Annotated in this window: 45 protein-coding genes (1 of these 45 only partly in view); 18 read left to right on the top strand and 27 right to left on the bottom strand. The window is 66.6% G+C overall.

Annotated features, from left to right (window positions below; genetic code table 11):
* Nucleotides 1-32: 32 nt before the first annotated feature.
* A complete protein-coding gene (locus DXK93_RS07150; protein ID WP_119449713.1) occupies nt 33-863 on the top strand; it encodes a ThiF family adenylyltransferase in 831 nt (276 codons plus the stop codon).
* 8 nt (nt 864-871) lie between these two features.
* Here the strand turns inward: DXK93_RS07150 and DXK93_RS07145 are convergent, their stop codons facing one another.
* The 3 genes from DXK93_RS07145 to DXK93_RS07135 are packed head-to-tail and all read right to left on the bottom strand — an operon-like array spanning nt 872 to nt 2,936.
* The gene (locus DXK93_RS07145; RefSeq protein WP_054457428.1) at nt 872-1,183 is read right to left on the bottom strand and encodes a non-heme iron oxygenase ferredoxin subunit; all 312 of its coding nucleotides are present in this window, start codon (nt 1,181-1,183) and stop codon (nt 872-874) included.
* Nucleotides 1,184-1,200: 17 nt separating this feature from the next.
* On the bottom strand, nt 1,201-1,674 hold the full coding sequence (locus DXK93_RS07140) for a nuclear transport factor 2 family protein (RefSeq protein WP_054457426.1): 474 nt from the start codon (nt 1,672-1,674) through the stop codon (nt 1,201-1,203).
* Between the two features lie 2 nt (nt 1,675-1,676).
* Nucleotides 1,677-2,936: an aromatic ring-hydroxylating dioxygenase subunit alpha gene (locus tag DXK93_RS07135; protein WP_054457613.1), complete on the bottom strand. Its 1,260-nt coding sequence runs from the start codon at nt 2,934-2,936 to the stop codon at nt 1,677-1,679.
* A gap of 210 nt (nt 2,937-3,146) precedes the next feature.
* Here DXK93_RS07135 and DXK93_RS07130 point away from each other — a divergent pair, with 210 nt between their 5' ends.
* Nucleotides 3,147-4,049 (top strand): LysR family transcriptional regulator, encoded by a 903-nt coding sequence (locus DXK93_RS07130; protein ID WP_054457424.1) that lies wholly within the window; start codon nt 3,147-3,149, stop codon nt 4,047-4,049.
* Here DXK93_RS07130 and DXK93_RS07125 read toward each other — a convergent pair.
* From DXK93_RS07125 to uvrA, 3 genes are all read right to left on the bottom strand, one after another.
* A complete protein-coding gene (locus DXK93_RS07125) occupies nt 4,046-4,678 on the bottom strand; it encodes an aminotransferase class IV family protein (protein WP_119449712.1) in 633 nt (210 codons plus the stop codon). The two genes, DXK93_RS07130 and DXK93_RS07125, sit on opposite strands and share 4 nt — an antisense overlap.
* Nucleotides 4,679-4,774: 96 nt before the next feature.
* Nucleotides 4,775-5,911 carry an aminodeoxychorismate synthase component I gene (locus DXK93_RS07120; protein WP_119449711.1) on the bottom strand — a complete coding sequence of 379 codons (1,137 nt, stop codon included), beginning with the start codon at nt 5,909-5,911 and terminating at the stop codon, nt 4,775-4,777.
* A 5-nt stretch (nt 5,912-5,916) separates the two neighbouring features.
* On the bottom strand, nt 5,917-11,679 hold the full coding sequence (gene uvrA, locus DXK93_RS07115; protein ID WP_119449710.1) for an excinuclease ABC subunit UvrA: 5,763 nt from the start codon (nt 11,677-11,679) through the stop codon (nt 5,917-5,919).
* Between the two features lie 242 nt (nt 11,680-11,921).
* On the opposite strand from uvrA, the gene DXK93_RS07110 reads away from it, so the two are divergent.
* From DXK93_RS07110 to DXK93_RS32490, 4 genes are all read left to right on the top strand, one after another.
* Nucleotides 11,922-12,707, top strand: coding sequence for an IclR family transcriptional regulator (locus DXK93_RS07110; RefSeq protein ID WP_119449709.1), 786 nt, complete (start codon nt 11,922-11,924; stop codon nt 12,705-12,707).
* A 22-nt stretch (nt 12,708-12,729) separates the two neighbouring features.
* A complete protein-coding gene (locus DXK93_RS07105) occupies nt 12,730-13,380 on the top strand; it encodes a bifunctional 4-hydroxy-2-oxoglutarate aldolase/2-dehydro-3-deoxy-phosphogluconate aldolase (protein ID WP_119449708.1) in 651 nt (216 codons plus the stop codon).
* Complete coding sequence (locus tag DXK93_RS07100; RefSeq protein ID WP_119449707.1) at nt 13,373-14,305, top strand: sugar kinase; 933 nt, start codon at nt 13,373-13,375, stop codon at nt 14,303-14,305. The genes DXK93_RS07105 and DXK93_RS07100 overlap by 8 nt, the downstream gene beginning before the upstream one ends.
* A 228-nt stretch (nt 14,306-14,533) precedes the next feature.
* Entirely contained in the window at nt 14,534-14,662 is a 129-nt protein-coding gene (locus tag DXK93_RS32490) for a hypothetical protein (RefSeq protein WP_255423380.1), read from the top strand.
* Between the two features lie 91 nt (nt 14,663-14,753).
* Here the strand turns inward: DXK93_RS32490 and DXK93_RS07095 are convergent, their stop codons facing one another.
* On the bottom strand, nt 14,754-15,722 hold the full coding sequence (locus DXK93_RS07095; protein WP_119449706.1) for a LysR family transcriptional regulator: 969 nt from the start codon (nt 15,720-15,722) through the stop codon (nt 14,754-14,756).
* A 224-nt stretch (nt 15,723-15,946) separates the two neighbouring features.
* Between DXK93_RS07095 and DXK93_RS07090 the strand changes: the two genes are divergently transcribed.
* Nucleotides 15,947-16,882: a glycosyltransferase family A protein gene (locus DXK93_RS07090; RefSeq protein ID WP_054457409.1), complete on the top strand. Its 936-nt coding sequence runs from the start codon at nt 15,947-15,949 to the stop codon at nt 16,880-16,882.
* Nucleotides 16,883-16,926: 44 nt separating this feature from the next.
* On the opposite strand, the gene DXK93_RS07085 is transcribed toward DXK93_RS07090, so the two are convergent.
* From DXK93_RS07085 to DXK93_RS07020, 14 genes are all read right to left on the bottom strand, one after another.
* Nucleotides 16,927-17,676, bottom strand: a complete 750-nt coding sequence (locus tag DXK93_RS07085) for an ABC transporter ATP-binding protein (protein WP_054457408.1) — start codon at nt 17,674-17,676, stop codon at nt 16,927-16,929.
* Nucleotides 17,676-19,469: an ATP-binding cassette domain-containing protein gene (locus DXK93_RS07080; RefSeq protein WP_054457407.1), complete on the bottom strand. Its 1,794-nt coding sequence runs from the start codon at nt 19,467-19,469 to the stop codon at nt 17,676-17,678. Before DXK93_RS07080 ends, DXK93_RS07085 begins: the two co-directional genes overlap by 1 nt.
* On the bottom strand, nt 19,466-20,506 hold the full coding sequence (locus tag DXK93_RS07075; RefSeq protein ID WP_119449705.1) for a branched-chain amino acid ABC transporter permease: 1,041 nt from the start codon (nt 20,504-20,506) through the stop codon (nt 19,466-19,468). Before DXK93_RS07075 ends, DXK93_RS07080 begins: the two co-directional genes overlap by 4 nt.
* Nucleotides 20,507-20,745: 239 nt before the next feature.
* Complete coding sequence (locus tag DXK93_RS07070) at nt 20,746-21,897, bottom strand: ABC transporter substrate-binding protein (RefSeq protein WP_054457402.1); 1,152 nt, start codon at nt 21,895-21,897, stop codon at nt 20,746-20,748.
* 190 nt (nt 21,898-22,087) lie between these two features.
* Nucleotides 22,088-22,816, bottom strand: a complete 729-nt coding sequence (locus DXK93_RS07065; protein WP_059371593.1) for an SDR family NAD(P)-dependent oxidoreductase — start codon at nt 22,814-22,816, stop codon at nt 22,088-22,090.
* Nucleotides 22,817-22,866: 50 nt separating this feature from the next.
* Complete coding sequence (locus tag DXK93_RS07060; protein ID WP_054457398.1) at nt 22,867-23,652, bottom strand: cyclase family protein; 786 nt, start codon at nt 23,650-23,652, stop codon at nt 22,867-22,869.
* 43 nt (nt 23,653-23,695) lie between these two features.
* Nucleotides 23,696-24,937 (bottom strand): SDR family NAD(P)-dependent oxidoreductase, encoded by a 1,242-nt coding sequence (locus DXK93_RS07055; protein ID WP_119449704.1) that lies wholly within the window; start codon nt 24,935-24,937, stop codon nt 23,696-23,698.
* Nucleotides 24,934-26,100: a thiolase family protein gene (locus DXK93_RS07050; protein WP_119449703.1), complete on the bottom strand. Its 1,167-nt coding sequence runs from the start codon at nt 26,098-26,100 to the stop codon at nt 24,934-24,936. The genes DXK93_RS07055 and DXK93_RS07050 overlap by 4 nt, the downstream gene beginning before the upstream one ends.
* The gene (locus DXK93_RS07045; protein WP_119449702.1) at nt 26,097-27,731 is read right to left on the bottom strand and encodes an AMP-binding protein; all 1,635 of its coding nucleotides are present in this window, start codon (nt 27,729-27,731) and stop codon (nt 26,097-26,099) included. Before DXK93_RS07045 ends, DXK93_RS07050 begins: the two co-directional genes overlap by 4 nt.
* A gap of 9 nt (nt 27,732-27,740) precedes the next feature.
* Nucleotides 27,741-28,232 carry an aromatic-ring-hydroxylating dioxygenase subunit beta gene (locus tag DXK93_RS07040; protein ID WP_054457391.1) on the bottom strand — a complete coding sequence of 164 codons (492 nt, stop codon included), beginning with the start codon at nt 28,230-28,232 and terminating at the stop codon, nt 27,741-27,743.
* Nucleotides 28,229-29,548, bottom strand: coding sequence for an aromatic ring-hydroxylating dioxygenase subunit alpha (locus DXK93_RS07035; protein WP_054457389.1), 1,320 nt, complete (start codon nt 29,546-29,548; stop codon nt 28,229-28,231). Before DXK93_RS07035 ends, DXK93_RS07040 begins: the two co-directional genes overlap by 4 nt.
* 23 nt (nt 29,549-29,571) lie before the next feature.
* Nucleotides 29,572-30,549 (bottom strand): PDR/VanB family oxidoreductase, encoded by a 978-nt coding sequence (locus DXK93_RS07030; protein ID WP_054457387.1) that lies wholly within the window; start codon nt 30,547-30,549, stop codon nt 29,572-29,574.
* A gap of 26 nt (nt 30,550-30,575) precedes the next feature.
* Nucleotides 30,576-32,120, bottom strand: coding sequence for an indolepyruvate oxidoreductase subunit beta family protein (locus DXK93_RS07025; RefSeq protein ID WP_119449701.1), 1,545 nt, complete (start codon nt 32,118-32,120; stop codon nt 30,576-30,578).
* A gap of 13 nt (nt 32,121-32,133) precedes the next feature.
* The gene (locus tag DXK93_RS07020; protein ID WP_054457383.1) at nt 32,134-34,356 is read right to left on the bottom strand and encodes an indolepyruvate ferredoxin oxidoreductase subunit alpha; all 2,223 of its coding nucleotides are present in this window, start codon (nt 34,354-34,356) and stop codon (nt 32,134-32,136) included.
* Between DXK93_RS07020 and DXK93_RS31810 the strand changes: the two genes are divergently transcribed.
* From DXK93_RS31810 to DXK93_RS06990, 7 genes are all read left to right on the top strand, one after another.
* The gene (locus tag DXK93_RS31810; RefSeq protein WP_125472485.1) at nt 34,337-34,525 is read left to right on the top strand and encodes a hypothetical protein; all 189 of its coding nucleotides are present in this window, start codon (nt 34,337-34,339) and stop codon (nt 34,523-34,525) included. The genes DXK93_RS07020 and DXK93_RS31810 overlap by 20 nt on opposite strands.
* Nucleotides 34,526-34,726: 201 nt before the next feature.
* A complete protein-coding gene (locus DXK93_RS07015) occupies nt 34,727-35,224 on the top strand; it encodes a MarR family winged helix-turn-helix transcriptional regulator (protein ID WP_054457381.1) in 498 nt (165 codons plus the stop codon).
* Between the two features lie 188 nt (nt 35,225-35,412).
* Nucleotides 35,413-36,984 (top strand): ABC transporter substrate-binding protein, encoded by a 1,572-nt coding sequence (locus DXK93_RS07010; protein ID WP_054457379.1) that lies wholly within the window; start codon nt 35,413-35,415, stop codon nt 36,982-36,984.
* Nucleotides 36,985-37,068: 84 nt separating this feature from the next.
* Nucleotides 37,069-38,058, top strand: coding sequence for an ABC transporter permease (locus tag DXK93_RS07005; protein WP_054457377.1), 990 nt, complete (start codon nt 37,069-37,071; stop codon nt 38,056-38,058).
* Complete coding sequence (locus DXK93_RS07000) at nt 38,058-38,972, top strand: ABC transporter permease (protein ID WP_054457374.1); 915 nt, start codon at nt 38,058-38,060, stop codon at nt 38,970-38,972. The genes DXK93_RS07005 and DXK93_RS07000 overlap by 1 nt, the downstream gene beginning before the upstream one ends.
* A 7-nt stretch (nt 38,973-38,979) precedes the next feature.
* A complete protein-coding gene (locus DXK93_RS06995; RefSeq protein WP_119449700.1) occupies nt 38,980-39,960 on the top strand; it encodes an ABC transporter ATP-binding protein in 981 nt (326 codons plus the stop codon).
* Nucleotides 39,957-40,952, top strand: a complete 996-nt coding sequence (locus tag DXK93_RS06990) for an ABC transporter ATP-binding protein (protein ID WP_054457369.1) — start codon at nt 39,957-39,959, stop codon at nt 40,950-40,952. The genes DXK93_RS06995 and DXK93_RS06990 overlap by 4 nt, the downstream gene beginning before the upstream one ends.
* A gap of 58 nt (nt 40,953-41,010) precedes the next feature.
* Here the strand turns inward: DXK93_RS06990 and DXK93_RS06985 are convergent, their stop codons facing one another.
* A complete protein-coding gene (locus tag DXK93_RS06985) occupies nt 41,011-41,544 on the bottom strand; it encodes a hypothetical protein (RefSeq protein WP_054457367.1) in 534 nt (177 codons plus the stop codon).
* 137 nt (nt 41,545-41,681) lie between these two features.
* Nucleotides 41,682-42,479: a helix-turn-helix transcriptional regulator gene (locus DXK93_RS06980; RefSeq protein WP_054457365.1), complete on the bottom strand. Its 798-nt coding sequence runs from the start codon at nt 42,477-42,479 to the stop codon at nt 41,682-41,684.
* A gap of 100 nt (nt 42,480-42,579) precedes the next feature.
* Between DXK93_RS06980 and DXK93_RS06975 the strand changes: the two genes are divergently transcribed.
* The 4 genes from DXK93_RS06975 (at nt 42,580) to DXK93_RS06960 (ending at nt 46,354) form a co-directional block, all read left to right on the top strand.
* Nucleotides 42,580-43,500: a DMT family transporter gene (locus tag DXK93_RS06975; protein ID WP_119449699.1), complete on the top strand. Its 921-nt coding sequence runs from the start codon at nt 42,580-42,582 to the stop codon at nt 43,498-43,500.
* Nucleotides 43,501-43,606: 106 nt separating this feature from the next.
* Nucleotides 43,607-45,280 carry an energy-dependent translational throttle protein EttA gene (gene ettA, locus DXK93_RS06970; protein ID WP_054457363.1) on the top strand — a complete coding sequence of 558 codons (1,674 nt, stop codon included), beginning with the start codon at nt 43,607-43,609 and terminating at the stop codon, nt 45,278-45,280.
* 124 nt (nt 45,281-45,404) lie between these two features.
* Nucleotides 45,405-45,938 carry an isochorismatase family protein gene (locus tag DXK93_RS06965; protein ID WP_119449698.1) on the top strand — a complete coding sequence of 178 codons (534 nt, stop codon included), beginning with the start codon at nt 45,405-45,407 and terminating at the stop codon, nt 45,936-45,938.
* Between the two features lie 191 nt (nt 45,939-46,129).
* Complete coding sequence (locus tag DXK93_RS06960; RefSeq protein WP_042796532.1) at nt 46,130-46,354, top strand: glycine zipper 2TM domain-containing protein; 225 nt, start codon at nt 46,130-46,132, stop codon at nt 46,352-46,354.
* Nucleotides 46,355-46,437: 83 nt separating this feature from the next.
* On the opposite strand, the gene minE is transcribed toward DXK93_RS06960, so the two are convergent.
* The 4 genes from minE to DXK93_RS06940 all read right to left on the bottom strand — a co-directional run.
* A complete protein-coding gene (gene minE, locus DXK93_RS06955) occupies nt 46,438-46,695 on the bottom strand; it encodes a cell division topological specificity factor MinE (protein ID WP_006217654.1) in 258 nt (85 codons plus the stop codon).
* Nucleotides 46,696-46,698: 3 nt separating this feature from the next.
* Complete coding sequence (gene minD, locus DXK93_RS06950; protein ID WP_041652327.1) at nt 46,699-47,514, bottom strand: septum site-determining protein MinD; 816 nt, start codon at nt 47,512-47,514, stop codon at nt 46,699-46,701.
* 141 nt (nt 47,515-47,655) lie between these two features.
* On the bottom strand, nt 47,656-48,522 hold the full coding sequence (minC, locus tag DXK93_RS06945; RefSeq protein WP_054457360.1) for a septum site-determining protein MinC: 867 nt from the start codon (nt 48,520-48,522) through the stop codon (nt 47,656-47,658).
* Between the two features lie 160 nt (nt 48,523-48,682).
* Nucleotides 48,683-49,512 carry the 3' portion of a glutamine--tRNA ligase/YqeY domain fusion protein gene (locus DXK93_RS06940; RefSeq protein WP_054457358.1) on the bottom strand. 937 nt of this gene lie beyond the right edge of the window, so only the last 830 of its 1,767 coding nucleotides appear in the window; its start codon lies beyond the right edge, outside the window; the stop codon is at nt 48,683-48,685.

Genomic DNA, 49,512 nt, shown 5'->3' with positions numbered 1-49,512 from the left:
CCCAACACCCGCCTGCAATAAAATACGCCCTCATGAACACCCCAGAACCCCAAGCCGACCTCGACCGCCGCTTCGGCAGTCTTTCCCGCCTCTACGGCCCCGAAGCCCCGACCCGCCTGCGCAACGCCCATGTGGCAATAGCAGGCCTGGGCGGCGTGGGTTCCTGGACCGTCGAAGCCCTGGCGCGCTGCGGGGTCGGCGCGTTGACGCTCATCGACCTGGACCACATCGCCGAATCCAACGTCAATCGGCAGATCCACGCTTTGACCGAGACGCTGGGCCAGTCCAAGGTCGATGCCATGGCCGAGCGCGTGCTGGCGATCAATCCGGAATGCCGGCTGACGCGGGTGGATGACTTCGTTTCGCCCGAGAACGTCGCCCAGGTCCTGCCCGGCCCGTATTCGGTCATCATCGACTGCACCGACCAGGCCGCGGCGAAGATCGCGATGATCCTGCATGCGCGCGAAATCGGCGTGCCCATGCTGTTGTGCGGCGGCGCTGGAGGCAAGACCGATCCGCTGGCCCTGCGCGCCGGCGACCTGTCGGCTGCGGTCAACGATGCACTGTTGTCCAAGCTGCGCAACAAGCTGCGCCGCGAACACGGCTTTCCGCGAGCTTCCGATCAGAACGGCAAAGCACTGAGGCGCGTGCCGAAGATGGGCATCCATGCCCTATGGTTCGACCAGCCCGCCATCCTGCCCGACGCCTGGACTCGCCCCACGGAAGGCGAGGACGACATGGGCGCTTCGGGCCAGACCCTGGCGCCGCAAGGCCTGTCCTGCGCCGGCTATGGCTCGGTCGTGACCGTCACGGCCGCCATGGGCATGGCGGCCGCCAACGAGGCGCTGCGCCTCGCGGTCTGACAAAGACGCTACAACGCCACGAACACCACGCCGTCCTCGATCCTGACCGGATAGGCGGCAATGTTCTCGCGCAGCGGCGAACAGAGCGCGCGCCCGTCGCGCACGTCGAAGCGCCCCTGATGCAGCGGACATTCGATCTCATGCCCCTCTAGAAAGCCGTCGCACAGCCGCGCATTGCCGTGCGTACAGAGATTGGCGGTGGCGTAGACCTCGCCGTCCACGCCATACAGCGCGATCTCGCGGCCGCCGGCCTGCACGGCGATGACGTCGTCTTCAGGCACCTCGTCCCGCGCGATGGCCTTGATCCATTGCGTGCTCATTGCTGTCGTGTCCTTTCTCAGATGGGGTAGATAAGCGAATTCGGCACCAGCTCGCTGTCGAAGATGCAGAGCCGCGATTCGAACTTGAGCCCGTCGGGGCCGCGCCGGACCACGTCCAGATAACGGCCCACGTTGAACACCGTGGTCAGTTGGCTGGGCTTGGTGCGGAACACGGCGTAGTTGGCCTCGGACTCGATGCGGTCGCCCTGTACCGACAGCACTCGCGGCGCGCCCACCACGTGGCGCTGGTAGTAGGGATCGTGGAAGATGGTGTCGGTGGCGCCGTAGATGCGGTCCTTCAGCATGCCGCGGCTTTCGAAGGACATGGTTGCCAGCGGATAGCCGCGCTCGTGGTTCTCGCGCGGCAGCACCTTGTACACGCAGTCTTCCAGGAAAAACTCGGGCCACTTTTCCCATTGTTCCGCGTCCAGCGCGGCGGCGTAGTCGTTGTACAGGCAGGTCAGTTGGTAGTAGAGGGGAAAGTCCAGCATCGTCAGGCCTCCATGACCCGACGCCAATACGCGTACATGCCGCGGATCAGCGTTTCCGTGACCATGTGGTCGGTGTTTTCGGCGGTCTTGCCGCCCAGTTCCGCCACGCTGCGGTGCCAGGGCTTCTGTTCGAAGCCGGATTGCGAGAACTCGATGACCTCGCCGTCGTCCGCCGACACGAAGCCCGCCGGGCCGAACAGATTGGCCTGGCGCAGCCGGCGGCGCGTCATCTCGGGCGTATCGTCGGCGAAACCGAAGTGCGTCCAGACGAAGTCGAAGGCGTCGTGGCCCACCGGCTGGATGTGGCGCGTGGACAGCGAGTTCACCTGCTGCTGGATGATGACGCTGGGAAACAGCGTCATCAGCACGGCGGTGGGGCCGTTCCACCAGGGCTCCGGCACGATGTCGAGAAAGCGGTCGTCGTTCAGCGACATCTGCTCCTTGAAGCTGGACACGCCGCTGGTCACGCTGCCCTTGCCGCCCTGGCCGCGCGTCGAGATCATGGCGGCGTGGCGCAAGTGCCGGTCCATCTTCAGCTCGGAGCGGTTGTCGGCCCGCCACAGGCCGAAGGTGACGAACCAGGTGTGCAGCAGGCCCGGATGATACGGATCCTTGATGTTTTCCTGCATCAGCTTCCAGTTGCCGGGGATGCGCTGGCGGCTGTAGCCGTGGATCACCAGTTCGCGGCCGTCGAAGACGCGGTCGAAATAATGCAGGATGTCCGGCCCCAGATAATCCTCCAGCGGCTCGACGTCGTGGTCGAACGAGGCGAACACCACACCGTTGCGGCAGGCCACGGCCAGCTTGGTCAGGCCGTGCTCTTGCGGGTTGAAGTCGGGCGGCATGCCGCCGTTGACCTTGCCGTCCTGCTTGACGCCGCGGCGGAACGGCACGCCGATCAGATTGCCCTGCAGGTCGTAGTTCCACTGGTGGTACGGACAGACGAATTCGCTGCGGTTGCCCGAACGTTCGCGGCAGAACTGCACGCCGCGGTGGGCGCACACGTTTTCCACCACGCGCACCTGGCCGTCGTTGTCGCGCAGCAGGATGACCGAGCGTTCGCCCACCGCAGTGCGCTTGAAGTCGCCCGGGTTCGGGATCTCGGCTTCCAGGCCCACGTAGCTCCAGTGCGCGCGGTAGAAGAACCGCTCCATTTCGCGCTGATGCAGGGCGGCGTCGGTGTAGACGCCGAAGGGGATGCGGTGGGATCCGTCGTCCTGCCAGCGCGGGGCGAATTGGATGGGCTGCTCGGGGGCGTTCATGATCCGCTCCGGCGACAGGGCGCGGCGGCGGACAGCGTACAGGTACGCATGGCGTGTCTCCTTGGTTCGGCGGACCGCGGGCGCGATCCAGCAGAGCCGGCGCGGCATGGGCGCTGGCGTTTTTTGCATCATCGGGCAGAAGGTGAAATAAATAAATAGAATCTGCTTGATGAGATAAATCACCAGAATCAATATTGGTGGAGACAGCCCATGAACCTGCAAGACGTGGACCTGAACCTGCTGGTCGTCTTCAACGAACTGCGCAAGCACGGCCGGGTGTCGGCCGTGGCCGAGAGCCTGGGCATCTCGCAGCCGGGCGTCAGCAATGCGCTGGGCCGGTTGCGCAAGCTGTTGGGCGACGAGCTGTTCCTGCGGACCTCGCGCGGCATGGTGCCCACGCCCTACGCGCAGGATCTGGCGCAGCCCATCGCCGCCGCGCTGGAGGCGCTGCACAGCACCCTGAACGCGCGCGCCGCGTTCGACCCCGCGCATAGCGGTCGTGCCTTCGTGATCGGCGTGAACGATGTGGGCGAGACCTATTTCCTGCCGCGGCTGATGCGCGCGCTGGACCGCGCCGCGCCCGGCGTCACGGTGCGCACCGTGCGCACCACCTCGATCGACGTGAAGGACGAGATGGAGCGCGGCCGCATCGATCTGGCCATGGGCTTCCTGCCCGATTTGAAGAGCGGCTTCTTCCAGCGGCTGCTGTTCCGCCAGCCCTATGTGTGCATCTTCCGCCGCGACCATCCGCTGGCGCGCACCGGGGTCTCGGCGCGGCAGTTCCGCGCGGCCGAGCACGTGGCCATCGCCTCGGAAGGCACGGGCCACGGCGTGGTCGACCAGGTGATAGGGCAGGCCGGCATCCGGCGGCGCCTGCGCCTGACGGTGCCGCACTTCATTGCGGTGGGGCCGGTGCTGGCCGCCACCGACATGATCGCCGTGGTGCCGCAGCGCTTTGCCGACTGCGCCTGCGGTCCGTTCGGCCTGGCAACCGCGCCCTGTCCGGTGAAGATCCCGGAGTCCGTCATCAACGTGTTCTGGCACGCCCGCAACCACCGAGAGCCCGCCAACCAGTGGCTGCGGCAGGTGGTGGTCGACGAGTTTGCGGATTAAGTGTCGCGCAGCGTTACCGGAAACCAGCCGCGCAGCGCATTGGACAGGCGGATTTCCTCGGCGGCATGCAGGTCGGCCAGGGTCAGGACGCGTTCTTCCACCTTGCCCGTTTCGAGCAGTTCGGCGCGCTGCACGCCGGGCAGGCAGCCGCTGTCCACGGGCGGCGTGTACCAGTCGCCATCCAGGCGCAGATAAACGTTGCTGCGGCTGCCTTCGCAGAGTTCGCCGCGCTCATTCAGGTAGAGCAGATCGAAGATGTGCGGATGCGACGGCAGCCATTCGATGGTCTTGGTGTACCAGGGGCGGTAGGTGGTCTTGTAGCGCAGCAGCGGTTCGGATGAACGCAGCGCTTCGGGCGCCAGCATGGCTTCCTGTGCGGGTTGCAGGGGCGGCAGCGGCGCGGTCTGGATGTTGCGGCTGCCGTCGCGCGCCACCAGCAGGCGCAGCCGGTGCGGCCCCGGCGTGGCCAGGCCCAGCGCGGTGATCATGATGTCGGCTTCGACGGCCCGGCTTCCCCAGCCGTAGCCCAGGGCCTTGCAGGACGCTTCCAGACGCTTGAGGTGGCGCCCCAGCAGTGGCACGCGTCGTTCGGCATCGACCAGGATGGTCTCGATCAGTTCGGGTTGCATGGGACTCTCCTGGCGTAAAGGCGCGCTGCGGCCGCGCTCTATCCTACTACCGATGGCGGCCGGCGCGCAGGGGCGCCGGACATCCGGACTGTGGCCTCAGGCCCGCAAGATCCGGGCCTTCCAATGGCATTCCTGCCATTCCTCGGCCGGGTCGGAATCGTGCACGATGCCGCCGCCCACGCTATAGATGCCGTGGCCGGCGTGGTCCAGGACCAGGGTGCGGATGGCGACGTTCAGCGAGAAGTCGCCGTCCGGCGCCAGCCAGCCGATGCTGCCACAATACAGGCCGCGCGGCGCTGTTTCCATCTGGCGGATGCGGCGCATGGCCGCGACCTTGGGGGCGCCGGTAATGGAGCCGCAGGGAAACAGCGCGCGCAGCACCTCTTCCAGCGAGGCGTGCGGCGCCAGCGCCGACACTGTGGACGTCATGGTCCAGACGGTGGGATAGCGCTCCAGCGAGAACAGCGCGTCGACCCGCACCGAGCCCGGCTCGGCCAGCCGGCCCAGATCGTTGCGCAGCAGGTCCACGATCATCAGGTTTTCGGCGCGGTTTTTTTCGCTGGCCAGCAGCGCCTGGCCCAGCCGTTCGTCCTCGGCCGGATCGGGGTCGCGCGGGGCCGTGCCCTTCATCGGGCGCGTGGTCAGGCGCGGGCCGTCGCGGCGCACGAACAGTTCGGGCGAAAACGACAGCACCGTGCGTTCGCCGTCCTGGATGAACGCGCCGTGCGCCACCGGGTTGCGGGCGGCGATGCGCCGGTACAGGGTGGCCGCGTCGCCCTGGAATTGCAGGTCCAGCGGCTGGGTGTAGTTCACCTGATACAGCTCGCCGTCGCCGATCAGGCCGCGGATGGCTTCGATCTGGCGCACGTAGTCGGCCTCGGTCATGCGCGGCGCGGGCAGGCTGATGGCGGCTGGCGCGCTGCCTGCATCCGGCGCGTCCCAGGGCGCTTCGTCGTGCTTGCTTTCGAATGCAAGCGCCGTCAGGCGTGGCCTGGCGTCGTCGCGCGGCGGCGTCCAGGGGCCGGCGGGCGGCGCCAATGCGGCTTCGGGCAACAGCCATTCGCCCAGTTCGTAGTCCAGCAACAGGGCGATCCAGCGCCCCTGCCGCCGCTGCGCCTCGATGGCGGCCAGGGCCGGGGCGACCTCGGCGGCGCAGCGCGCCTCGATCCGCGAGCACAAGCCCTCGAATCGCAGCGCGCGGCCCGCCAGCCGGTCTTCAAAGCGACATTCCATGCTTCTTACTGCTGTTGATGTGCCAGGAATTCCTTCAGGACCCGCCCGGTATGGGAATGGTCGCTCAGGGTCATAACGTGTTCGGGCGAGCCTTCGCCCACCAGCTTGCCGCCGCCCGTGCCGCCTTCGGGGCCCAGGTCCAGCAGCCAGTCGGCTTCGGCGATCACGTCCAGGTTGTGCTCGATCACCACCACAGTATTGCCGGCTTCCACCAGCCGGTGCAGCACGTGGATCAGCTTTTCCACATCGGCCATCGACAGGCCGACGGTGGGCTCGTCCAGCACGTACAGCGTATGCGGGATGCGCGAGGCGCGGCCGGTCTTGATCAGACCGTCGGTGAGACGGGCCTTGGACAGCTCGGTCACCAGCTTGATGCGCTGTGCTTCGCCGCCTGACAGCGTGGGGGAGGGCTGCCCCAGCGTCAGGTAGCCCAGACCCACGTCCTGCATCAGCTGCAGGGGACGATGGATCTTGGGATGCGCGGCGAAGTAGCCGATGGCGTCGTCCACTTCCATGGCCAGCAGTTCGCCGGCGTTCTTGCCGCGCATCTGCACGCTGAGGGTGTCGTTGTTGAAGCGCGCGCCGTTGCAGGCGTCGCAAGGCACCTTCACGTCCGGCAGGAAGTTCATCTCGATGGTGCGCATGCCCTGGCCTTCGCAGATCGGGCAGCGGCCGTCGCCGGTGTTGAACGAGAAGCGCGCCGCGGTCCAGCCGCGCATGCGCGATTCCCGGGTGTCGGCGAACTGCTTGCGCACGTCGTCCCAGAAACCCACGTAGGTGGCCGGGCAGGAGCGCGGCGTTTTGCCGATAGGGGTCTGGTCCACTTCCAGCACGCGGTCGATGGCTTCCCAGCCCTTGATGCTGTCGCAGCCGGCCCAGCCCGGCGCCTTGCCTTGCGACACGGCCTGCATCAGGTTGTCCAGCAGCACTTCGCGCGCCAGCGTGGACTTGCCCGAGCCCGACACGCCGGTCACCACGCTCAGGCGGCCGACCGGGATCTTCGCGTCCACGCTGCGCAGGTTGTGCAGGCGCGCACCCTTGATCTCGATCATGGGCGTGTCGGCCTCGACCGGCCGGCGGCCTTGCAGAGGATGCTGCAAGGGCTTGGCCAGGTAGCGGCCAGTGACCGATTCGGGCGCTTCGATCAGGTCCTGCGCGCTGCCCTGGGCCACCACGCGGCCGCCGCGGATGCCCGCGCCCGGACCGATGTCGATGATGTGCGAGGCGCGGCGGATGGTGTCGTCGTCGTGCTCCACCACCACCAGCGTGTTGCCGTTGCCTTCCAGGCGCGCCAGCGCGTCCAGCAGGATGCGGTTGTCGCGCGGATGCAGGCCGATGGTCGGCTCGTCCAGCACGTAGCAGACGCCCTGCAGGTTGGAGCCCAGCTGCGCGGCCAGGCGGATGCGCTGCGCTTCGCCGCCGGACAGCGTCGGCGCGGCCCGGTCCAGCGCCAGGTAGTTCAGGCCCACTTCCTGCATGAAGTTCAGGCGTCCGCGGATTTCCGTGAGAATGTCGCGGGCGATCTCGCCTTCGCGGCCGCGCGCCACCAGTCCGGTGAAGAAGGTATGCGCGTCCGACACCGGCAGCGAGGCGAGTTCGGCGATGGACTTGTCGCGCCAGCGCACGGCGCGGGCCACGCGATTCAGGCGGTCGCCATCGCACTGGGTGCAGACCTTGGCCTCGCCTTCGTACCACGCGTTCCAGGCGGTTTCCTCGCCGGTCTGCTCTTCATCGAAGCCTTGCAGCTGCAGGCCGGTGCCGTAGCAGCCCGTGCACCAGCCATGCTTGGAGTTGTACGAGAACAGGCGCGGATCCGGTTCGGGGAAGCTGGTGCCGCAGGACGGGCAGGCGCGCTTGACCGAGAAGTGCTGCTGCTGGAGGTCGCTGTCCAGCGCCTCGTGCAGCTTGTTCACAGGCCAGACCACGGACATCACGCCCTGGCCGTTTTCCAGCGCGTTCTTGACCGCCGCGCGCAGCTCGGCCTCGTTGGCCGGATCCACGACCACGTCCGCGATCGGCAGTTCGATGGTGTGTTCCTTGTAGCGGTCCAGGCGTGGCCACGGGGCCACGGGAATGAACTCGCCGTCCACGCGCAGGTGCGAGTGCCCCTTGGATCCGGCCCATTTGGCCAGGTCCGTGTAGTAACCCTTGCGGGCCGTGACCAGCGGCGCCAGCAGGCCGATGTGCACGCCCTTGTGCTCGCGCAGCAGCCGCGCCACGATCTGGTCGGTGTTCTGCGGCTCCACCGCCACGTTGCAATCCGGGCAGTATTGCGTGCCCAGCTTGACGTACAAGAGGCGCAGGAAGTGATGGATTTCAGTCATCGTTGCCACGGTGGACTTGCGTCCGCCGCGGCTGGTGCGCTGCTCGATGGCGACCGTGGGCGGGATGCCGAAGATGGCGTCCACGTCCGGCTTGCCGGCCGGCTGCACGATGGCGCGGGCGTAGGCGTTGAGCGATTCCAGGTAGCGGCGCTGCCCTTCGTTGAACAGGATGTCGAAGGCCAGCGTGGACTTGCCCGAACCGGACACGCCGGTGATGACGGTGAACTTGTCGCGCGGGATTTCCACGCTTACGTTCTTCAGGTTGTGTTCGCGCGCATTGCGGATTTCGATCGCCATATTGGCCTGGCGGCGCTCGCGCATCAGGGACTGCAATGGGCGGCCGACGTCCGCGTTGTAGGTTTCGCCGGGCTCGGCGATGCGGGCCGTCAGGCCGGCCTGCTCGACTTCCTGCGCGTCGGCGTCGGTGCTTACCACCACGTCGGCCGGCAGGATGCTGACTTCGTAGTCGCGCAGGGCGGCGCCCGTATGCGACTTGGGGTTGTCCATCAGGTCCTGTGGCGTGCCGGTGCCGATGACCAGGCCGCCGGCGTCGCCGCCTTCGGGGCCCAGGTCGATCAGCCAGTCCGCCGCGCGGATCACGTCCAGGTTGTGCTCGATCACCAGCAGCGTGTGGCCGGCGGCCAGCAACTTGCGGAACGCGCGCATCAGCCGCGCCACATCGTCGAAGTGCAGGCCGGTGGTGGGCTCGTCGAACAGGAACAGGCTGCCCTTCTTGGCGACCTTGGCGGTGGAGATGCCGCTGCGCGCGGCTTCGGCCAGGTGGCCGGCCAGCTTCAGGCGCTGAGCCTCGCCGCCCGACAGGGTGGGCACGGGCTGGCCCAGCCGCACGTATTCCAGGCCCACGTCGGCCAGCGGCGCCAGGCCCGTCTGCACGTCGCGCAGGCCCTTGAAGAAGTCCAGCGCCTCGCTGACCGTCATCTCCAGCACTTCATCGATGGACGCGCTCTTGCCCAGATGCTCGACGCGCACTTCCAGCACTTCCGGGCGGAAACGCTTGCCGTCGCAGTCCGGGCAGCGCAGGTACACGTCCGACAGGAACTGCATTTCCACGTGTTCGAAGCCGGTGCCGCCGCAGGTGGGGCAGCGGCCGTCGCCGCCGTTGAAGCTGAACGTGCCGGCCGTGTAGGCGCGCTCGCGCGCCAGCGGTGCCTGGGCGAACAGCTTGCGGATCGCGTCGAACGCGCCCACGTAGCTGGCCGGGTTGGAGCGCGCGGTCTTGCCGATAGGGGTCTGGTCCACCATGACCACATCGGCGATCTGTTCGGCGCCCAGCAGGCGCTCGAAGGCGCCCGGCGCTTCCGATGGCTTGCCCTTCTGCTTGAGCAGGGCGGGGTAGAGCACGTCCTGCACCAGCGTGGACTTGCCCGAGCCGGACACGCCGGTCACGCAGACCAGGCGGCCCAGCGGCAGCTCGACGGAGACGTTCTTCAGGTTGTGCGCGCTGACGCCTTCCAGCAGCAGGCGCGGCGTGTTCGCCGCCACCGGCATGGGGCGGGGCGCTTCCACGCGCTGGCGGCCGCCCAGGTAGTCGCCCGTCAGCGTGCGCGCCGAGCGCAATTGCGACGGCGTGCCGTCGAAGACGATCTGGCCGCCGCGTTCGCCGGGGCCGGGGCCGATGTCGATGATGCGGTCCGCGGCGACCATGACCTGCGGATCGTGCTCCACCACCACCAGCGTGTTGCCGGCGTTGCGCAGCCGGTGCATGACTTCGACGACGCGGTGCATGTCGCGCGGGTGCAGGCCGATGGACGGCTCGTCCAGCACGAACAGGGTGTTTACCAGCGAGGTGCCCAGCGCCGTGGTCAGGTTGATGCGCTGCACTTCGCCGCCAGAAAGCGTTCGGCTCTGGCGGTCCAGCGTCAGGTAGCCCAGGCCCACGTCGCACAGGAACTTGAGGCGCGCGCGCACCTCGGTCATGAGCAAGTCGGTGGCGGCGTCCAGCGCGCCTGAGAACGACAGCGTGTCGAAGAAGGTCCGCACCCGTTCGATGGGCAGCAGCATCACGTCATGGATGGACAGGCCGCCCAGGTTGTCGAGCTGCTCGCGGCTCCAGTTGGCGCTCACCGGCATGAAGCGCTTGTAGCGGCCGTCTTCCGGCGGCAGCACGGTGTCGGCTTCTTCCTTGGTGCCCAGGCGCCAGAGCAGCGCGTCGGGCTTGAGGCGCGCGCCATTGCAGGTGGGGCAGGGCGTGTAGCTGCGGTACTTGGACAGCAGCACGCGCACGTGCATCTTGTAGGCCTTGGTTTCCAGCCAGTCGAAGAAGCGCTGCACGCCATACCACTGGTGCTTCCAGGCGTCGTTGCCGCCCTTCCAGTCGGGAGTGCCATAGAGCACCCAGCGCTTGTGCTCTTCGCTTATCTTTTTCCAGGGCACGCCCAGCGGCACGCCGGCCTTGGGCGCGTATTTCTGAAGTTCGTCCTGGCATTCCTTGTACGACGGCGTGGTCCAGGGCTTGATGGCGCCTTCCAGCAGGGTCTTGTTTTCGTCCGGAATGACCAGGCCGAAATCGATGCCGATCACGCGGCCGAAGCCGCGGCAGGCCTCGCATGCGCCCAGGGGTGAATTGAACGAGAAGCTGCTGGGCAGGGGATCGGTGTATTCGATGTCGCAGTCGGCGCAATGCAGGCGGTCGCTGTACTTCCAGATGTGGGCGTTGCCGCCCTCGGCGTCCATGACGTACACGGCCAGGTGGCCGGCGCCCATGCGCAGCGCCGTGTCCAGCGCTTCCATGATGCGTTCGCGTTCGGTGCCGGCGAAGCGGAAGCGGTCCTGCACCACGTGCAGGATGCGGCGTGATTCAGTGCTGCCTTTTGCGGCCTTGGCCTTCTTGGCGCCCTTGGCCGGGGCGGCTGTGCGCGGCGCGGCGTTTTCCTCGGCGTGCACGCGGGTGTAGCCCTGCTGCTCCAGGAAGCCGCGCACTTCCTCTTCGGTGAAGTTGGCGGGAACGGCAATGGGAAAAGTCACCACCAGCCGCGGATCGCCGGCGGCGGCGGCGCGTTCGGCCAGCGAGTGGTACACGGAATCCGGCGTGTCGCGCCGCACCACCTTGCCGCACCCGCGGCAATACAGTTTGGCGCCGCGCGCGAACAACAGCTTCAGGTGGTCATTCAGTTCCGTCATCGTGCCGACCGTGCTGCGCGAGCTGCGCACCGGATTGGTCTGGTCGATGGCGATGGCGGGCAGGATGCCTTCGATGCGGTCCACCTGCGGTTTGTCCATGCGGTCCAGGAACTGGCGCGCATAGGGCGAGAAAGTTTCCACATAACGCCGCTGCCCCTCGGCGTACAGGGTGTCAAAGGCCAGCGAACTTTTGCCGGACCCCGACACGCCGGTCACGACGACCAGTTCGCCGGTGGCGATGGTCAGGTCCAGGTTCTTGAGATTGTTCTGGCGGGCGCCAACGATGCGAATTTGGGAGCTCATGGACGGTATCGTAGCCTGAGGGGAGAGGCCTGCCCGAGCGACAACCCATCGCTGGTTCCGAGCGCGGCGATATGGAATAATTGACTATATTGTGAGTCATGAGTCCAATATATGGACAAAACAAGAACTCACTAGCTGTACAAATAAACAGTATCGCAGATTCGTCTGAAATTCGCGCTGTCGGCGTTGCACGTTCTGCAGATTCACTGCTAAAGGCATATGGCCATTAGCTGGAGACAAACTTGCTGGAAACCAAGGTCCCGGGCGCCGCGGCGTTCGCCAAATTCATGACGGTGCTGCAGGCGGTGGCGGATGCGCCCCAGCCGCCCACGGCCGCGTCGTTGGCGCGCAGCTGCGGCTATCCCCGGCCCACCGTCTACCGCATCGTCGCGGCGCTGGCCGAACAAGGCATGGTGGCCGAAACCGGCGGCGCCTACCGCCTGGGGCCGCGCCTGATGTCGCTGGCCAGCCGGGCCTGGTCGCAGTTCGACCTGCGCGCGGCGCTGGCGCCCGACCTGCAGGCCTTGCGCGATGAAACCGGCGAAACCGTGCACCTGGCCGTGCCTGCCGGACACGAGATGACCTATATCGACAAGCTGGAAAGCCCCGGGCCGGTGCGCATGGCCTCGCGCGTCGGGGCCGGCGTGGCGCTGCATTCCAGCGCGGTCGGCAAGGCTTACCTGGCGGCGCTGGATCCAGCCTCGCGGGAACGCCTCTTGCGCGAATTGCCGCTGACTGCCCGCATGCCCGGCACCGTGACCAGCCTGCCCGAACTGCGCGCCGTGCTGGACGCGGCCGCCGCCCGCGGCTACGCCACGGACGACGAGGAAAACGAAGCTGGCATCGTCTGCTACGGCGTAGCCTTGTGCGACGCGGCCGGACGGCCCGTCGCGGGCGTCAGCGTCAGTACCCTGCTGTTCCGGCGGCGCGAAGACCCGCAAGCCGCCTATATCGAACCCTTGCTGCGGCTGCGCGATGCCGCCGCGGCCAAACTCGCCGTCCTGCCGGTATCGCCCGGCGGCGCCTGACCGTCTGCCCCCAAGGAATGCCATGACCGCAACCGCTGCCCCTCTTGCCTCCAAGCTCTCCACCCTCCTGGCCTCCCGGGTCGTCCCCGTGCTGCGCTACACGGACGCCGCCACCGCCGCCTATGCGGCCGAAGTTGCGGTGGCCGCCGGCTGCACCACGCTGGAACTGACCTGGACCATCCCCGGCGTCACCGACCTGCTGCGGGCGCTGCGCGACAAGCACGGCAGCGCGCTGCTGCTGGGCGTGGGCACGGTGCTGGACGAGCACCAGGCGCGCGAGGCCTTGGTCGCGGGCGCGGACTTCCTCGTGTCGCCGGCGCTGGCCACCGACATCGTCGACCTGGCGCATGCGGCCGACGCGCTCTGCCTGCTGGGCGCCTATACCCCCACCGAAGTGCTGGCGGCGCGCCGCGCGGGCGTGGACGTGGTGAAGATATTCCCCGCAGACACCGGCGGCCCCAAGCACCTGGCCGCGCTCAAGTCGGTGTATCCGGATACCATTTTCTGCCCCACGGGCGGCGTCACCCAGGACAACATGGGCTCGTACTTCGCCGCCGGCGCCGCCATCGTCGGCATCGGCAGCAACCTCTATGACAAGGCGGCCTTCGCTGCCCGCGACACCGCCGCGCTGGTGGCGCAGATCGTTCGCACCCGGGAGGCCGCCCATGGCTGATTTCGATATCGTCGCGTTGGGCGAGCCGCTGGTCGAACTGAACCAGACGCATCAGGACCAGCGCCAGTATCTGCAGGGCTTTGGCGGCGACACCTCCAACGCCGTCATCGCAGCCGCGCGGCAGGGCGCAAGCTGCGCCTATCTGACGCGTGTCGGCAACGACGCCTTTGGCCAGCAGTTCCTGGACTTGTGGCGCGCCGAAGGCGTGGATACCTCCGGCGTGCAGGTGGATGAGCAGGCCCACACCGGCTTGTACTTCGTGCAGCACGGCCCCGACGGCCATGCCTTCAGTTACCTGCGCCGCGGCTCGGCCGCCAGCCTGATGACGCCGGCCAGCCTGGACTCGGGCCTGATCGAACGCGCCCGCTACCTGCACGTGTCGGGCATCAGCCTGGCGATCAGCACCAGCGCCTGCGACACCGTGTTCGCCGCCATCGAGCGCGCGCACGCGGCCGGCGTCCAGGTCAGCCTGGATTCGAACTTGCGGCTGCGCCTGTGGCCGGTGGACCGCGCCCGCGCCGTGCTGCGCGAAACCATGCGCACGGCCGACCTGTTCCTGCCCAGCATGGACGATATGCAGCATCTCACTGGCAACGACGATCCGGAACGCACGCTGGACTGGATCCGCGATGCCGGCGCCACCGGCGTGGTGGTGCTGAAGCTGGGCAAGGACGGCTCCATCATTGACGACGGCGAGCGCCGCGTACCCGTGGCCGCCTTGCGCGTGGATGCGGTGGACGCGACCGGCGCGGGCGACTGCTTCGCCGGCAGCCTGTTGGCGCGCCGTTGCCTGGGAGACTCCTGGGAAGACGCCGTGCGTTACGCCAATGCCGCGGCGGCCTTGTCCACGCTGGGCTATGGCGCGGTGGATCCGCTGCCGCGCAAGGAACAGGTGCTGGAGCGGCTGAAGAGCCTTTCCGGCTGATTGCAGGAGGGGGCCTGGACGGGTGCGGGCGCCTATTCCGGCTGACCGGGCGGCGTTCCGTCCCGCATTTGAGTGCTTCAGGCGCGAACGTGGCGGAAACACCGCATTTTTGCGTCGCTGGCGCCGTCAGGGCATTTCAGGCTAAAATGCCAAGTTACCCGAATTTTCCGCCAGCCCAGTTTCCGGTTGTGCGGGCAACATTTCCGCAAATTCAACAGGAGAATCAACATGGCTGAACGCAAACGCGTGCGTCGCAACACCCTGGAACGTCGTTGCCTGGGCAAGGCTTTCAAGCGCTTGTTCGTCACGTCGCCCAAGGGCGTTTTCAAGATGCTGGAAAAGATCAAGCGCGTCTAAGTGACGCGTCCGGCCGCAGCCCAGGCTCGGCCAGATCAAAAAAAACCGCTCGGTGCGCCGAGCGGTTTTTTTTTGTCCTGCGGGGGCCAGCCTATTTCTTGTCTTGGGGCGGACCGAGCTTGGGCCGGATGAAGTCCATGAAGGCCCGGGTCTTGGCCGGCTGGATGCTGGACGGATACACCACGTAGATCGAGATCGGATCCACCGACCAACCTGGCAGCACCCGCTTGAGCGAATTGCGCTTGATGATGGGCTCCAGCGCCAGGCAATGCGGCATGCGCGTGATCGCCAGATCCAGGCCCGCCAGGGTGCCCGCGATGCTCATGTTGTTGGCCGCCAGGTGGCCGCTGACCGGCACGCGTTCGCTGACCGCGCCGCGGCGCAGCGTCCAGTGCGAATGCGCCTCGTCGATGGTGGTGCGCAGGCACTGGTGCTGGGTGAGATCCGCCGGCGTCTTGGGCTCGCCGTAGCGTTCCAGGTAGCGGTCGGAGGCATACAGGTAGTTGTTCAGGGAGACCAGCTCCTGCACGACCGCCCCGCTGTGCATGCCCCGGTTGCCATTCAGATCGGCGGCGCTGGCCGACGCCAGCGGGTAATCCGCATTGCTGCCAAAGCGCAGCACGATGTCGAACGGCGTGCCTTGCGCGTCGGAGGCCGTCATCATGCTCAGGTCGAACTCGCATTCCACTTCCGGATAGCGGTCGGTGAAATCATTGATGGTTTCTGGCAACAGCCAGATCGCCAGGCTGTAGGGCATGGATACCCGGAGGTTGCCGGACGGGCCGCCGGACAGGGATTGCAGCTGCTCGTGCGCCAACCTGGCTTCGTCGATCAGGCCCTGGCAGCGCCGCATATAGGCCGCGCCGGCTTCGGTGAGGTCGAGGCGGCGCGTGTTGCGGTTGATCAACCGCAGGCCGATGGCGCGCTCCAACTCGTTGATGCGGCGCGATAAAGTCGAGGTCGGCATGTTCAGCGCGCGCGCCGCCAGGCTGAAGCTCTTGCGCTTGGCAACCTCCACGAACAAGGCGATGTCATTGAGCTGGACGGTCGAAGCTTCCATAGGCATTCCGATTTTGGCCGCCCGAGTGTACGCCACTACGGAGTGCGTCCCAAGGCAACTACGGCTTCGCGAAGTCCCGCGAATTGCAGTTTTTGTCAGATTTGATTGCAAATTTGAGGCCGACGGGGCCGGTACGCGCGAGCATATCCCCTAAACTTCAGGCGAAAACACCAAAACCAAGACCGCAGCGCTTGCTCGACGCATCGCAAAGGGGCTCAGTGGGCATGACCGACACACCAACTTTATTCACTGTTTTAACGCCCACCTACAATCGGGCGGGCACGCTGCACCGGGTATATGAATCCCTTTCCCGGCAGACTTTCCGGGATTTCGAATGGGTCGTGGTGGACGACGGTTCCACCGACAACACCCACGAATCGATCCTGGACTGGCAGGCGCGCGCCGATTTTCCCATCCGTTATTTCTGGCAGAACAACCGCCACAAGAAAACCGCCTTCAACCGTGGCGTGCGCGAGGCGCGCGGCGAACTCATCGTCGCGCTGGACAGCGACGACGAAATGCCGCCCGATGCCCTGGCCACATTCAAGGAGGCCTGGGACAGCATTCCGCCGGCGCGGCGCGAATCCTACGTGGCCGTGACGGGCCTGTGTGCGCGTCCCGATGGCAGCATCGTCGGCGACCGCTATCCGCAGGACGTGTTCGACAGCACGGCGGTGGATGTCTATTTCCGCTATCGCATCAAAGGCGAGAAATTCGGCTGTATGCGCACCGACATTCTCAGGAAGTACCCCTTCCCCGAGGATGTCGCGGGCTTTGTGCCCGAAAGCCTGGTGTGGTGGGCGATTGCGCGGGCGGGGTATCTCAGCCGCTTCATCAACCGCGTGGTGCGGACTTACCACGACACGCCCGGCGGCCTGAGCCAGGGCGCGGTTTCCGTGGGCAACAATGCCCAAGGCCTGTACCTGCTGGCCTGGGACGTGTTGCAGCATCACCTGGAATTCTTCCGCTACCGGCCGCGCGAATTCATCATGGCCGCGATCCGCTACACGCGCTTTCGGCTGCATCTGAAGCATTCCGGCGTGCCGACGGCGGTGCAAGCCTACAAGCTGACCAATCCCATGGCGAAGTTCATGGTCGCGGCCCTGTGGCCGCTGGGCTATGCCATGTACCGCCGCGACAGACGCCGCGGCGTGGCCTGAAGCCTGCCAAGCTGGCAGGCCCTTGGCAGGCTTCTGCCGGCGTTTCAGGCGGGCGTTGAGGCAGGGGCTCCGTGCCCCAGTCCCAGATACACCTCGACCACGCGCGGGTCTTCCGCCACCTGGGCGGCCGGGCCTTCCAGCGTGACGGCGCCTGTTTCCAGCACATAGGCATAGTCCGCCACCTGCAGCGCGGCGCGGGCGTTCTGTTCGATCAGCAGGATGGACACGCCCATCTCGCGCAAGCGCGTGACGATGCGGAACACTTCGCGCACGATGCGCGGCGCCAGGCCCAGGCTGGGCTCGTCCAGCATCAGCAGCTTGGGCTTGGCCATCAGCGCGCGGCCCACCGCCAGCATCTGGCGTTCGCCGCCGGATAGCGTGCCGGACAGCTGGGCGCGGCGCTCCTTCAAGCGCGGAAACAGTTCATAGACCTCGGCCAACGTCTGGTCCTGGTCGCGCAGGCCGCTGCGGAAGCGGTGGAACGCGCCCAGCATCAGATTGTCTTCCACCGTCATCTCGGCGAACAGCTCGCGCTTCTCAGGCACCAGGTTCATGCCGGCCGCCACCATTTCCTCGATCTCGGCATGCTCCTGGACCTTGCCGCCAAAGACGATCCGGCCGCTGGACGGCAGCACGCCCATGATGGCAGACAGCAAGGTGGTCTTGCCGGCGCCGTTGGGGCCGATCACGGTCACGATCTGGCCTTCGCCTACTTCCAGGCTGACGCCCGAGACGGCCTCGACCTTGTCGTAGGCCACGCGCAGGTCGCGCACTTCCAGCAGTTTCGCGCTCATCATTCCACTCCGCCCAGATAGGCTTCAAGCACCGCGGGGTTGTTCTGGATCTCGGCGGGGAGGCCTTCGGCGATCTTTTCGCCGAAGTCCATGACCACCACGCGGTCCACCAAGCCCATCACGAAGTCCATGTCGTGCTCCACCAGCAGGATGGCCATGCCTTCGGCGCGCAGCTTCTTCAGCAATTCGGCCAGCTCGCATTTTTCCTGGTAGCGCAGGCCGGCGGCGGGCTCGTCCAGCAGCAGGATGCAGGGGTCGGACGCCAGCGCGCGGGCGATTTCCAGGATGCGCTGCTGTCCCAGGGCCAGCGAGCCGGCCTCGTCGTGCAGATGCTTGCCCAGGCCCACGCGCTCGACCTGGCGGGCGGCTTCGGCCAGCAGGCGCGCTTCCTCGGCGCGGTCCAGCCGCCAGGCGGCAGGCAGCACGCCGCGATGGCCGCGCAGATGCGCGCCGATGGCCACGTTCTCCAGCACGCTCATGCGGCCCAGCAGGCGCACGTGCTGGAAGGTGCGCGACAGGCCCAGCCGCGCGATGCGGCGCGCGCCGACGCCGGCCACGGAATGGCCCAGCAGCGTCACCGTGCCGGAAGTCGGCGTGTCCACGCCCGAGATCTGGTTGAACATGGTGCTCTTGCCCGCGCCGTTGGGCCCGATCAGCGCCAGGATTTCGCCGGCGCGGATTTCCAGGTTCATGGCGTTGTTGGCGACCAGGCCGCCGAACTTGCGGGTCACGTCCACGGCCTTGAGCACCACCTCGCCGCGCGGCGGCATGGGCTTGCGCGGCAGCGGCTCGGCGTTCATGTCCAGCTTGCGCTGTTGCTTCTTCACCGGCACGCAGCGCGTCAGCACCGGCCACAGGCCGCTGCGGGCGCGGTGCAGCAGCAGCACCATGCCGAAGCCGAATACGATCACCTCGAAGTTGCCGGTCTGGCCCAGCAGTTTGGGCATCCAGTCCTGCAGCCATTGCTTGAGCACGGTGAAGACGCCCGCGCCGACCAGCGCGCCCCAGACCTGTCCCGCGCCGCCGATGACGGTCATGAACAGGTACTCGATGCCCATCTGCAGGCCGAAGGGGTTGGGGTTCACGAAGCGCTGCATGTGCGCGTACAGCCAGCCCGAGGCGCAGGCCTGCAGCGCGGCGATGATGAAGATCACCATGCGCGAGCGCGCAGTATCCACGCCCATCGATTCGGCCATCACGCGGCCGCCCTTGAGCGCCCGGATGGCGCGGCCCTCGCGCGAATCCAGCAGGTTCTGCGTGGACCATACGGCCACCAGCAGGAAGGCCCAGATCAGGTAGTAGATGTTGTCGCCCTGGTTCAGCGTCCAGCCGAACAGGTTGATGGCGGGAATGTCCGGGATGCCGGTGTGGCCGCCCAGGCCCTCCACCGAGCCGAAGACGAAGTACAGCGACAGGCCCCAGGCGATGGTGCCCAGTGGCAGGAAATGCCCCGACAGCTTCAGCGTGATCGCGCCCAGCAGGTAAGCGATGACCAGCGTGAGCAACAGCCCCGCCAGCAGGGTCAGCCAGGGCGATGCGCCCAGCCATGCCAGCCAGGACGGCAGCGTGTCCGCGCGGGTGGTCAGCAACGCCGTGGTGTAGGCGCCCACGCCCACGAACGCGGCCTGCCCGAAACTCGTCAGTCCGCCGACGCCGGTCAGCAGCACCAGGCCCAGCGCCACCATGGCGTACAGGCCGATGTAGTTCAGCAAGGTGACGTAGAACGGCGGCAGCGCCAGCGGCGCCAGGGCCAGCAGCGCCAGGAATGCGAAGAGGATGTGGCGCGGGTTCATTCGTCTTCTTCCTCGACGTGATGGCTTTTCAGTGAACGCCAGAGCAGCACGGGGATGATCAGCGTGAACACAATGATTTCTTTGTAGGCGCTGGCCCAGAACGAGGAGAAGGCTTCGATCAGGCCGACCAGGATGGCGCCGGCCGCGGCCAGCGGATAGCTCACCAGGCCGCCGATGATGGCGCCCACGAAGCCCTTCAGGCTGACCATGAAGCCGGAGTCGAAGTACATGGTGGTGATGGGCGCAATCAGGATGCCCGACACCGTGCCGATCAGCGCGGCCAGGAAGAACGTGGCCTTGCCGGCGAAGATCGGCGAAATGCCCATCAGCCGCGCGCCCAGCCGGTTGAAGGCGGCTGCGCGCAGGGCCTTGCCGTACATCGAGCGTTCAAAGAACTGGTAGAGCACGACGATGAGCAAGGCCGACACCGCCACCACCCATAGCGCCTGGCTGTTGACGTTCAACGGCCCCAGCGCCAGGCTGGCGTCGCTGAAGGGCGCCGTGCGCGCGCCTTCCGCGCCGAAGGCCAGCAGCCCCAGGCCCACCAGCGCCAGGTGCACGGCAATGGAGACGATCAGCAGCACCAGCGTCGAGGCCGACGCGATGGGCTGGTAGAACAAGCGGTACAGCTGCGGTCCCATCGGCACCAGCAGCAGCAGCGTCAGCAGCGCCTGCGCCGCCATCGGCAGCTGGGCCAGCGGCAGGTTGTAGAACAGCGCGGCCAGCACCAGCGGATAGGCCACCTTGACCGCCATGCGCCAGACGCCGCGGTTGCGCCCGGGGCGCTTGCGCCGCGCCAGCAGATCGGCGCCGACCTCGGCCAGCGCGAAGGCAAACAGCAGCCACACCAGCAGCACCGGCTTGCCGGCCTGCAACGCGGCCATGGTGAGCGCGCCGAACGCGACGAACTCGCCTTGCGGGATGAACAGCACGCGGGTGACGGTAAAGACCAGCAGGATGGACAAGGCCAGCAGCGCATAGATGGCGCCGTTGGTGATGCCGTCCTGCCCGAGTATCAGGGCAATCTGAGCATTCATGCGAAATTCCGGGTAAGACAGACAAGCACGCCAGGCACCTCATTCCCCATCCGCGCGCCCACGGAGCAAACTCTGCGCATCCTCGGGATGCCGCGGAGCCGGCTTTGCCGGTCCGCAGGCATGCCCCCTGGGGGGAAGCGCGGAGCGCTTCGGGGGGAGTCCACCTTGCGGAGCCGGGCTCTGCCGGTCCGCAGGCATGCCCCCCTGGGGGGGGAAGCGCGCAGCGCTTCGGGGGGGGACTATTTCACCAATGTCCAGGCGCCGTCCTTGACGGTGATGAGCTCGCGGCCGCGGTCGTCAAAGCCGCTGTGGTCGGCGGCCGTCATGTTGTAGACGCCTTGCGTGCCAACCAGCTCCTTGGTCTGTTCCAGCGCATCGCGCAGCGCGTTGCGGAACTCCTTGGTGCCCGGCTTGCCGGCCTTTTCCGCCAGCGGCACGGCCTTCTCAAGCAGCAGGCCGGCGTCATAGACGTTGGCGCCGAAGGTGGCGGGCTTGGAGCCGTTGAGCTTTTCGTAGGCGGCGATGTAGTCCGAAGCGACCTTCTTGGACGGGTTGCTGTCCGGCATTTCCGGCAGCACCAGCATCAGGCTGGCGGCCAGCACCGTGCCTTCGACCTTCTTGCCGCCCAGCTTCAGGAAGTCGGGCAGGGCCGCGCCGTGGGTCTGGTAGAACTTGCCCTTGTAGCCCTGGTCGAACAGGGTGGTCTGGGGCAGCACGCTGGCGGCGCCGGGGGCGGCCACCAGCACGGCGTCCGGCTTGGCTGCCAGGATCTTCAGCGCCTGGCCCGTGACCGAGCTGTCAAAGCGCAGGTAGCGTTCGTTGGCGGCGATCTTGATGCCCTTTTCGGCGGCCATGCCCGAGAAGACCTTGTACCAGTTCTCGCCGTAGGGATCGTTCAGGCCGATGAAGCCGACAGTCTTGATGCCGGTCTTGGCCATGTGGTCGACCAGCGCGCGCGCAATGATGTCGTCGTTCTGCGTGGTCTTGAAGACCCACTTCTTCTGGTCGTTCATGGGCAGCACGACGGCGGCGGTGCCCACGGGCGCCAGCATCGGCACGCCGGCTTCCGCCGCGAACTGGATCACGCCCATGGCGTTGGGCGAGCCCGACGGGCCGATCAGCGCGTCCACGTTCTGCTCCGAGATCAGCTTCTTGAAGGCCGTCACCGAGTTGGTGGAATCGCTGGCGTCATCCAGCGAGATGTATTCCACGGTCAGGTCGCCGATTTTCTTCGGCAGCAGCGGCACGGTGTTCTTCTGGGGAATCCCCACCAGGGCCGTCGGGCCGGTGGATGAGGTGACGACGCCGACCTTGACTTGGGCCAGGGCGGGCAGGGCGAACAGCGCGGCTACCGCGGCGGCAGCGGCCAGGGGGAGTTTCTTCGACAGCATGGCAAAACCTCCGGATAGGGAGCAGGGTGGGGGTGCGGCTGGAAAACGGAGAAAACGGGTACTTCTGTGCTTGCTTGGTTTGCTTTAATACTTGTTGCTTAAACTTTCTGTGCGCAGGCTCGCACTGTAGACCTGGTCCGCAGTGCTTACCTATCCGTCAAAACCCGAAGCGGGCTCGCGCGACGCGTGTTCAGATGGTGATGGAGCTGACGCTGGCGCCGCCGCAGACGAACAGCGTCTGGCCGGTGACGAAGCTGTTGGCGGGATCCGAGAAGAACATGACGGCGCGCGCCACGTCGTCGGAACGCCCCAGACGCTTGACCGGTATGCCGGCCGCCAGCTGCTTTTCGCGCTCGCTGCCGGGCTCGATCACCTCGTAGAACATGTCGGTCTGGATCGGACCGGGAGCCACCACGTTGACCGTGATGCCATAAGGTGCCAGCTCCAGCGACCAGGTGCGCGCCATGCCCACCATGCCGGCCTTGGTGGCCGAATAGGCAGTGCGGGTCGGCAGGCCCAGTGCGCCGCGCGAGGACATCATCACGATGCGGCCGAACTTGCGCTCCTGCATGCCGGGCAGGGCGGCCTGCACCAGGCTGATGGCCGCGCCCAGGTGGATCTGGGTCAGGCCGTGCAGTTCTTCCTGCGTGACCTGCGGCAGCAGGTTGGGCCAGATGACGCCGGCGTTGTGAATGACGTGGCTGATGGGGAACCTGGCAGCGGCTTCGGCGCCCGCTTGCGCGGTGGCCTCGGCGTCCAGCAGGTCCACCTGCACGTTGTGCAGGCGCGGGTGGCTGAAGTCGGCGGCGCGGCGTGCCATGGAAATCACTTCGTAGCCCGCGTCCAGCATGCTGCGGCAGATTTCGGCGCCGATGCCGGCGCTGCCGCCGGTGACGATGGCGACGTTGGTGTGCGTCATGGGTATCCCCCTGTTGTCGTTGTCGTGAGGCCGGCTCTGGGGCGGCCTGCTCAGGCCTTGGGCGCCAGCGCCAGCACGCGCAGCGGGCTGCCCGAGCCGCTGCGGATCTTGAGCGGCGCCGAGAAGATCACCGCGCCGGTGGGCGGCAGCTGGTCCAGGTTGGTCATGCATTGCAGGCCGTAGCGGTTGTTGCCATGCATGTAGTAGTGGCAAGGATAGGGGGGATCCAGGTGCTGCGCCTGGCCCGCGTCGGTGCCGACCGACTCGGTGCCGAAACCGTGCACGTCGCGCTCCTTGATCAGCCAGGGCACCACTTCAGCGTCCGGGCCGGGCGAGTGCGCGCCGTCTTCCTGCTGGTTCAGGTAATCGGCGGGCTTGGCGCGCTTGGACCAGTCGGTGCGCATCAGCACCCAGGAACGCGCGGGAATGCGGCCATGCTGCTCTTCCCATTTCTTCACGAAGTCGATGGTCAGCAGGAAATCGGGGTTGTCGCGCGACTCGGCCGAGCAGTCGATGACGCAGGCGCTGGCGATGAAGGCTTCCACCGGAATGGTGTCGACGGTGTTGTCGGGCTGGTCCTTGCCCGTGACCCAATGGGCCGGCGCGTCAAAGTGGGTGCCGGTGTGTTCGGAGCACGAGAAGTTGTTCCAGTACCAGGCGGGGCCGCGCTCGTCGTAGCGCGAGATTTCCTCGATGCGGAACGGCCAGGCCTGGCCGAATTCCGGCGGCAGCACGATGGTCGGGAATTCCGGCGTCAGCGTTTCGGTCAGGTCCACCACGCGGATGCGGCCGGACATCAGTTCGGCCATGAATTGGGCAAGAATGTTTTGGCTCATGTGCTGTTCCTCTAGGTTCGTACGTTGTCGGGGCGGCGGGCCGTCAGGCTCCCAGCTCCCGTTCCAGTCCCTTGGGGTTTTCCGCCAGCCGGGCGCGGAATTCCTGCGCGACATCGCCGACGTAGACGTCCTCGATGCCGTCCTTGAGCGCGCGCACGATGGCGGCCGCGATCGCGGCAGGCGCCACGCGCGGGGGCGGCGTGCGCTGCTCCCATTCGTGATCCACCGGCCCGGGGAACACGTTCACCACCCGCACGCCCGCGCCGCGCATCTCGGCGCGCAGGCATTGCGCCAGGGACAGCGCAGCCGCCTTGGACGCCGACCACATGCCGCGCGACGGCAGGTTCATGTGGGCGTAGATGGACAGCACGTTGACCCAGGCCGTGGCGCTGTTCACGCCGTCCGCCGCGCGTCCGCACAGGGCCGGGCCGAAGCTCTGCGCCAGGCGCATCAGCCCCAGCACGTTCACGTCCATGGCGTCGCGCGCCGTGTTCACGTCCTTGCGGTTCAGCAGCCCGCCTTCGCGTTCCAGGTCGGCGGTGTTCACCAGGATCTCGACCTTGCCGCCGATGGAGGCGGCGGCGCGCTCGACTGAATCGGTATCGGTCACGTCCAGCACCACCGCCTGCACCCGCGGGTCTGCCGCCAGGGTCTCATAGGCGGCGTCGCGCTTCCAGGCTTGCGGGTCGCCCAGGAACACGGTCGGGCAGCCGGCGTCCAGCAGGGCGCGCGCCACGGCCTGGCCCACCGCCGACTTGCCGTCGGTGACGAGCGCGCGGCGGAACTTCGGATCGCAAGAGGTTTCGCGCAGGGTCTTGTCGTCTTCCATGTTGGGCGTATTCCTTTCAGGCAGGGCGATCATCACGGCCTGGCCGCTGCGGTCCAGCTTCAGCGCCAGGCGCACGCGGTCGCCGTCGGCGCAGTCCTGGTGCACATGCGCCACCACGGATGGGCCGGCAGTCATGCGCACCGTGCCCACGCGCCAGGGCAGGCGTTCGCGGAAATACAGGTCGTTGCTGTGATGCAGGGTGGTGCTGACCAGCAGCACGCCGCCGGGATCGGCAGGCCGCCAGGGCAGATGCTCGGACAGGCAATGGCCGCAGACTTCGCGGGGCGGATACTGGACCGTGCCGCAATCGGCGCAGGTCTGCAGGTCGAAGCGGCCCTCGGCTGCGGCGGCGGTCAGCCCAAGCGCGCTGCGGCTGCGCCAGCCCGGCGGCAGCGTCGGCTGGCGGGTGCGGGCGATCGGGTTCTTGCGGGGCGGCTTGGCCAAGGGTTCGGTCATGCGTGGCTCCCCAGGATGGCCGCGGCCGTGCACAGCCCGCGGTCGTAATTGATCATGCCGAAGCCGCTCACCATGCCGAGGCGGGCGTCGGGCACCTGCGTGCCGCCGGCCGTGCCGCTCAACTGGCGCAGCGCTTCGACCATGCCCAGATAGCCGCCGGCGGCGCCGGCCTGGCCCACGGACAACTGGCCGCCGTTGGTATTGAAGGGAAAGCTGCCGTCCACGGTGAAGCTGTTGTTGCGCACGAAGTCGGGGGCCGCGCCCTTCGGGCAGAAGCCCAGGTCTTCGATCTGCATCAGGTTGATGACGGGATAGTCGTCGTAGGCCTGCAGGAAATCCATGTCGTCGGGCTGGACGCCGGCCTGGCCGTAGAGTTCGTCCAGGTCCACGGTCCAGCCGCCGCGGGTCTGGATCGGGTCCTCGATCCAGGCGTTGTGGCGTTCGATGGTGGAGAGGATGCGGGCGTAGGGCAGGTTCAGCGCGCGCGCCCGGTCTTCGCTCATGACCAGGAAGCCGTCGGCGCCGGCGCAGGGCATCACGCAATCGAACAGGTGTATCGGGTCGGTGATGACGCGGGCGTCCAGGTACTGGGCGAGCGTCAACGGCTTCTTCATCAGCGCGTGCGGATAGCGCAGGGCGTTGTCGCGCTGCGCCACGCAAAGCTTGCCGAAGTCCTCGCGGGTGGCGCCGGTCGCGCGCATGTAGTTGGCGGTCAGCAGCGCGAAGCTGGCGTTGGGGCCGCCTGCGCCATAGGGATAGACCGCGTCCTGCGCGAAGCGCGAGAACTGGCTGACCGTGTTGCGGAACGAGTCCACGTGGTTGGTGTCGCCTGCGATGCAGGCCACGATGCTGGCGTCGCCGGCCTGCACGGCGCGGGCCGCGCGGCGCAAGGCGGCCACGCCGCTGGCGCCGCCCATGGGGATATGGTCCAGCCAGCGCGGGCTCATGCCCAGGTGCTGCACCAGGCCGACGGCGGTGTCGGGCGCCAGGGTGAAGCTGGACACGCAGAGGCCGTCCACCTCGGTCTTGGCGATACCGGCCTGGCGGATCAGCGCGCCCAGCGCCCGTCCCAGCCACCAGTGGGCCGCATGGGTGGAATAGCGTTCATACGGAATCGTGACGGGCAGGGCCGCCACCACGCCGTCATAGCCCAGGCGGTTCATCGCGCGGGCTCCTGGCGCTTCTTCATGTGGCCGGTGTCCACGCAGCGGGCCGTGCCGGGCAGCGTGGGCGCCAGGGCTTTCATTTCGCCGCGCTGGATCTTGTTGGTGGTGGTCAGCGGCAGGCTGTCGACGAAGGCGACGTAGCCGGGGGCCTTGTAATAGGCCAGCTGCTCCAGGCTCCATTGCACGATGCTGCGGGCGGCCTCGGCCATTGCGACGCCCTCGGCCGGCAGGCTTTCGGGCACCACGCAGGCCAGCACTTCGTCGCCGCGCACGGCGTCGGGCACGGCGGCGACCGCCACGGCCTTCACCAGCGGGTGCTGCAGCAGCACGCTTTCGACTTCCACTGCGGAGATGTTCTCGCCGCTGCGGCGGATGACGTTCTTCTTGCGGTCCACGAAGCGCAGCGCGCCGTCGGCGTCGCGGCGCACGATGTCGCCGGTATGGAACCAGCCGTCCTCCCAGGCCTGGGAGGTCGCGTCCTGGTCCTTGAGGTAGCCGGCGAAGAATCCGTAGCGCGGGTCATCGCCGGCGTGGCGCACCAGCAATTCGCCCGGTTCGCCGGCGGCCGCTTCCAAGCCGGAATCAGCGACGATGCGCACCAGCACGTCTTCTTCCTCGCGGCCGAAGCAGCTGCTGCCGATGTGGCGCGGCTCATGGTTGGCGATGATGACGGCGCCCGCGCCAGTTTCGGTCATGGCCCAGGCTTCCAGCAGCGGAAAGCCGAAGCGTTCTTCAAAGGGCTGGTGCAGCTTGCGGTCCACGCCCGCGCCGAAACCGAAGCGGATGGCGGGCTGCTTATCCCGTGCGGACGGTTCGGCCTTCATCAGGATGGCGGGCATGACGCCCAGGTAGTGCAGCACCGTCGCGCCGGAATCGCGCACGCTGTCCCACCAGGTCTTGGGATGGAAGCGGTCCAGCGGAATCAGGCAGCCGCCGGTCAGGAGCATGGCCATGGCCGAGTACGCCATGGCGTTCATGTGGACCAGGGGCAGCGGCGTCAGCATGCGTTCCTGGCCAGGGCGCAGTTCGCACAAGCCGCCGATGCGCGCGTACCAGCCGCCGGCATGCAGGAAATAGCGGTTGGGCAGGATGCAGCCCTTGGGTCGTCCGGTGGTGCCGGAGGTGTAGAGCAGGGCGCATTCGGTCAGGATATCGGGCTCGCTGCCCGCCAGCGGCGCCGCAAAGGGCGCGGCGGGCGGCGTGTCGTCCGGTCCCATCACACGCAGTTCGCGGCCGGCGCGTTCTGCCGCGGCCAGCAGGTCGGCGTGGCGTTCGGGCAGGGCAACGGCCAAAGCGATCTCGGAATGCCCCGTCAGGTATTCCAGTTCCGCTGCGCGCAGATCGGGGTTGATGGGCACCACCGACACGCCCAGGGCGTTCAGCGCGAACCAGTGCAGGAAGAACGCGGGGCGGTTCTCCAGCAGCAGGCCGGCGCGGTGGCCGTGGCCGTAGCCGGCGCGCGCATAGGCCGCGCGCAGGGCCTCGATGGACTCGGCGGCCTGGGCGTAGCTTAGTTCGCCTGCGGCGATGCCATAGGCCTGGGCCGTTTCCGGCAGGATGCACAGGAAGGGCTGGGCGCCGTAGCGGGCCGCGGTGTCGCGGAATGCCTGATGGACCGTGGTGCTCACAAGCCGCTCCTACATGAACAATTGGATATTGCCGAAGGCCGCGTCGCAGTTGACGAGGTCCACGCGCTTGAGACGGATGCGCAAGACGCCGTCCTGCTCCACCAGGTGGTGGGTGGTCCAGCCTGCATACAGCGTCTGCGCGTCCTGCCGCGTCTCGACGTAATGGAAGGCGGTGCGTACCACGTGGCGGCCTTCGGCGGGGGCGGCATCGGGATGGCCGTGCTCCACCGTGGGCGCCTGCAGCAAGTGGTGGCAGCGGCTCTTGGGCTGTTGCGAAAACGTGCGCTGGCCGGCCAGCCGCTCCACGCGCACGCGCAGCAGCAGCTTGTCTTCGTACATGAGCGAGGCGTGCAGCTTGGGATCGGTCTGGCCATGGGCCAGCGGCATCCAGTAGTAGCCGTCTTCGGTGTACAGGTTCAGCCAGTCCTCGAAACGCAGCTCGTCCAGCATGCGCGCCTCGGCGTAGACAAAATCGATCAACTCGCGGTCGCTTGCGCTCATACCGACTCCGGTCCGGTCATGTAGCGGCCCCATGCGCGGTACTGGTTGCGCATCTGCCATTCATTGGTGCCATTGGTGGCGACGTTCTTTTGCCCGACCTCGTCGGGCGAGTACAGCCGGCCCACGTTGACCCAGTCCCGCGCCCGCGATTGCAGGCCGTCCTGGGCGCGCTCGTACATTTCCAGGTCGTCGTGCCCGACCACGGAGGTCGGCGCGTTGATGAGACGGTTGTACATGAGCGTGCGTTCCAGCAGCAGGTCGGGCGCGCCCACCAGGCGGAAGGTCCAGGATTCCACCAGCGTGCGGTCGGCTGCGATGGGCTTGAAGACGCGCAGCGTCTGGATCGGGCCCTTGACCATGATGTTGGGGAAGTACACGGTGTTGTGGCGCACGTCGCCCAGGATCTGCTTGGCGCGTTCCTCGCCGTAGGCCGCGACCATGGAGTCCCAGTAGCCCGGAATGCCCGAGTACGAGGCATGGATGGAGTCCGACACGCCGGTATGGCCGTGGCCGTTCTCCCATACGCGGATGCCCATGTTCTCGAAGAACTCGTAAGGCGAGATGAAGGGGGCGAACAACTCGACGGCCATGGGCTTGGGCGTGCCTTCCGGCGCCTGTTCCCAGACCTTCACGGCGGTGCCTGCGGAGGACTCATGCGCCACCATCGGGTGGCAGGTGTCGGTCTGGTTGTCGACCAGCATCTTCCAGTTGCAGCGGTGCATGTAGCGCAGCACGCCGCCGGCGACTTCCAGCCGGCCCTCGGGCGAGCGGTCGACCATGTTGTCCAGGGTGGACAGCGATTCGCCGAAGAAATCCTCGAATGACTGGCCCTCGGGGTTCAGGCGGCAGAACACGAAGCCGCGATGGTTCTTCACGTCCTTCACGGCAGCCATGCCCTGGCTGGCTTCGCAGTTTTCCAGGCCGGTGTTCTCGTAGCCCTTTTTCAGCGGGATGGACAGCAGGCTGCCGTCGGTCTTGAAGGTCCAGGCGTGGTAGGGGCAACGGAAGAACTTGCCGGTGTTGCCGCAGGCTTCACCCGCCACCATGGTGCCTTTGTGCGGGCAGCGGTTGTGCAGCACCCGCACCGAGCGGTCGCTGTGGCGCACCATCACCACGGGCTGGTTGCCCACTGTGGTGGTGATGTAGTCGCCCGGGTTGGGGACCTGGCTGTCGTGGCCGACGTAGACCCAGGTGTTGGCGTACAGGCGTTCCATCTCCAGCTCGAACAGCTCCTGGTCGATGAACAGATCCTTGTGCACCTCGGTGTCGCGCAGCAGGGCGCGGATGGCGTCGGGGTTGTCGCGGTATTTGGCCATGAGGGCGCTTCCTTGCGTCGGGGCTACAGGTCCAGCACCAGGCGCGCCGATTTCGCGCGCGAGATGCAGATCTGGATGATCTTGCCGCTGGCCTTCTCGGTGTCCGAGAGGTAGTAGTCGCGGTGGTCGGGTTCGCCTTCCAGCACGGTGGCCTGGCAGACGCCGCATTCGCCGCGCTTGCAGTCGTACATCGGGTCGCAGCCTTCCTCTTCCATCACGTCGATGATGGTCTTGTCAGCGGGGATGGTCAGCACCCGGCCCGACTGGCGCAGCTCGACCTCGAAGGGCTGGTCGCCGGCCTGCGGTGCAGCGGTGGCGAAAAGTTCGAAATGGATGTGGGCGTCGGGCCAGTGGCGTGCGTGCGCGCCCTGGATGACTGCGTCGATCAGGCCCTTGGGGCCGCAGACATACAGGTGCTGGCGCGGCGAGGATGCGTCCAGCAGCGCCTGCAGGTCGAAGCGGCAGGACGGATCGTCGTCCGCGTGCAGGCTCAGGTCGTCGCCGGCCAGGGCCTGCAGTTCGGGCAGGAAGGCCAGCTGGTCCTTGCTGCGGCCGCAGTAATGCAGATGGAAGGCGCGTCCCGCGGCCTTGAGCGCCGCGGCCATGGATGCCACCGGCGTGATGCCGATGCCGCCCGCGATCAGCACGACGGGTTCGTCGCCGGCAGGCGATTCGTGCAGCGGGAAATCATTCTTCGGGCCTTCGACATCGAGCGTGTCGCCCTCGGCCAGCGCATGCATGTGGCGCGATCCGCCCTGGCTGGTTTCCTCCAGGCGCACGCCGAGCCGGTACTCCGCGGGCTGCGCGAACTTGCCGGCTTCCGGCGCCAACTGCACCAGCGAATAGCAGCGCGGCTCGCGCAGGCCCGGCACCGTCACCTTCAGGTGCGCGCCCGGTCCGAAGGCAGGCAGGGGGCCGGCGTCTTCGCGCGCCAGCCGGAACGAGCGGATCAGCGGCGATTCCTGCCGGACTTCCCGGACGATGAGTTTCAGTGTCTGCACGGCGTTTGTCCCTATCTTTGCTTGTCTCAGGCCGCCAGCTTTTCAGCCAGCTGGCGTTCCATGGGGCCGCATTTCTCGTTGGCCAGCGCGGTCTCTCGCAGCGAGCGCAGCGTTTCGGCGGCGTCGGGCCGGCCGGCCAGTTGCTCTGCCGCCGCGATCAGCTGGCGGTACTTGCCGCCGCCGCGCACGTGGGTGTCGCTATAGCCTTTGACCAGGCGGCGGCAATTGACGGTTTCGACGGCCAGCGCGTAGTCGCGCGGGACCAGCCGGGTGATCAGGTCCAGCCATTGCGCGAGGCCGGCGGCCTCGGCCTGATGGCGCAGCGTGCTGCGGCGGAAGCGTCGCATGCCGGCCAGCGTGTACAGCATCAGGAAACCGCCCAGCGTGCCGCTCTGCATGCGACGGCCGTGGCCCAGGCGGCGTTCGACGAAGCCGCCGAACGACTTGGAGTTTTCGAGCCAGCGGCCCAGCCCGGCGGGCAAGGTGCCGCAGATCTCCTCCAGGCGCGGATGCATGAATTCGGTGGTGTAGACCAGCTGGTCCGGGCGCGCGCCCACTTCCTGGCGCACGCGGTCGAAACGCGTGGCGCGGGTCTTCAGGTCGGCGACACGGATCACGTCGTCGTAGGCCATGGCCGTGGCCACGTAGCGCGCGGCGGCACAGGTCAGCGCCCATTGCCGGGCCTCGCCGCCATGGGCGGCGTCCAGGTCGCGGATGGCCTTCATGTGGCGCAGGTATTCGGTGGCGTAGGCCAGATCCTGGAATTCGATCTGGCGGCGCGTGCCCGCGGCCAGCATGGGCTGGGCACAGGCGGGAAAGTCGCGTTTGATCATATCCAGCAGGGCTTGGGCCTTGGCGCTGGCGGCGCGTTCCGGCACGGCGGGCACCGGCCGGGCCAGGTCGATGGGTGCGGGTTGCGCGGGCGCCTGGTCGGCGGATTCGTAGCCCAGCGCGAAGGCGCGCAGGCTGGCTTCCACGCCCAGGCCGGCGCGCCGCACCGTGGCTTCGAAATCGTCGCGCGAGAACGGCAGGGCGCCGCTGCCGGCTACCGCACCGAACAGGCTGGCGCTGATGACGCTGCCGGCGCGGTCGGCCAGGTCTTGCAGGTCGAAGCAGAGGAAGCGCTTGGCCGCGGCGCGGCCCGCCTCCAGCACCTTGTTGGGATCGGCGATGCCGTTGCCGGGCGCGGATTTTTCGCTGACCGCGTAGCTGCGATGCGACGAAGTGAGCAGCACCGTGCGTTCCGGCGTGACCAGTCCGCGCTGGATGGCGCGCCCGCCTTCCATCAATTCGGCGGCGACCACAAGGTCCACGTCGCCCGGGGTGGGCATCAGCGCCAGCGCGGGCTGGCGGCCGGCGCGTTGCACTTCGGCTTCGGGCAGCAGTTCCAGGTAATAGATGGTGGCGCCGGTGCGCTGGGCCACGCCTGGCACCGAGGTGGTCTGGGCCCACCAGCCGGCGTGCTCGGCCATGTCGACGATCCAGTCGGCCAGCACGCCGCCGCCTTGGCCGCCCATGGCCAGGATGGCGATCTTGATCGGATTGGCTTGTTGCATAGCGGCCGGGTTCATGGAACGGGAATCCTCAGAGGGCGTGGTGGGCCAGGCGCGCGGCGCGGCGGCGTTGCAGGAAGCCGATGACGGCGGTGCGCATGCGCGCCATGAAGCGGTCGCGGCCGGTCGGGTTGTGGACGATATCGGCGCGGTAGAAGGACGGGCAGAGCACCGCGGCATGGGCGACTTCGCCGCAGTTGCCGCAGCCTACGCAACTGCTTTCCACGTGCGCCACCGGATCTTCCTTCAAGGGGTCGCCGCTGTCCTTGACCGTCAGCGACGGGCAGCCCGACAGGCGGATGCAGGCATGGTCGCCGGTGCAGACGTCAGGGTCCACGCCGAAGCGTTCCTTGACCACGCGCTTGCCTTCCTTGACTGCCTTGTTGAACAGCGGCTTGATGCGGCGCTGCTTGTTCAGCATGCATTCCGATTGCGCGATGATGACCTTGGGGCCTTTCACGTCGGTGGTCAGCGCCTCTTCGATGGTGGCGCGCACCTTGGCCACGTCATAGGTGCGGTCCAGCGTGCGCACCCACTTCACGCCCACGCCGCGCACGGCCTGGTCGATGGGATTGTTGGTGGAGCGGTCCGGGTTTTCGGCGCGCGAGGACAGGATGTCCTGTCCGCCGGTGGCCGAGGCGTAGAAGTTGTCGACGATGACGATGACGCCGTCGTACTTGTTGAAGACCGCGTTGCCGATGCCCGAGGACAGGCCGTTGTGCCAGAAGCCGCCGTCGCCCATGATGGAGATGGGGCGCTTGGCGGCCGGCACGTTGAAGGCCGCCGCGCTGGAGGCGCCCAGGCCGTAGCCCATGGTGGTGGCGCCCAGGTTGAACGGCGGCAGGATCGAGAACAGGTGGCAGCCGATGTCGCAGGAAATATGGTGCTGGCCCAGCGTTTCCTGCGCCAGGGTCAGGGCCGAGAAGATAGGCCTTTCCGGACAGCCCGTACAGAAGCCGGCGGGCCGCGGCGGCACGACCGCTGCCAGGCCTTCGACGTGCTTGTGGAAGGTGATGGGCTGCTCGGCCGGACGCGCCGGCTTGGGCCGCGCCACCTCGGTGATCTGGAGCTGGCGTTCCGCGGCCTGGGCATCGGCCAGGGCGGCGGGATGCGTCTGCAGCGATTCCGGGCGTTGCCGCTTGAGGAATTCGCGCAGGCCGTCGCGCATGACCTGGGTGGTGTATTCGCCCGCCATCGGCAGCACGTCCTTGCCGGACAGCTTGGTGTCGATGCCGGCGCGGCGCAGCACGGCGTGCAGGTTCTGTTCGATGTAGTCCGGCTGGCCTTCTTCCAGCAGCAGCACGGCGCGCTTGCCGCGGCAGAAATCGATGACCTCGTCCTCGATGACGGGGTAGGTCACGTTCATGACGTACAGCGGGATGCGGCTGTTGCCGAAGTTGTCGGCCAGGCCCAGCAGCTGCAAGGCACGGATCACGCCGTTGTAGAGGCCGCCTTGCAGGATCAGTCCGATATCGTCCTGGTCGCCGTCAAAGTGTTCGTTGAGCTTGTGTTCCTTGATGTAGCGGATGGCGGCGGGCCAGCGCTCCTTGATCTTTTCCTGTTCGTGCAGGAAGGAGGCAGGCGGCAGCACGATGCGGCTGGTGTCGCGCGCCGGGCTTTCCAGCGCCTGCGCCAGCGAGAAGGCGGGGCGCTTGTTTTCCTTGGCGATGAAGCGGCCGTGCACGTGGCAGCCGCGGATGCGCAGTTGCAGCATCACGGGCGTCTTGCTGGCCTCGGACAGCTCGAAGCCGTCTTCCACCGCCTTGACCATGCTTTCCAGGTTGGGACGCGGATCCAGCAGCCAGATCTGCGACTTCATGGCGAACGCGTGCGAGCGTTCCTGCATGATGGACGAGCCTTCGCCGTAGTCTTCGCCCACGATGACCAGCGAACCGCCGGTGACGCCGCCGGAAGCCAGGTTGGCCAGCGCGTCGGATGCGACGTTGGTGCCCACGGTGGACTTCCAGGTGACGGCGCCGCGGATGGGGTACATGACCGAGGCGGCCAGCGTGGCCGCCGCGGTGGCCTCGGAGGCGCTGGCCTCGAAATGCACACCCAGTTCCTGGAGGATGTCGTTGGCGTCGGCCAGCACGTCCATCAAATGCGAGATCGGCGAACCCTGGTAGCCCGCGACGTAGCCCACGCCGGACTGCAGCAAGGCCTTGGTGACCGCAAGAATGCCTTCTCCGCGGAACTCTTCGCCCGCGCCGATGCGCAACTGCTGGACTTCTTTTTTGAAAGACCTTTCAGCCATTCTGGCACTCCTTCGCGGCCCGGCCTGCGGGTCTCAATGGTTGCTGCTGCGCAGCATCGTCACGTCAGGAAATTCTCGTCTTAAAAATACTTTAGGAGTCAACGTTTTAGCTGTCAACAAAAAAGATGAAATTTCATGGAAAACAAAAAATATCACGCTAAAACAATGACGTATATACTCGTTGTTCTCTAGGCCGCAGTGCTGTTCCGGCGCTGCGATGGTGCAAAAACGGGTTGCGATTCCGGGTATACCCTGTGCTGCGCAACAGCATTGCGGCACATCATGGCGCGCGCATGCGCCGGCGTGGTGCAATGCGCATTTCGTCGGGCCGGCGTCGGCCCTGGTTTCCGGTGCGTGGGAGCAAAGCAACATGCGGTTGGACAAGCAGCGGGACACGGACGCGGCGGCGCACAAAGGCCGCTTCGTCGATGGCTATCTGGCCTATCTGCTGGCGCAGGCCAGCCAGCGCATTTCGGCGGAATTCCATCTGCAGGTAAAGGCGGCCGGCCTGTCGGTGACCGAGTGGCGGGTACTGGCCAGCCTGGAGGGCAGTCCCGGTGAAACCATAGGCACGCTGGCGGTGCTGGCGATCACCAAGCAGCCCACCTTGAGCAAGGTGGTGCAGCGCATGGAGGCCGAAGGGCTGGTGGCGCGCACGGGCGTGCGGGCGGACCGGCGGCAGACGCGTGTCTGCATCACCACCAAGGGCACGAATCTGATCGCCGCGCTGTGCGAGCAGGCCTTGCAGCACCAGAAGGCCGTGCTGGCCCCGTTCGGCGAGGAAAAGGCCGCGATGCTGATCGACATGCTGGAGGTGCTGATGACCGAGCACGTGCCGCTGGAATTGTCGGCGCCGGACGAGGAATAGGCGGGGGCGGAGGCGGGCCGCATGCCCAACACTGTTTACTTCGATTATTTTGTTACAAGCTTATGTGTCCCCAATTGGTTCTCCCTCTGTGAAAACCGTCTACGGTACGCATAAACCCTCAATTGACGGAGGTCCTGCGGCTAGGCAATATCGCGCCGGTATTCAGACTACAGTCAGGAGTTGAACCTATGCGCCGCACTTTGATTGCTATCGCGATCGCCGCCGCCGTTGCTGTGCCCACGATCGGGCAGGCCAAGACCTTCCGCTGGGCCGCCCAGGGCGACATCCTCACCTTCGATCCGCACTCGCAGAACGAAGGCATGACGATCGCCGCCAACAGCTACGTCTACGAACCGCTGGTGGACTACGACAAGTCCTTCAAGGTCAACCCGCGCCTGGCGACGGAGTGGGAGCAGGTTTCGCCCACGCTGTACCGCTTCAAGCTGCGCCCCGGCGTGAAGTTCCATGACGGCGCCGCCTTCACCGCCGACGACGTGGTGTTCTCGATCCACCGCGCCATGGCGCCCACCTCGAACTACAAGGCCTACACCACCGGCATCAAGGAAGCCCGCAAGATCGACGACCTGACGGTCGAGATCGAGACCTCGGCGCCTAACCCGGTGCTGCTGCGCCAGCTGACCAACGTGTTCATCATGAACAAGGCCTGGTCGGAAAAGAACAACGTTGCCAAGCCGCAGGACTTCGTCAACAAGGAAGAGACCTACGCCGCGCGCAACACCAACGGCACCGGCCCCTACAAGCTGAAGTCGCGCGAAGTGGACGTGCGCACGGTGTTCGAGGAAAACAAGGACTGGTGGAACAAGGGCGGCAAGGTCGGCAACGTGACCGAAGTCGTGTTCACGCCGATCAAGCAGAACGCCACGCGTACCGCGGCGCTGCTGTCGGGTGAAATCGACTTCGTGCTGGATCCGGCGGCCCAGGACCTGGATCGCCTGCGCCAGTCGGCCAAGGTCGTGGAAGGCAACGAATACCGCACCATCTACCTGGGCCTGGACCAGAAGCGTCCGGAACTCCAGTATTCCAACATCAAGGGCAAGAACCCGTTCCAGGACATCCGCGTGCGCGAGGCGCTGTATCGCGCGATCGACGTGGACGCCATCAAGCGCGCCGTGATGCGCGGCCTGTCCGCGCCCACCGGCACGATGATCGCGCCGCAGGTGCACGGCTGGGCCCAGCAGCTGCAGGCGCGCGTGCCCTATGATCCGGAAAAGTCCCGTGCCCTGCTGAAGGAAGCCGGCTACGACGGCACGCTGAACTTCACGCTGGATTGCCCGAACAACCGCTACATCAACGACGAAGCCATCTGTCAGGCGGTGGTCGGCATGTGGGCCAAGGTCGGCGTCAAGGCCACCATGAACGCCATGCCGCGCTCCACCTATTTCCCCAAGGTGCAGTCGTTCGACACCAGCGCCTACCTGTTCGGCTGGGGCGTGCCCACGTTCGACGCCATGTACACGCTGCAGAACCTGATTCGCACCAAGGGCGAGGGCGCGGACGGCATGTACAACCTGGGCAACTACAGCAACAAGGAACTGGACGTCATCATCGACCGGATCAAGACGGAAACCGATCCGGCCAAGCGTGACGCCGACATCATCACCGTGCTGCAAGGGCACGCCAAGGACTTCGGCCACATCCCGCTGCACGACCAGGTGATTCCCTGGGCCATGCGCAAGAACGTCACGGTCATCCACCGTGCCGACAATCGCCTCGTTGCCGATTGGGTCAAGGTTGACTGATCCAGGCTAATCAAACGGCGGGGCCCGTCAGCCTGTTCATGATGAACAGGCCGACGGGCTTTCGCTGTTTCGCCTTTTCCGCCTATGTTTGCTTTCATACTGCGTCGCCTGTTGCAGGCCGTAGCGGTGATGCTCACCGTCGCGCTACTGGCCTTTGTGCTTTTTCAATATGTCGGCGACCCTGTCACCATCATGCTGGGACAGGACGCCACCGATGCCGAACGCATCGAACTGCGTGAGCGCCTGGGGCTGAACGAGCCCGCCATCGTCCAATTCGGCCATTTCGTGGCCAACGCCGTGCAGGGCAATTTCGGCATCTCCCTGCGCCAGAGCGAACCCGTATCTTCCTTGCTGAAATCCCGCCTGCCGGCCACGCTGGAGCTGTCCATGGTGGCGGCCTTGCTGGCGCTGCTGGTGGGCGTGCCGCTGGGCGTGTACACCGCGCTCAAGCGCAACAGCTTGCTGTCCCAGCTGCTGCTGGCCGGGTCGCTGCTGGGCGTGTCGCTGCCCACCTTCCTGATCGGCATCCTGCTGATCCTGGTGTTTTCCGTGCAACTGGGCTGGCTGCCCAGCTACGGGCGGGGCGACACCGTCAGCGTGGGCTGGTGGTCATCGGGGTTGTTCACCGCCACGGGCTGGAAGCATCTCATCCTGCCGTCCATCACCTTGTCGCTGTTCCAGATGACCCTGGTGCTGCGCCTGGTGCGTTCGGAAATGCTGGAGGTGCTGCGTTCGGACTACATCAAGTTTGCCCGCGCCCGCGGCCTGAAGCGTCGCGCCATCCACTTCGGCCACGCGCTGAAGAACACCATGGTGCCGGTCATCACCATCACCGGCCTGCAACTGGGCGGCATCATCGCCTTCGCCATCGTCACGGAAACCGTGTTCCAGTGGCCGGGCATGGGCCTGTTGTTCATCCAGGCGGTGCAATTCGCCGACGTGCCCGTCATGGCGGCCTACCTGTGCCTGATTGCGCTGGTGTTCGTGGTGATCAACCTGATCGTCGATCTTTTGTATTTTGTCGTGGACCCGCGCCTGCGTTCCGGGCTGACCCGCGGCGGGGGGGCTCACTGATGCGCGCCGTACTCAAACGCTGGTGGGACAGCGACATTGCCTGGGCCTGGCGCCGGGCGCCCGTGGCGATCATCGCCACCGTGATGCTGGCGCTCCTGCTGATCGGCTCCTTCGGGGCCGGTTGGGTGGCGCCGCACAACCCGTTCGACCTGACCAAGGTGGAACTGCTGGACGCCTTGCTGCCGCCCGCCTGGGAGGCCAATGGCCTGCCGACCTACCTGCTGGGCACCGACAGCCAGGGCCGCGACCTGTACTCGGCCATCCTGTACGGCACCCGCGTGTCGCTCTTGATCGGCCTGGCCTCGGTGCTGCTGTCGATGCTGATCGGCATCGTGCTGGGGCTGATCTCGGGCTACGCGGGCGGGCGCATCGATGCGTTCATCATGCGCATCGCCGACGTGCAGCTGTCGTTCCCCGCCATCCTGATCGCGCTGCTGATCGACGGCGTGGCGCGGGCGGCGGTGCCGCGCGAGCTGCATGAGCTGATCGCGTTCCCGGTGCTGATCGGCGCGATCGCGCTGGCGGGCTGGCCGCAGTATGCGCGCACGGTGCGCGGCTCCACCCTGGTGGAGAAGAACCGCGAATACGTGCAGGCGGCGCGCGTGATCGGCGTGGCCTCGCCGGTCATCATGTTCCGCCACGTGCTGCCCAATGTGCTGGGTCCGGTGCTGGTGCTGGCCACGGTGCACCTGGCCACGGCCATCATCACGGAGGCCACGCTGTCGTTCCTGGGCGTGGGCGTACCGCCGACCGCGCCGTCGCTCGGCACGCTGATCCGCATCGGCAACGACTTCCTGTTTTCAGGGGAGTGGTGGATCACCATCTTCCCGGGTGCGGCGCTGGTGCTGCTGGTGCTGTCGGTCAACTTGCTTGGCGACTGGCTGCGCGATGCGCTCAACCCGCGTCTGAATTGAGGTTTACATGAGCGCATTACTAGAAGTCCGCAACCTGCGCGTGGAATTCCCCACGCGCCGCGGCACGCTGCGCGCGCTGGACGACGTGTCCTTTTCCATCCAGGCTGGCGAAGTCCTGGGCGTAGTGGGCGAATCCGGCGCAGGCAAGTCCCTGACCGGCGCAACCATCATTGGCCTCTTGGAACCGCCGGGACGTATCGCCGCGGGCGAGATCCTGCTGGCGGGCCGCCGCATCGACAACCTGCCCGACGAGCAGATGCGCCGCGTGCGCGGCCGCGAGATCGGGGCCGTGTTCCAGGACCCGCTGACCTCGTTGAACCCGCTGTACACGGTGGGCCGGCAATTGGCGGAAACCATCGTGACGCACCTGGACCTGAGCTGGTCCCAGGCGCGCGAACGGGCGGTGGAGCTGCTGGCATCGACCGGCATTCCGGCCGCGCGCGAGCGCATCGACCACTATCCTCACCAGTTCTCCGGCGGCATGCGCCAGCGCGTGGTGATTGCGCTGGCCCTGGCGGCCGAACCCAAGCTGGTGGTGGCGGACGAGCCCACGACCGCGCTGGACGTGTCGATCCAGGCGCAGATCATCGAACTGCTCAAGCGCCTGTGCCGCGAAAACGGCACGGCGGTGATGCTGATCACGCACGACATGGGTGTGATCGCCGAAACCGCCGACCGCGTTGCGGTGATGTACGCGGGCCGCGTGGCCGAGATCGGCCCGGTGGCCGACGTGATCCACAAGCCCCGCCATCCCTACACGAAGGGACTGATGGGATCGATTCCATCGCTGGAAGGACACTCCGAACGGCTGGTGCAGATCGACGGCAGCATGCCGCGCCTGAACGCCATTCCGCCGGGCTGCGCCTTCAATCCGCGCTGCGGCCAGCGCCTGCCGCGTTGCGGCGTCGAGCGTCCGGAGCTGATGGCGGCCGGGACGTCCCGCGCGGCCTGTTGGCTGCACGACAACAACGATAAGGTGGCCGCATGACGACGCCCTTGGTGGAAGTAAAGGACGCCGCGCGCTGGTTCGATGTGTCGCCGCCGTGGCTGGAACGCAAGCTCGCGGGCAAGCCGCGCGTGATGCTGCGCGCCGTGGACGGGGTGTCGTTCGAGATCGCGCGCGGCGAAACGCTGGCGCTGGTGGGCGAATCGGGCTGCGGCAAATCGACCGTGGCGCGCATGCTGGTGGGGTTGTATGGCCTGACCCGCGGCGACATCCGTTTCGACGGCCAGCCGTTGTCGCGCATGTCCGAGCCAGGCGGCCGAGCCTTGCGCAAGCGCCTGCAGATGATCTTCCAGGATCCCTATGCCAGCCTGAATCCGCGCTGGCGCGTGGGCCGCATCATCGCCGAACCCATGCTGACCCACACCACCATGACGCCTGACGAGCGCAGCGCGCGCGTGGGCGAACTGCTCAAGCAGGTGGGCCTGGACCCGGCCGACCAGGGCCGCTATCCACACCAGTTTTCCGGCGGCCAGCGCCAGCGCATTTCGATCGCGCGGGCGTTGGCGGTGAATCCGGAATTCCTGGTGTGCGACGAGCCGACCTCGGCGCTGGATGTGTCGGTGCAGGCGCAGGTGCTGAACCTGATGAAGGATCTGCAGCGCAACCTGGGGCTGACCTATCTGTTCATTTCCCACAACCTGGCGGTGGTGCACCATGTGGCCGACCGGGTGGGGGTGATGTACCTGGGCCGCATGGTGGAGGTGGCGCCGCGCGACGAGCTGTTCGCGCGGCCGCGCCATCCGTACACGCGCATGCTGCTGGAGGCCATTCCCGACATCAACGGCGCGGGCAAGCCGCGCACCGCGGTGGCGGGCGAGGTGCCCAATCCGCTGAATCCGCCGTCGGGCTGCACCTTTCATCCGCGCTGTCCGCATGCGAACGAGCGTTGCAAGTCAGAGGCGCCAGTGGCAATGGCCGCGGGAGTGTCGGTGGTGGCCTGCCACGCGGTGCAGGAAGGGCGGATCTCGGTCTGATCCGCGGACGGCGCGGTTGCGCGGCCATGCCGGCCGCAACCCGCCGCCCGGCCGCGCTTCAGTGGCGGTGGTTGTGGTCGTGAGGATGATCGTGGCCGTGGCCATCCGCATCATCCTCATCGTCCTCATCCGCTTCGTCCTCGTCGTCCTCCGCGTCCGGGTCCTCCGGCACGGGTTCTTCCGTCAGGGCAAACGGCAGCACGTCTTCCAGATTGTCGGACCATGCGGACTCTTCGCCGTCGTGGTCCAGCTTGATGAAGCGCTCGCCTTCGTTCAGCGAGATCTCGATGGCCCACAGGTAGAGACAGTCGTAGGTGTCGTCGTCGGACTGGGGCAGGCCGCCGCGATTGCCCAGCAGGCGGGCGCCGGCGCCGCCCAGCTGCACGTGGGTCTGGTCTTCGTCGGGCTTGGCGTTTTCGTCCATGGGCACGCCATAGGTCACCCATTCGGTGCCATCATCGCCCAGCACCACTTCGGCCAGCACGGGCTTGCCCAGATAGGCGCTCAAGGCGTCGGCGGTCTTGGCCAGCATGTCCAGCTCGGCGGTGCTGAAATGGGTCAAGGAGGCGGGGGGAGTGGCGGAGGCAGACATGAAGGGATTCCTGGGCGCGATGAAGCCGCGACGGCACGGCAAGATTCGGGCCCGCTGGCAGGCCCTGGCTACAGCCGTATTGTCTCGCGATCGGCCGCGCCTTGCATCAGGCGCTTGGATGACGCGGTTTTCCGGGGTCAGGGCGCGGGTGCGCCGCCCTGGCTGCGCCTGCGCGCGTTGTCGGGCGATTGACCTGTAAGCCGCTGGAACATGGCGATGAAGGCCGACGGCGTGCTGTAACCAAGCTCGCGCGCCACAGATTGGACCGGCCGGCCCGCGTCCAGCATGCCCAGGGCGCTGACCACGCGCAGCCGCAGGCGCCATTCATTGAACGACATGCCCAGGCGCTGCTGGCAGTGGCGCAGCAGCGTGCGCTCGGTGATGCCGGCCGTGGCGGCCCAGTGCGCGGCGCCGCGCTTATCGCCTGGACTGTGCTGCAGCGCCGACAGGATGGGTGCCAGCAACGGGTCGGAGGTGGAGGGCAGGTAACTGGCGTAAGCCCGAGCCTGGCGGACCTGGTCGATGACGATCTGCGCCATGCGCCGGTCTTCCGGCGTATCCGGATAGCTGATGCCGCGCTGCTCGAAGTCGCCCAGGATCGCGCGCATGACCGGGCTGATCTCGAGCGTGCACGGTTCCGTGGGCAGGCCGGCGCAGGCCGCGGCGGGGATGTCGATGCAGGCGTAGTGCACTTCGCCTTCGTTCTGGCAGCAATGCTCGACATGCGGCGGTATCCAGATGGCGTACTGCGGCGGCGACAGGTAGGTGACGCCGCGTATGCCGATTTCCATGATGCCGGAGATGGCGAAGTTCAGTTCCGCCCAGGGCGAGCTGTGGCGCTTCATGCCGGAACGCGGCGTGAAATGCAGGATGCGGCAAGCCAGCGGGTAGGGCAGGTGGCTGGCCAGCGTGGGCGCGGAATCGATGGCGGACATGTCGGAACTTCGTCTGGTTTTGTCTGTTTTTCATTATATACATCAGGTCGGACAGATCCTACACTGGCCCTGTCTCCTTTACGCCTGTGCATTGCCCCTCATGACCCGCGCTTCCTCTCCGCATGTTCCCGCCCGTTATCTGCTTTATCCGTTGCTGGCAGCCTTGATCTGGTCGGTCAACATGATCGTCACCAAGATGGCGGCCAGCGCCATCGCGCCGGCCGCCATCGGCTTCTACCGCTGGGCCCTGGCCGGGGTGGTGCTGACGCCGTTCGTGCTGCCGGGCGTCTGGGCGCAGCGCCGCCAGATCCTGCCCCACCTGCCTAAACTGGCGGTGCTGGGCGGCTTGGGCATGGCCCTGTACCAGGGCCTGGCCTATGTGGCGGCCGCCAGCACCACGGCGACCAATATGGGCATCATCACGGCGATGATTCCGCTGATGACCATCGCCGTGGTGGCGCTGCTGCTGCGCGAACTGCCCTCGGTCATGGCCATGCTGGGCGGGCTGCTGTCGCTGGCGGGCCTGGCGCTGCTGATCGGCGAGGGCGATCCCGCCCGCCTGCTTGAAGTGGGCGCCAACCGCGGCGATCTGCTGATGGGCGTAGGCGCGCTGGCCTATGCGCTGTACGGCGTGCTGCTGCGCCGCTGGGCATTGCCGGTGGGACCGTGGCAGTCGCTGTATGTGCAGGTCGCTTTCGGCGTGCTGTTCCAGCTGCCCGCTTTCCTGATGGCGCCGCCTTCACCGCTCAACGGCGACAACCTGCCCCTGGTGCTGTATGCGGCGGTATTCCCGTCGTTGTTCGCGCCCTTCCTGTGGATGCAGGGCGTCAAGCACCTGGGCCCCAACCGCGCCAGCATTTTCCTCAACCTCATGCCGGTGGCCACGGTGGCGATCGCGGCCGTGTTCCTGGACGAAAAGCCCCATCTGTTCCACATCGTCGGCGGGGCGATGGCGCTGGCTGGCGTGATGCTGGCGCAAATGCGCGCCGGCGGCCGGGCGACGCGGCCCAAGGCCGCCTGAAGGGCCGGGTACGCCGCAAGGGCCGGCCATTTGGCGGCGGACATACGCGGGTCAGGGTTCCGGCCTACAATCGACGGTTCATCAGCTATATCTCCTATACGAGCCCATGGCCCAATACGTCTACACCATGAACCGCGTCGGCAAGATCGTGCCGCCCAAGCGGCAGATCCTGCGCGACATTTCGCTTTCGTTTTTTCCTGGCGCCAAGATCGGCGTGCTGGGCCTGAACGGCTCGGGCAAGTCGACGCTGCTGAAGATCATGGCCGGCGTCGATAAGGAAATCGAAGGCGAAGCCATCCCCATGCCGGGCCTGAACATCGGCTACCTGCCGCAGGAACCGCAGCTCAACCCCGAGCACACGGTGCGCCAGTCGGTGGAAGAGGGCCTGGGCGCCGTCGTCTCGGCCAAGAAGCGCCTGGACGAGGTCTATGCCGCCTACGCCGAGCCGGATGCGGATTTCGACGCGCTGGCCGCCGAGCAGGCCGAGCTTGAGGCCATCATCGCCGCCGCCGCCTCCAGCGGCGCCGACGACATCGAACACCAGATGGAAATCGCTGCCGACGCGCTGCGCCTGCCGCCCTGGGACGCCATCGTCGGCAAGCTGTCCGGCGGTGAAAAGCGCCGCGTGGCGCTGTGCCGCCTGTTGCTGTCCAAACCCGACATGCTGCTGCTGGACGAACCCACCAACCACCTTGACGCCGAAAGCGTGGAGTGGCTGGAGCAGTTCCTGCACAAGTTCCCCGGCACCGTGGTGGGCGTGACCCACGATCGCTACTTCCTGGACAACGCGGCCGAATGGATCCTGGAACTGGACCGCGGTTATGGCATTCCCTGGAAGGGCAACTACAGCTCGTGGCTGGAGCAGAAGGAAGATCGCCTGAAGCAGGAAGAGGCGTCGGAATCCGCCCGCCAGAAGACCATCAAGAAGGAACTGGAGTGGGTGCGCCAGAACCCGAAGGGCCGCCAGGCCAAGGCCAAGGCGCGTCTGGCCCGCTTCGAGGAACTGTCGTCCTACGAATACCAGAAACGCAATGAAACCCAGGAAATCTTCATTCCCGTGGGCGAGCGCCTGGGCAACGAGGTCATCGAATTCAACAACGTCAGCAAGGCCTATGGCGACCGCCTGCTGATCGACAACCTCAGCTTCAAGGTGCCGCCCGGCGCCATCGTCGGCATCATCGGCGCCAACGGCGCCGGTAAGTCCACGCTGTTCCGCATGATCGCGGGCCGCGAGCAGCCGGATTCGGGCGAGGTCAACATCGGCCAGACCGTCAAGCTGGCCTATGTCGACCAGTCGCGCGATGCGCTGGAAGACAAGAAGACCGTGTTCGACGCGGTGGCCGACGGCGCCGACCTGCTCACGGTGGGCAAGTTCGAAATGTCGTCGCGCGCCTATCTGGGCCGCTTCAACTTCAAGGGCGGCGACCAGAACAAGGTCGTGGGCCAGCTGTCCGGCGGTGAACGCGGCCGCCTGCACATGGCCAAGACCCTGATCGCCGGCGGCAACGTGCTGCTGCTGGACGAACCGTCCAACGACCTCGACGTCGAAACGCTGCGCGCGCTGGAAGACGCATTGCTGGAGTTCCCCGGCAGCGTCATGGTCATCAGCCACGATCGCTGGTTCCTGGACCGGATCGCCACGCACATCCTGGCCTTCGAAGGCGACTCGCAAGTCGTGTTCTTCGATGGCAACTACCAGGAATATGAAGCCGACAAGAAGCGCCGTCTGGGCGAAGAGGGCGCCAAGCCCAAGCGCCTGCGCTACAAGGCCCTGAAGTAATCGGCGCCTGAAAACGATCCCGGCCTCGCGCCGGGATTTTTTTTGCCGGAGGTATGCTAAGGGCTGTTCAAGGCTTCGTTCTGCGTGAGTCGGCCTTGAGGACTTCTTCCAGGAGCACCGCGCAATGTTGTTGTCCGCTACCGATTCCACCCTGCTGATCGTCGACATGCAGGGGCGCCTGATGCCTGTCATCCATGACAACGAGGCGGTGCTTCACGCCGCGCACAAGCTCGCGCAGGCTGCGCGACTGCTGGACGTGCCGGTGGTGGCTACCGAGCACCACGCCAAGATGCTGGGGACCACCGTGGAGCCGCTGCGCGAGCAAGTCCAGAGCGCCTTCCAGAAAATGCACTTCTCTTCGGCGCTGGAGCCGGGCTTCGAGGCCTGGTTGCCGGCCGCGCGCAAGACCATCCTGGTGGCGGGCTGCGAGGCGCACATCTGCGTGCTGCAAACCGTGATCGGCTTGATTGACCTGGGCTACCACGCGGTGCTGGTGGCGGATGCGGCGGGCTCGCGCAAGCCGGCCGATCATCACGCGGCGTTGCGCCGCGCGCGTGCGCATGGCGCTGAAATCGTCACGTCCGAGATGGCGATATTCGAGTGGATGCGCACTTGTGAACACCCGCGCTTCCGCGAGGTGTTACGTCTGGTCAAATAGCGGCCGCGCGCTGCAACAATGTCCCTGGGGCGCGCAAAGATTAACTCGCCCTTTGACACAATTCATGGGCAAACTTCACAGCCAGGGCAAGAATATTTTGCGATCCTGAAGGTTCCAGGCCCTTATGGGCGCCGCGCGCTCGCATCCAGTTTCATGCGCGGCTCCCGGGTACGAGAATAGGAACCACAAATATGAAAATCGCATCTCTCTCCAAAATCTGTGTCGCGCTGGCGATGACCGCCGCCATGGCTGGGTGCTCTTCGTGGGACGGCATGAGCCATCGCCAGAAGAGCGCCGTCGGCGGCGCTGCGCTGGGCGGCGTGGCAGGCGCTGTGATCACCAACGGCGGCATCCTCGGAACGGTGGGCGGAGCGGCGATCGGCGGCGTCATCGGCGATCAGGTCGGCAAGCGCTAAGCGTCCGTCGCCCCAAAGCAAATGCCCGGCATCGCCGGGCATTTTTTTGATTGTGATGCGCGCCAGGGGCGCGCACAGCCGCATCAGGTCTCGTTCTGCGGCATTTCGATCTTGACCTCCAGGACCTCCAGCGTGTCCTGGCGTTCCAGGTGCACCTTGATGTCCTCGGGGTTGATCTTCACGTATTTCGAAATGACGGCGATAAGCTCCTGCTGCAACTGCGGCAGGTAATCGGGCGAGTCGCCGCGGCCCCGCTCGTGGGCCAGGATGATCTGCAACCGTTCCTTGGCGACGGATGCGGAGGTCTTCTTTTGACCAAGCAGAAACGACAGGAAGGACATTGCTTACTTGCCTCCGAACAGGCGTTTCAGGAAACCGGGCTTTTCATAGTCGGTAAAGCGCAGGGCCTTGTCTTCGCCAAGGTAACGGGCCACGACGTCCTTGTAGGCTTCGGAAACGTCGGTGTCTCTGAGGTGGATGGCCGGCAGGCCCTGGTTCGACGCTTGCAGCACCGCTTCGGATTCGGGGATCACGCCGATCAGCTTGATGCGCAGGATGTCCTCGATGTCGCCCAGCGACAGCATTTCGCCGTCGACCACGCGCTTGGGGCTGTAGCGCGTCAGCAGCAGGTATTCCTTGACCGGTTCATCGCCTTCCACGGCGCGCTTGGACTTGGCGGCGAGGATGCCCAGGATGCGGTCGGAGTCGCGCACCGACGAGACTTCCGGGTTGGTCACGACCAGCGCGTCGTCGGCGAAATAGGCGGCCATCAGCGCGCCCGTTTCGATGCCGGCGGGCGAGTCGCAGACGATGTAGTCAAAGCCCATGCCCTTGAGGTCATTGATGACCTTTTCCACGCCTTCCTGCGTCAGCGCGTCTTTGTCGCGCGTCTGCGAGGCGGGCAGGATGAACAGGTTTTCGAGCTGCTTGTCCTTGATGAGAGCCTGGTTGAGCGTGGCTTCGCCCTGGATCACGTTGACGAAGTCGTACACGACGCGACGTTCGCAGCCCATGATCAGGTCGAGGTTGCGCAGGCCGACATCGAAGTCGATGACAGCGGTCTTGTGGCCCCGCATCGCGAGTCCCGCAGAAAAACTGGCGCTGGTCGTGGTTTTGCCCACGCCGCCTTTGCCGGAAGTCACCACAACAATGCGTGTCATGACGATCAAACCCTTATGTTCGAATAAATCGCGTTATCGTAAAGCAAAAAGCCCTTGTAAGGCTTCTTACAGGATGTGTTGAAATTTGCGCGGGTGTCTGCGCGTGCGCATTGGCCGCCGCTGGCGGCCAGATTCCGGATATCAAGCCTTGAGGGCTTCGATGCGCAGCGTGTCGCCGTCCAGGCGGACCAGCGCGGGCTGGTTCTGCAGCGTGCGGTCCAGCTTGTCCTCGACCACGCGGTACACGCCGGCCACGGCCAGCAGCTCGGCGTCCAGGTGGGTCGTGAAAATGCGCGCGGAGGTATCGCCGCGTGCGCCGGCCATGGCCTTGCCGCGCAACGGGCCGTAGACGTGGATGTTGCCGTCGGCAATGACTTCGGCGCCCTGGCTCACCATGCCGATCACCACCAGGTCCGTGTGGCGCGCGTAGACGCGCTGGCCGGAACGCAGCGGCTTGGTAATGACCAGCGCGGATGACGAGTGCGGCGCGGCGGGCGTGGGACTGGAGGCCGAGGTGGTGTTGCTGGCTGCACGCGCGGGCAGCGGTTCACCCGCGGGTTTGTCGGCGGGCGCTTCCGGTTCGGCGGCTGCTTCGGTGGGGGCTGCCGCGGTTTCGATCGCGGCGGCCGGCACCGAAGGCACCGGCGTGGAGACGTCGTTGGGCGGCGCGGTGTCGATCACTGGCGCGGGCCGGGCCGCGGGCGTGGACAGTTCAACCGGAGTGAGGCCCGCCGCGCGCGCGGATTCCAGATTGGCGCCTTCGGCGACCACGCCGATGGGAGGCAGGTTATGGCCGCGCAATGCCGCCACCAGGGCGGTCCAATCGATTTTTTCCTCGACGCGGCTGGCGTCGACGACCACGGGTTCGTTTTCGAAGAAGCTGCCGGCATCGGCCATGCGCTTGGCCAGGGCGGCGTTCAGGCGTTCGGGGTCGGCGCTGTGCAGGACCACCCGGATGGCATAGAGGGTGGCGCTTTTGAAGTCCAGGGCTAGGGATTCAGTGTTCATCTTGATTGTGGCTGGCGGTCTTGGGGCCGGGAAACGGCGGGCTCGACCGGCTGCGGGGTTCGGGGGATGATAACCCGCCCAGGGGCCGCATGCGCAGGGGGCGGACCCAAAGAAAAAGGCGCCTTTCGGCGCCTATTTCCGGCAATGCGCGCGCGGCGCGTCAGCCTTGCGCCCAGGAGTCGCGCAGGGTCACGATGCGGTTGAGCACCGGCGCTTCGGGGCTGGATTCCTTCAGGTCGGCCGTGAAGTAGCCCAGGCGTTCGAACTGCCAGGTGGCGCCCGGCGTGGCGACGGTGCCCGGCTCCAGCCAGGCCGTGACGGTCAGCTTGGAGTTCGGGTTCAGGCAGGCCAGGAAATCCTTGTCGCCGCCGTCCGGACGCGCATCGGCGAACAGGCGGTCGTACAGGTGGATCTGGGCGGGCACCGCATGGGCCGCGCTGACCCAGGTGATGTTGCCCTTGACCTTGACGCTGTCGGCGCCCGGCGTGCCGCTCTTGGTTTCCGGCAGGTATTCGGCCTGGACCTCGATGACCTCGCCGGCTTCGTTCTTGGTGAAGCCGGTGCAGCGCACCACGTAGCCGTATTTCAGGCGCACGGTATTGCCCGGGAACAGGCGGAAGTACTTCTTGGGCGCTTCTTCGCGGAAGTCGTCGCGTTCGATCCAGAGTTCGCGCGACAGCGGGAACTCGCGCACGCCGGCTTCGGGATCGTGCGGGTTGCGCGGCGCGGTGCAGATCTCGGTCTGGCCTTCCGGGTAGTTGGTGATGACCAGCTTGAGCGGGTCCAGCACGGCCACCGAGCGCGGGGCGACCGGGTCCAGGTCGTCGCGCACTGCCTGCTCCAGCAGGCTGTAGTCGATGCGCGAGTCGGACTTGGACACGGCGGTGCGGTCGCAGAACAGGCGGATCGAGGAGGGCGTGTAGCCGCGCCGGCGCAGGCCGAAGATGGTCGGCATGCGGGGATCGTCCCAGCCGTCCACGTGGCCTTCGC

The organism is Achromobacter sp. K91 (assembly GCF_003576205.1).
In the GTDB taxonomy this organism is placed as follows: domain Bacteria; phylum Pseudomonadota; class Gammaproteobacteria; order Burkholderiales; family Burkholderiaceae_B; genus Achromobacter; species Achromobacter aegrifaciens.
Note: the sequence above shows the minus strand (reverse complement) of the source record. Positions and strands in the feature narration are given on the sequence as shown.

Bases quoted from the DNA above. Each gene is read 5' to 3' on its own strand.
- DXK93_RS07150 (WP_119449713.1), top strand. From the start codon at position 33: ATGAACACCCCAGAACCCCAAGCCGACCTCGACCGCCGCTTCGGCAGT.
- DXK93_RS07145 (WP_054457428.1), bottom strand. From the start codon at position 1,183: ATGAGCACGCAATGGATCAAGGCCATCGCGCGGGACGAGGTGCCTGAA.
- DXK93_RS07140 (WP_054457426.1), bottom strand. From the start codon at position 1,674: ATGCTGGACTTTCCCCTCTACTACCAACTGACCTGCCTGTACAACGAC.
- DXK93_RS07135 (WP_054457613.1), bottom strand. From the start codon at position 2,936: ATGAACGCCCCCGAGCAGCCCATCCAATTCGCCCCGCGCTGGCAGGAC.
- DXK93_RS07130 (WP_054457424.1), top strand. From the start codon at position 3,147: ATGAACCTGCAAGACGTGGACCTGAACCTGCTGGTCGTCTTCAACGAA.
- DXK93_RS07125 (WP_119449712.1), bottom strand. From the start codon at position 4,678: ATGCAACCCGAACTGATCGAGACCATCCTGGTCGATGCCGAACGACGC.
- DXK93_RS07120 (WP_119449711.1), bottom strand. From the start codon at position 5,911: ATGGAATGTCGCTTTGAAGACCGGCTGGCGGGCCGCGCGCTGCGATTC.
- uvrA (WP_119449710.1), bottom strand. From the start codon at position 11,679: ATGAGCTCCCAAATTCGCATCGTTGGCGCCCGCCAGAACAATCTCAAG.
- DXK93_RS07105 (WP_119449708.1), top strand. From the start codon at position 12,730: ATGACCGCAACCGCTGCCCCTCTTGCCTCCAAGCTCTCCACCCTCCTG.
- DXK93_RS07100 (WP_119449707.1), top strand. From the start codon at position 13,373: ATGGCTGATTTCGATATCGTCGCGTTGGGCGAGCCGCTGGTCGAACTG.
- DXK93_RS32490 (WP_255423380.1), top strand. From the start codon at position 14,534: ATGGCTGAACGCAAACGCGTGCGTCGCAACACCCTGGAACGTCGTTGC.
- DXK93_RS07095 (WP_119449706.1), bottom strand. From the start codon at position 15,722: ATGGAAGCTTCGACCGTCCAGCTCAATGACATCGCCTTGTTCGTGGAG.
- DXK93_RS07090 (WP_054457409.1), top strand. From the start codon at position 15,947: ATGACCGACACACCAACTTTATTCACTGTTTTAACGCCCACCTACAAT.
- DXK93_RS07085 (WP_054457408.1), bottom strand. From the start codon at position 17,676: ATGAGCGCGAAACTGCTGGAAGTGCGCGACCTGCGCGTGGCCTACGAC.
- DXK93_RS07080 (WP_054457407.1), bottom strand. From the start codon at position 19,469: ATGAACCCGCGCCACATCCTCTTCGCATTCCTGGCGCTGCTGGCCCTG.
- DXK93_RS07075 (WP_119449705.1), bottom strand. From the start codon at position 20,506: ATGAATGCTCAGATTGCCCTGATACTCGGGCAGGACGGCATCACCAAC.
- DXK93_RS07070 (WP_054457402.1), bottom strand. From the start codon at position 21,897: ATGCTGTCGAAGAAACTCCCCCTGGCCGCTGCCGCCGCGGTAGCCGCG.
- DXK93_RS07065 (WP_059371593.1), bottom strand. From the start codon at position 22,816: ATGACGCACACCAACGTCGCCATCGTCACCGGCGGCAGCGCCGGCATC.
- DXK93_RS07060 (WP_054457398.1), bottom strand. From the start codon at position 23,652: ATGAGCCAAAACATTCTTGCCCAATTCATGGCCGAACTGATGTCCGGC.
- DXK93_RS07055 (WP_119449704.1), bottom strand. From the start codon at position 24,937: ATGACCGAACCCTTGGCCAAGCCGCCCCGCAAGAACCCGATCGCCCGC.
- DXK93_RS07050 (WP_119449703.1), bottom strand. From the start codon at position 26,100: ATGAACCGCCTGGGCTATGACGGCGTGGTGGCGGCCCTGCCCGTCACG.
- DXK93_RS07040 (WP_054457391.1), bottom strand. From the start codon at position 28,232: ATGAGCGCAAGCGACCGCGAGTTGATCGATTTTGTCTACGCCGAGGCG.
- DXK93_RS07035 (WP_054457389.1), bottom strand. From the start codon at position 29,548: ATGGCCAAATACCGCGACAACCCCGACGCCATCCGCGCCCTGCTGCGC.
- DXK93_RS07025 (WP_119449701.1), bottom strand. From the start codon at position 32,120: ATGAACCCGGCCGCTATGCAACAAGCCAATCCGATCAAGATCGCCATC.
- DXK93_RS07020 (WP_054457383.1), bottom strand. From the start codon at position 34,356: ATGGCTGAAAGGTCTTTCAAAAAAGAAGTCCAGCAGTTGCGCATCGGC.
- DXK93_RS07015 (WP_054457381.1), top strand. From the start codon at position 34,727: ATGCGGTTGGACAAGCAGCGGGACACGGACGCGGCGGCGCACAAAGGC.
- DXK93_RS07010 (WP_054457379.1), top strand. From the start codon at position 35,413: ATGCGCCGCACTTTGATTGCTATCGCGATCGCCGCCGCCGTTGCTGTG.
- DXK93_RS07005 (WP_054457377.1), top strand. From the start codon at position 37,069: ATGTTTGCTTTCATACTGCGTCGCCTGTTGCAGGCCGTAGCGGTGATG.
- DXK93_RS07000 (WP_054457374.1), top strand. From the start codon at position 38,058: ATGCGCGCCGTACTCAAACGCTGGTGGGACAGCGACATTGCCTGGGCC.
- DXK93_RS06995 (WP_119449700.1), top strand. From the start codon at position 38,980: ATGAGCGCATTACTAGAAGTCCGCAACCTGCGCGTGGAATTCCCCACG.
- DXK93_RS06990 (WP_054457369.1), top strand. From the start codon at position 39,957: ATGACGACGCCCTTGGTGGAAGTAAAGGACGCCGCGCGCTGGTTCGAT.
- DXK93_RS06985 (WP_054457367.1), bottom strand. From the start codon at position 41,544: ATGTCTGCCTCCGCCACTCCCCCCGCCTCCTTGACCCATTTCAGCACC.
- DXK93_RS06980 (WP_054457365.1), bottom strand. From the start codon at position 42,479: ATGTCCGCCATCGATTCCGCGCCCACGCTGGCCAGCCACCTGCCCTAC.
- DXK93_RS06975 (WP_119449699.1), top strand. From the start codon at position 42,580: ATGACCCGCGCTTCCTCTCCGCATGTTCCCGCCCGTTATCTGCTTTAT.
- ettA (WP_054457363.1), top strand. From the start codon at position 43,607: ATGGCCCAATACGTCTACACCATGAACCGCGTCGGCAAGATCGTGCCG.
- DXK93_RS06965 (WP_119449698.1), top strand. From the start codon at position 45,405: ATGTTGTTGTCCGCTACCGATTCCACCCTGCTGATCGTCGACATGCAG.
- DXK93_RS06960 (WP_042796532.1), top strand. From the start codon at position 46,130: ATGAAAATCGCATCTCTCTCCAAAATCTGTGTCGCGCTGGCGATGACC.
- minE (WP_006217654.1), bottom strand. From the start codon at position 46,695: ATGTCCTTCCTGTCGTTTCTGCTTGGTCAAAAGAAGACCTCCGCATCC.
- minD (WP_041652327.1), bottom strand. From the start codon at position 47,514: ATGACACGCATTGTTGTGGTGACTTCCGGCAAAGGCGGCGTGGGCAAA.
- minC (WP_054457360.1), bottom strand. From the start codon at position 48,522: ATGAACACTGAATCCCTAGCCCTGGACTTCAAAAGCGCCACCCTCTAT.